Raw genomic sequence first — 56809 nt, forward strand, 5'->3', positions numbered from 1 at the left:
CAACATCAATTAGTGACAATATTTCCCAATCAGGATTGCCGATAATTGATTTGATTTCTCTTATTTTATCGCGATTTTTTGAGGCGATGATTAATTTCACAGATATTTAATTCCATTTTTTTCTTGGCTGATTATTTTTATCAGTTCTTTTAAGGCCGATGCTTTTTCTTTGGAAATAACTAAAAGGGCATCGTTCGTTTGAACGATAATTAGGTTTTTAATTCCCATAGTAGCAACTAAGTTTTTATCGCTTACGATAATTGAGTTTTCGGTATCTTTATAATAAACTTTTCCTAAGATAACATTATTCGCATTATCTTTTACAAAATGCCTTTCTAATGCCAACCAACTACCAACATCATCCCAAACAAAGTTTGCTTTAACGACAATAATATTATCCGATTTTTCTAAGACTGCGTAGTCAATCGAAGTAGCCGGTGCATTTTGGTATAATTTCTTAAGGACCTTCCATTCTTGCGCGGTTCCAATATATTTCTGAAAGCGAATTAAGTCATCATAAAATTCGGGTAGATATTCTTTTATACCATTAAGAATAGCGGAAATTCGCCAAACGAACATTCCGCTATTCCAAAGATAGGTTTTTGCTTGCAGGTATTTTTTCGCCAACGCCAAATCAGGTTTTTCCACAAACTTTAAACCGATATAACTAATTTGTCCATTTTGCCTTCTAAATTCATCTCCAATATGAATATAACCATAACCAGTTTCCGGGGATGTCGCCGGAATACCAAAAGTCACAAGATAGTCCTGTTGTGCGATTTCATAAGCAAATTTGACATCTTGATAAAAACTTTGTTCGTCCTTAATTAAATGGTCTGAAGGCAAAACAATCATTGTTCCCTCAGGGTCGATCTTATCTAAATAGATTGCGGCTAAGGCAATGGCTGGTGCAGTGTTTTTGCCAATAGGTTCATAGATGATATTTTGTTTGGGAATCGTTATCTGTTTTGCTAATATTTTCGCTAGTTCTTGAGAAATCACAAAGAATTGATTTTTAGTGGGAATAATTTTCTTTATTCGTTTATGAGTCTTTTGGATTAATGAATCCTTGCCGAAAAGAGCAATAAATTGCTTGGGAAAATTACTTCGGCTTTTGGGCCAGAAACGTTCGCCTTTACCACCGGCAAGTATTACGGCATATAGTTTCATAATAGTGTTACTCCTTGTCGCAGGTCTTTGACCGACCTTCGTTATTAGATTTGCTTTTTACTTCTAAAGCCTGACCCGATGTTACCCTTTTTAATGTTGCGATTAGTTCACCCAAAAATAATTTGTTTTTAATTATTACCGGATATCGGCTTTTATCTAAAGAAAGATAAATGCTACCAAGATTAGATTTGGGGATGGTTTGTGGCTCAATTATTGCACAATGATATTTTTTATTACTGAGATTTATGGTCTTAACTTCAACTACCGGTAACTTCAATTGATAATTCTTTTTATCAATATGAACCGGAATTGAAAAATCATTACCGAACTTCAAATCGATGGTTCGACAATAATACCAGGTCGTAAGTAAATCTCTTGCATGGGGTTGTAAGACAAAAGTACTACTATCTGAATAAATAATTTTTTGTTGCCGGTAATCAAAGATTGCCCATAAAGTTGCTTGATAATTCTTTTCTCTAATAAATTTTTCTGATTTTAGGGTTGCAAAATCGGAAATTCGCACATAAGAATTAAGTTCGTCATCAATTGAAAATATCTTATTCAATTTGGGATTAGATTTAAGTTTGGCTTGAAAATGATAGCAACTTTCACCATTCCAAAATATATTCGGTTGAACTTGTAGTTCTAATGAACCGACTAAAATCGGACCATAACGAATATCATAGAAAAGTCTTTCTCCAGGACTAAAGGCTGTCACTAATATTAAAAGCGAAAAAAACATATCTTAATTGTATGCATTATAAATTTATTGTCAATGAACACTTATCAAATCTTCTGAGAGTATCTCACAAAGACACCTAACTCGCAAAGACAAACTAAAAATTCTCTATATCTTTATAGGTCGGAAAATTTTTTATAGACTGAACTATAGAAACAAACCAGATAATCTTGTCTAACACTTCTTTTTCATATAGGTTTATGAGTCAGTAAATTTTTAATACGTTTAAGGCATCTCTTTTCTGATATAAGTTTATACGTCAATAAATATTTAATCGCTTAAGACAATTCATAGTTTAGTTTTATAAGTCAATAAATTTTTAATCGTTTAAAACACTTCCTTTCTGGCATAGGTTTAGTTTATAAGCCAGTAAATTTTTAACTGCTAAGAAACTTCTTTTTCTGATGTAGGTTTAGGTTTACAAGTCAGTAAATTTTTTAATCGTTTAAGACACTTCTTTCCTAACATAGGTTTAGTTTTATAAGTCAGTAAATTTTTAAATGTTAAGAGACTTCTTTTCTGATATAGATTTAGGTTTACAAGTCAGTAAATTTTTTAATCGTTTAAGACACTTCTTTCATGATATTATAAATTCAGGAGATTTTAAATAAATTGCGCTACAAAAAAAGATAGAATGATTGTATAAAACTATACTTTTCCAATGTAGGCTCATAGACCAGTAAATTTTTAATAGATTGCACTACAGTAATAAACAGGACACTTGTAAAACAACCATCCTCCTTTTCCAAAAACGCAAAAAAACTAATATATATAAACAAATTTTGGAGAAAATTTTAATTTATTATTTTTAAAGATTAGCAACAATTCTAATTATCAAGAAACAACCCCAAAAAGCAAAAATTCGATTTTTCTTAAACTTTTACCCATTAAGTTCACACTTCTCTGTTAATCCAAAATTTATACATATAGTATACAAAAAAATTAACCGAGATTTTCATCTAACGCATTGTAATCCAAGCAATAAAAGAAAATACGCCGAAATTGATGGTATGACTCCCTCCACGGAGTAGGAAGATAAGAAAGTTGTGGTTATCTTTGTCAGGAAATCGGGTTTTTGGGGTGTTAAGAACTTCGCCGATTAGCGCACACAAGAAAATATCAGTTAAAGCGTCTTGTAGTAAATTTAATAATTATACTCCCTGAAGACATTTCGGTTTACTGCACAGGACATTTCTTAGGAAGTATAAGCGGTTGTTATTTATGATTTCAGGCTCTCCATTTGAAAGGTTTTTTTATTCGATCGTTTCAATGGTTATTTCTTGATTAGTATGAATGTTAATTGAGCCTGCAATTCTTATGGCTTCTTGAACGATTATTTTGGGCTCAAGATTGGTATGTTTAGTTAACGCTCTTGCTACTGCTAAGGCAATTGGTCCGCCTGAACCGATTGCGACAATTCCATCGTCGGGTTCAATAACATCGCCTGACCCAGAAACAATATAACTATTCTGGGGGCTCAAAATTGCCAATAAGGCTTCGAGTCGTCGCAGCACTTTATCTTGTCGCCAGTCTTTAGCTAATTCTACTACTGCACGCGGAAGGTTACCGTGATATTCCTCAAGTTTATTTTCAAACCGTTCAAACAAGGTAAATGCATCAGCAGCTGAACCAGCAAATCCGACCAAAATTTTATTATTATAAACCTTTCGTATCTTCTTGGCAGTTTCCTTGACAATGGTATCACCAAAAGTGACCTGACCATCGCTTGCCATCGCACATTTGCCATCTTTTTTAAGTCCGATGATAGTAGTTGAGATAAATTTAGCCATATACACCTCCGGGGATAGGATTTAAGATACCAAAATTGAAATCTTAAACCGTTTAAGTGTAATCGGTGATTTCTCCAAGGTTCGGTTATGTAAATTATATTGGAAAAATATTTTGAATTTATCTTTTATTAACATTTATACTCCTGCTTGTCTAAGTTCTTCATCTGACAGGCCATAATAATGACCGATTTCGTGCATTACAACTTTTCGCACTAATTCTTTAATCTCTTCTTCAGTTTTGGCAATATTTTCAATCGGCTTTTGATAAATTATTATTCTATCAGGTAAAGTATTACCATACCAGAAACCCCGTTTCCGATAGGGGACGCCATGATATAGACCTAAAATGTCCAATTTTCCTTTTTTCATCTTATTTTGAACCTCTAAAGACGGAACATCTTCAATAATAATGCTAACATTTTCTAATTTCTTTTTGAAAAATTCGGGCAACTCATGTAAGGCTTGAATAACAAACTCTTCAAACTGTTCTCTTTGCATATTAGTAATAATCTACTTAAAAATCATTGAGTAATATTTTATTCTGGCCTAACAAATTAATTAAATAATTTCCCCTTCATTTTTTAAATAATTATGATGTTTTTTCTCAACTGGGCACTGGAGTCAATTAATATCTCGCTAATTTTTCTGTGTATTTAGTAGTATTATTTTCAAAGTTCTTTATTAATTTTATTGTGAAATCACTAAAAAGTAAATACCTTTTGGTAAATTATCTAAAGATATTTCCGAGTCCAAACCACTATTAGAAATTTGTCGTATTATTGACTTCAGTAATCTACCTTGAATATCATACAATCTAATAACTGTTGATTCTGAAATCGCATTATCCGCCCTAATTTTCATTTTTCTATTTGAGAAATAGATGACTTTACTAACAATCTGTTTTTTGTGTCTGACATTTTGTTTTATACTTTGTTTTATATTTTGTTCTATCTGCTGATTTTCATTTCCAATTATCAAATTTTGTCTTTTGCCTATATTCTGAGGAATGTATGCCCAGAATTCCCGTGTTCGATTACCTTTCAGTATAAATAACCGATTATTAGCAAAAATAAGACTCGCGCCATTTTTCGGAAAACTTCTTTTATTTAATTTGGGTATTGTATCTTGAAACTGCCAATGCCCGGAAAGTGTATTGTAAGCCCAAACTTCTTGGCATTTATTGCCTTTTATCGCATAAAGCATATTTTGACCATCATAAGTTATTGCCCCGCCGGCTCTGACTTTATATCTTTTACCATAAGGTAAGTATGGTAAACTTTCTTTTTCAGTCCAACTGTTTTCATTAATATCATAACAGTAAAACTCATTATATTTTGCCCCACCTTTAAGAGCATAGATTTTATTATTTCCACCATAAACAATACAACTGCCAGATTTAAAAATTCGGTTGTGAATTCCTTTTGGTGGTGAATCAAGTTGTTCCCAACTGTTTTGAGAAATGTCATATTTAAGAAACTCGCAGTCACGACTACTGCCAACTAAACAATAGATATTTCCATTATAATAGGTCAAACTTGAGCCATCCTTGAAAGGTTTTATTGAAGGTGCTAATTGACAAAAAGACCAAGTATCGTTTCCGGGTTCGTATTTCCAAAATTCTTTGGTATTATTTCCTTTTATAGCAAAAATAATCCCATCAGCATAGACCAGTGATGCTCCAGCTTTTACTTTGCGTTTTATTACAATTGAATCTCTAATAAAAAATGGAACGGGTGATTTAATCTGCCATTTGTTAGTGGTAATATCATAAGCATAAAAATCTTGAGTGTTGTTTCCTTTCAGCGCATAAATTTTGTTTCCGTCGCTTGTAAGACAACCACCGTCTTTTACTGGTTTAAGACTATTACTATCAGGAATATCGCTTTTTCTTTGCCAGATCGGATAATTAACATAAAAGCGCCAGAACATCGCATAATCCGACCAATTATTTGCTCGGTCTCGACATCTGACTGACCAAAGATATTCACCAATTGGTAAAGGACGACTGGGTGAATAAATAGAATCTGAAGTTAGTATATTTAGCAAGGTATCTTCTGCCTTAATAACTAAAAGATTATACTCCGATGCGGTTAAACTTGTTCGCCAGACAAAATTCGGACATTCAAGAGAGAGTGTGCAATTGGGAGATGGATTTAATAATATTGGAATTGGCGGCGGTGTGGTATCAATTGTAAACTTAAAAGTATCACTCCAATTACTCCAATAATTTTCCGTTCCAGCCCGGACCCGCCAAAAATATGTTCCTTCTGAAAAACTAATCGGACCACATTCAGAAACAGATATGATTGTATCAAATATATGTTTACTTTTGGCAAGATCGCTTATATTCCATATTATAGTTCCGTTTTCTGCATATTGCTTTTCGTTTTTCGCCTCATACACTTTCAAATTGTATTGAGTGGCATTATTAACATCAGTCCAATCGAATGTTAAATTTGTATTATTAGTAGATAGATTATTAGATGGAAACAATAAAGTAGGAGATGGAAGTATCACTTCAATATTTTTACGACAAGAATCGTTGCTTCTAATATAGTCAGAATCTAATTTAGCCCAGGCAGTAGCAGTAAATAGACCAAACTGATTACCAATCCAACTCTGAAAATTTACTGTGCAGGCAGTTGCCGGCAACATATTAGTAATTTCAACAGAATCCAAATAAACTAAATCTTTATTATCCTCAATTTTTAGGTATGTACAAAAAGTCTCAGTGTTTGTACCTAAGTTTTTAATAAGAACTCCGGGTAAAATAGTGTCACCATAACCAATCCGAGTCGGAATAAGTACCGAATCTGCTGAAACATCATGACTATACCGAGAAAAACGAATTGCCCTGCCGGCACTTAATAAATTTCCTTCTGGCGCACCATTATAAAGATATTGCAAGCCAATTAAACCAGTGTTATTTTCAATACCAATTGTTGCTGATTGACCAAGTCCTAATTTGTAGAGATTTTCACAACGCTTATATTGAAAAATAATCTCGCCATTTTCATATAGAATTATTTGGAATTCGACTGTATCGCGATTAACTCCGCTACTCATCACCAATCCTCTCCATTGGATTATTTTGTAACGGACCGGCGGTAAATCAAATGTTTTGTGCCGAGCATTTAAGATATTCAAATCATCCCAAAAAGGTGCGATAATATTATTAGGCGCATCAGAAAACGGAATTGGCGAATTCGTATTGTATGAAAGAGAAAGTTCATTAAAACTTATAAAACCATTGGTCGAATAATAGAAGTAGGTCATTGGTTCACCGTAGAAATTAAAAGTAAAGCCGATAGGAATTGGACCGCTGACATTAACATCACCTGTTGGTAATGGTGAACCAGTTGTTGAAATATCTATCCAATTATAAATTGGACCGCCGGTCGTATCAGAATCAATCCAATATGCATAGCCCGCATCAGGACCACCAGTATAATTAGGCTTAATTATTTGAGTCTGCCGTATCTTTTGATTATTCAATGAGTTCGTATCATCAGTTAAGAAAGTTCTAATTTTAATCGTGCATAATTCAGCAATTATCGGCACAAATGTATCAAAGGTAATTGTCTTTGAACTATCAATTAATAAACTATCAAGATATTTTATATTTTCATAGCGTAAAACCGAATTCTGTCCAAGAATTGAGCAAATAACAGGAATATTTCTTTGAATTGCATTACTATAATTCTTTATTCGTGCCTTTGGTTGAAAACCACGGCCCAAAGGTCTCATCACAAAGGAACTGCTGGGATATATAATAGAATCAACAGCAACATCCCTAATCTCTTTAATCTCAGGTCCAGTAATGTCATCAAGATTAATCCGACTTCCATATAGACCTTTATTCACAAAGGCAATATACATTTCTTGGCCATCAAAAGTATCAAGCGCAATAGTTTTTAAGATATAATTAGTATTTGTGAATTTTTTTGCCCAGAGTAAAATTGTAAAGTCATTAATATTACTACCTGTAGTCGACAGTCTAATTTCAAGACTTTCTGGATTTCCGCCACCTGATTTGCGATACCAAAACTTAAGCGTATCAAAAGTCACCTCACTACATTTTAACCTTGGTGTTATCAGCCAATCATCATTGCGTAGGCTGATACCTTCATATCTTGAAGAAACACACGCCGGTGAAGTATAAAAATTAGTCGTATATCTCTCCCAGGTTTGTGTACCGCCATCATTATTTATCACTCTCCAGCCTAAAGGAGGAAAAATTGTGCCCGTAAAACTTTCATTTAGCGGAACTGAAATTAAGATTATTGGCAACAATAAAAAAAATAATATTTGAGTTATTTTAAATTTTTGCATAAATCTACTTTAGTGCCTTTTAATGATTTGTCAAGAATAAAGATTTTTGAGATATGAAAAATCACGAAAAAATGCGAAAGTCACGAAAATTTGTATTAAAAACGAAACAGGAAGAAACAGTTTGAGTTTATTTTGTGTTATTCGTTGTTAAAATATAAATGACTTTTGCAAGACACTCTATCTAAGAGTTCTAAAAAAGTCTCATTTTGTCAACTAAACTTGATTCAAGGTCTCACAATGTATGATTTTATCCGATGTTGAAACAAGTTTTGCTGTCGCCGCACTTTGCATAACAGCATGACATTATGTGATTTTGTAAACTTTTTTAGCGTTCGCCAATCTTTACTCTTGACAACTCTTATCTCGGTATTATTATAGATTGGTGATTAACCTTATTATTAATCGATTGAAAAAAACATTAAACGGGGATTTTTATTGGAAAAATTCATATTTGATTATTAGTGGAATATTGCTCAGTTTATCTTTGGTCTTGTTCCCAAGATTACCAAATAAAATTTTCTATTAATGTATTTTATGGAGGCGCTATGCAATGTGTTATTGAAAAAGAGTTATTCTTAGAAGGTTTAAGCGGTGTTGTGCAAATTCTTTTGACAAAAACCACATATCCGGTTTTACAAAATGTCTTTTTAGAAAGCACTGGCGACAATTTAATTGTTAAAGCAACAGACCTTGACTCTTACGTGGAAAAACGATTGCCTTTAACGGAAAAGGGTAAATCCGGCAAGGTCATTGTCTCCGGAAAAAAGTTATTGGAAGCAGTAAGAGAGTTATCTGCTGATAAATTATCTCTAACCCTTAAGGATAGCAGAGTCTATTTGGAGGCCGACGGTAGCACATCAATCTTTTCTGGCTTGGACCCAACTGAATTTCCTGAAGTTCCCAGTTTGCCCCAAGATAATGAAATTGAGTTTCCATTAGCAACATTAGAAGAAATTTTTAAGGCAACGAGTTTTGCTACGAGTAAAGATGAAAGTCGACCGGCAATATGTGGAGTATATTGGAAAGTGTCACCAACTGAAACCCGAATGGTTGCAACTGATACTTATCGTTTGGCTTTTGCTAAAAAGAAAGGTAAATTTGGTGGTAAACTGGAAGTGATTATTGCACCTAAAATCTTTGCACTCTTTCCTAAAGGTGTTGATAAAATTAAAGTATGTGTCGACCCAGCAAAAATCGGGTTAGTCTTTCCTAATACTACTATTATCAGCCGGTTGATTGAAGGTCCTTATCCTGATTATGAGCGGATTATGCCAAAGCAATATCCGTTTCGTATGCAAACTAATGTTGTCAACTTCTCATCTGCATTACGCCGGGCAGCAGTCTTTGCCCACCCTGCTGGACGCCTTGTTATCTTAAATTTGTCGGTTAAAGAATCTTCGATTTTTGCTGAAACCCAAGACCTTGGTCAGACTACCCAGATGTTTGATGCCGATTATGAAGGTGATGATTTAAAGATTGGATTTAATGTCGACTTTCTTTTAGAAGTTTTGAAACATATTGATAGCGATGAGGTAATAATGGAATTCTTAAATCCCCTTGCCGCTGGAGTCGTAAAACCTGCATCGTCTGAATCAGAAATTGAAAAGATTTATCTCTTAATGCCGATTCGACTTGAATAATTTAACATAGATATCCTTAAGGTATAACATCTCTATCTTTAGCCTTTATAATTAACATCCTTTCGTTTTATTATATATTTTACAACCCAAATTGCATTTATATAAATTATTATTATAATATAAATAAATGATGAAACATCTCGGTGGTACAATTCTTTTCTGGCTTTTGTTTATATCCAATCTGTTTAGTTCTGGAGCAAATTATCTCATCATCGCCCACGATAACTTTTATGATGCGGTAAAACCTTTAGCCATATGGAAACAGAAAAGAGGGTTGATTACCAAAACTGTTAAATTGTCAGAAATTGGTTACGATACAGCAAGTATTAAATCTTATATTCGTAATGCTTATAGTAACTGGAATCCGCGACCACAATATGTCCTTTTAGTTGGCGACCGCAACTTTATTCCTTTAGGTATGTATTTTCCTAATTGGATTCTTTATTACCCTTGGCGAGGCACTTGGACCGACCAGTATTATGTAAACCTTACTGAACAAACTGATTATCGGGATGATATGTATTTAGGCAGATTACCCTGTTCAACACCCACAGAATGTTCAATAATGGTAAATAAGATTATCTATTATGAACAAGGAAGAGGACTTAGTAAAGGCAATTGGTTTATAAAGGCAACCGGCATTGCTCGAGACCGAAGAGAAAATAATCAATGTTTCGATAGTTGTTATCTTACTGCAATACGAGAGATTCGAAAGAATTTATCAGATTATGGTTTTATTCATATTGACACCCTCTTTACTTCTAACAATGCAGATTATAATGTGGTTGAAGAATCAATAACTCAAGGAAGAAATTTTGTTGTCTATCGAGGTAGCACCCTTTCATCAACTGACAACTGGAATAATCCTTTTGGCGTCAGACCAGAACGCATTCGAAATGATTCAATGCCTGCAATAGTAATCTCTCCTACATGCCGGACGATGTTTTTCCCGGAAAATTTACCTTCTTATCCTGAACCTCAAACTTCGGCAGGCAATAAATGGATAAAACAAGGAACAGTTAGTGTACCTCGAGGCGCTGTCGCATTTTTCGGCACGACCACTCATTATCATGCTGGATTTGATACCTTTCAAACTTATTGGCGAAATGCTGCTGCAATAAAATTTTTTGAAACGATAACAAAAGAATCAGTATTTGTCTTAGGCGAAGTTATTAGAAAAGTCAAAGATAGTGTTTTGGCATGTTGCTCACTTCTAACTATCGACCGTCTAAATCATCCAATTGCTTGTTCAGTTGCTTATATGGAATGGAACTTATTGGGTGACCCTTCATTAAATCTCTGGAGATCACCACCCCAATTAATGTCTGTGGTTCACGAAACAATTATTGATGTTTCACCACAAACATTTACTGTCTCGGTTCGTGATTCTTTTAATTACTTACCAATCTCAAATGCTTTAGTTACGCTCTTAAAAGATTCTGTGATATATCAATATCAATATACTAATGATTTTGGTGTTGCCGAGTTTTCAATTCATCCGCAAACCTATGGCATAATGTCGGTTACCATTACCAAAAGAGGTTATCAGGTTTATGAAAAGAATGTTCTTACTTGTTTTGAAAATGATGTCGGCGTAATTGATATTATTCAGCCCAGAGGAATCATTGACTCAATGATTAATGTAGTTGTTCCTAAAGCCAAAATAAAAAACTTCGGATTATATCCTGCGACTTTCAATATTCAATTCAAAATTAATAATTGGGTGAGTAGTCGTTTAATTGAGAGCTTACCTTCTCAAGAAGAAATCTTTGTCACTTTTGACCCCTGGATTATTGGACCTCGAGGAAATTATGTTGGTAAATGTATCTGCCAACTAACAGATGATTTGGTTCCCCAAAATGATACCTTGGAAACGCATTTTACTGTTGTGCCTCATATTGTTGGTTGGATACAGAAAGAGGTTTTACCGACTCAGGTTCCTAATCAATATGTCAGATATGGCGGTGCTTTAGTTGGAACTGACAATTATATATTTGCTTTTCGCGGCAACAAATCTAATGAGTTCTATAAATATTCTATAGAAGAAGATAAATGGTCTTTAGCCGAATCGATTCCGTTTGGCCGGAAACCTAATGACCCGTTACAAATTAATCGGAAACAAGTCGGTAATGGAGCAGCACTTTGTTTTGATGGTATTAATACAATCTATGCAACTAAAGGCGCTGGAACTCGAGAATTGTGGGCATATAATATCACAAATAATTCTTGGACACAAAAAGCATTTGTTCCGTCCATAATCAAACGGGGTTTAAGGGGTGGTACATCAATAGTATTTGAAAATAATAAACTTTATCTTTTAGCCGGAGAACAAAATAGAAGAGTATCGACAAATTTTTTATGTTATTTTCCTTCTGCTGATACCTTAAATGGTGAACCTTGGCAGTTGTTAAATCCCGCGCCACTGGAACCTGATTATCGAACTTATCGAAATGGCAGTTGTCTTGTTGCCTTAGGTGATGAAATTTATGCTCTAAAAGGTTGGGGTAAACATAATTATTTCTATGCTTACGATACCAAAACTGGAACTTGGACTGTAAAAGAAACTATACCTCAATCTCATCCGCAACTCCTTCAGAAAAATAAAGTAAAAAATGGCGCCTCAATGACAACAGATGGTCAAGTTATTTACGCAATTAAAGGATTGGGCAAAAATGAATTTTGGCAATATCAGCCCAGCCTAATAAAGTCAAAAACTGATCTGGGAGATAACCAAGGCATATGGCTACCATTAGATACTATTCCCAGGTTACACAAAAAATCAGTTCCCAAATACGGTGCATCCTTAACTTATGCCCAAGGAAAAATTTATCTCTTAAAAGGAAACAACACACCTGAATTTTGGCAGTACACCCCGATAACAGAAATATCTAATATTAATTGCCAACAAAATCTACTTCTGCCTCATCAGGAAACAATCTCTCACAATAATTCTTTACCAGTTATTAATCCAATTCTATTCATAAAGAATTCCACAATTTTCTTTAATGTCCTACGCGCAAGCAAAGTTGTAATAAAACTCTACAACTCTTGTGGAAGATGTATTGAAGTCATAAATAATGATTTTCTTGAAGTTGGAACTTATCAGTACCGCCTTGACTTTTCTTTACTTCCTAAAGGTATCTATTTCTTAAAGTATGAAGATATAACCAGCAAAGGGACATTAAAAATATTCAAAGGATAAGCCAATTAATCAATCAACAATATCACATTTAACTCTATTGCAATATTACGAGATTAAGATTCATTAGATACTTCTCACCTTTTTAATTTCCTTCTTGACGATTAGATTTTTTTGATTATATTCTATCTGTCAGGTACAATGCAACTATACTATGAAACTATTCGATTAATTTTGTTTCTGAATAAATATAAAATTAAGCCTCGGTGTTTAATAAATAATTAACAAAAAAGATGAAAAAAAATCATCCTAAGCCAGTTGTAACCAAAAGTAAGTCTGGTATTGAAATTGAAGTTATTAAAGAATTTTGTAAAGGTTGTGGTATTTGTGTTGAGTTCTGCCCTAAAGATGTTTTAACTATTGGCTCTGACTTAAAGGTTAATGTCAGTAATATCGAGGCTTGTAATGGCGATATGCTCTGTGAATTACGTTGTCCTGATTTCGCAATCTTTGTCACTAAACCCAAAAAGAGCAAATGATTATCCTAGAAAGTACAAATAATTCAGAACCTATAAATAAATATGCAATTATTATCTGGTAATGAGGCATGCGCTATAGGTGCAATTAGAGCCGGCGTACGGTTTTTCGCTGGTTATCCGATTACACCTTCAACAGAAATTGCGGAAATAATGTCTGAAGAACTTCCTAAAATCGGCGGTATTTTTATTCAGATGGAAGATGAAATTGCCAGTATCTGTGCAATGATTGGTGCTTCGGCTGCGGGTATGAAATCAATGACCGCAACTTCTGGTCCGGGGTTTTCTTTAATGCAAGAAGGTATTGGTTATGCGGTAATGACTGAAGTTCCTTGTGTAATTATTAATGTCCAGCGTGGTGGACCAGCTACTGGCCTACCAACCAAAGTCGCTCAAGGTGATATTATGTCCGCACGATGGGGCACTCATGGTGACCATCCAGCAGTTGCTTTAACTCCTTGGAGTGTCGCCGAATCTTACTCATTAACGATTAAAGCAGTTGAAATTGCTGAACGCTTGAGATTGCCTGTAATCGTTTTAAGTGATGAAATCGTTGGTCATATGAGAGAAGTCGTCTCCTTGCCTAAATCAGTTGCAATTGATACACCCAAGAAACTAATTAAATCTGCTAACGACTATTTGCATTATGATGATGATACCAATTATGATGCACAAATTGCTCATTTTGGTGATGGTTATCGAATTCATATCTCAGGATTGACACATCGTAAAGATGGCTTCCCAACTAATGACCCTAAAACTATTGCTTGGAAGATGATGCGATTAAAAAATAAAATTGACCAGAATAAACATTGGCTTTATAGTTTTGAACATTTAGATGTTGATAGTGACACTGTCATCATATCCTATGGCAGTTCTGCCCGCACCTCTTTAGAAGCAAAACAAGAATATGAATCAGCCCATAGCAAAAAAATTGGCTTTTTACGGTTAATAATGATTTGGCCATTTCCTTACCAACAATTATCTGAGATCTTAAAAAACGCTAAACGAGTAGTTGTGGTGGAAATGAATCAGGGACAGATAATAAAAGAAATTGCCAGCACCGTTGGTCGAAATGTCGAGGTTGTCGGCGTCAACCGGGTTGATGGAGAATTGATAACTCCTGAAGAAATTTTAGCAGTATTATGAAACAAATATTTGACTATTTACAATCTATTGGCTACGATGAAACCAGAAATCCTTGATTATTTACGATTAGATGACCGATTTCCGCACATTTTGTGTCCGGGTTGTGGAATTGGTTCAGCAATGAACTCATTAGTTCGTGCAATTAATGAATCGGGCTTGAATAAAAATGAGGTTTGTGTTGTCTCAGGTATTGGTTGTTCTTCGCGTGTTCCTGGTTACCTCGATTGTGACACCTTCCATACTTTGCACGGCCGGGCAATTCCCTCAGCAACTGGTGTAAAACTTGCCCGTCCCAATATGGAAGTAATCGTTATTGCCGGAGACGGTGATTTACTGGCAATTGGTGGTAATCATTTTATTCATGCGGCGAGAAGAAATCTTGATATGACAGTAATTGTAATTAATAATTTCAATTATGGTATGACTGGCGGACAATTTTCACCCACAACGCCTCAAGGTAAACGAGCCGCAACCGCTCCTTATGGTTGTGTCGAAAGAGCATTTGATATTTGTGAAATGGCTAAAGCCGCAGGTGCGGTCTTTGTTGCCCGAAGTACAACTTATCATACACCTCACCTTAAAGGATTAATCAAACAAGCCATTAAGAAAAAAGGATTTGCCGTGGTTGAAGTTGTTTCTCAATGTCCGACACTTTATGGTCGATTAAACCGAATGGGCGATGCAGTAAAAATGCTTGAATATTTTAGAGACAACTCAATCACTGCATCTTCAATTCAAGAACCCAAAGATGCGGAAGGGAAATTTGTTATCGGTGTTTTGCACGACACTGAAGCACCAGAATTTTACGAAGTGTATAAGAAAGTTGTTGAGACCGCACAAAAGAAAAAATAATATAATGTTATCTGATTGGAAATTTAACAAAAAGAAATAATGATTATATGCGAAAAGAAATTCGTTTAGCAGGCACAGGCGGTCAGGGATTAATCTTAGCTGGTGTCATTATTGCCGAAGCCGCAGGTGTTTACGAAGGCAAAAAAGTAATCCAAACCCAAAGTTATGGTCCAGAAGCGCGCGGTGGTGCTTCGAAATCTGATGTTATCATTTCTACTGAAGAAATTTTATACCCGAAACCACGCAAAATAGATATCCTCGCTTGCCTTTCTCAAAAAGCCTGTGACGCTTACTTGAAAGATTTAAAAGATAATGGCATTGTAATTTTTGATAGTTTTTATGTTAAGCGATGTCTCGCACAAGTTTGTTTTGGCCTGCCTTTATCCCAAACGACTCGTCAAAGATTCGGTCGGGAAATATTTACCAATATAGTCTTATTGGGTGCCATCTCAGAAATTACGAAGATAGTTAGTATTGATTCGCTCAAAAAAGCATTACAACATCGTGTGCCACCAGCAACCATTGAATCAAATCTCCAAGCCTTAGAACTTGGCGTTGAAATTGCTAAAAGCCAAGCTCAGACTATTTGATAATCTTATTCTAATCTTATGGTTCAATTACCATTTAACTACTAATAATTAAAAATGGCTTCAATTTGATTTAATAAAATTATTAGATGCAAGTTCTTGCTTTTATTTTGGCTGGGGGGCAAGGCGAAAGACTTTATCCTTTAACCAAGGATCGGGCTAAACCGGCGGTTCCCTTTGGTGGTATTTATCGCATTATCGATTTTACACTTTCTAACTGTCTTAATTCTCGGTTAAAACGAATCTTTGTGCTTACTCAGTATAAATCATTTGCCTTAGAAAAGCATATTTATGCGGGCTGGGATGTGTTTGTACCTGAATTAGGCGAATTTATCCATTGTTTACCTCCACAGAAACGAATTGAAAGTGACTGGTATCTTGGCACTGCAGATGCAGTTTATCAGAATCTCTATTCTTTAAAAAATGCTCCCGCGGATTATGTTTTTATTCTATCTGGTGACCACATTTATAAGATGGACTATCGCAAGATGTTGCGGTATCATCGCCGGCATAATGCGGATATGACTATTGCGCTTTATGAGGTTCCAATTCAGGAAGCCCATCGTTTTGGTGTCTTAGAAATCGATAAAAATTATCGGATTATTGGCTTTCAAGAAAAACCCAAAGACCCAAAACCAATGCCGGATAAACCAGATAAGGCATTGATTTCAATGGGAGTTTATCTTTTCAATACACCAGCATTAGTTTCAACACTAATGGTCGATGCTGAAGATGCTAAATCGACTCATGATTTCGGACGCGATATAATTCCGAAAATGATTAAAGGTTATAAAGTATTCGGTTATCCATTTGTTGACGAGAACCGAAGTTGGATAAAATATTGGCGGGATGTTGGAACGATTGATGATTATTATTCCGCCCATATGGATTTAGTTTCAGTTGAACCAATCTTTAATCTTTATGACAAACGTTGGCCGATTAGAACTGCACAATACACCTATCCACCAGCAAAGACTGTTTTTGATGATACCAAATCTGGCCGCGTTGGTCTTGCAATAAACAGTTTAGTCTCAAACGGCGCAATTATTAGTGGCGGTCGAGTGGAGCGCTCCGTAATCTCGCCTTTAGTCAAGGTAAACTCTTTTGCCGAGGTCACAGAATCAATTTTAATGGAAGGTGTTCAAGTTGGCAGATACGCCAAAATTCGGCGAGCGATTATTGACAAACGCGTAAAAATACCTGAACGCATGACCATTGGCTATAATCTTGAGGAAGACCGAAAAAGATTTTTCGTTACTGAATCAGGTATCGTCGTAATTCCTAAAGAAAAGCAAATATAATAATGATTATTGACATAATCTTAGAGATAACCGGAAAAGATTTTTTGTCACTGAATCAAGAATAGTAATAATACCTAATATGATAAGTGCCTAATTATAAATGCTAATGACTAATGGCTAACACAGTTCAACCTTACATTTCCCAACTTCTTAACCCACAATTTTGGGGAAGTGATGTTAAAGAAGTCCGATTGATTCAAACCCATACCTCATGGGTGTTTCTCACCGGTAAATACGCCTACAAAATAAAAAAACCGGTCTTTTTTGGCTTCTTAGATTATACCAGCATATCCGCACGTGAATATTTCTGCAATGAAGAATTCCGCATCAATCAAAAATTATCGCCCGAGATTTATTATGGCATAATTCCAATTTATCGAAAAGGCAATCTAATCACAATAACTTCAGATAACGACCCTTCTTATGAAATTATTGATTATGCTATTAAAATGGCCGAATTGCCTCAAGAAGCGATTATGACTTATCGTTTGCAAAACAATCAAGTCACCTATTCAACCATTGCTAAAATTGCCGAAACAATTGCTCGATTTCACAACGAAACAGAAACCCAAGAATCGATTCGTAAATTTGGTAGTTTAGAAATTATCAAGTATAATTGGGATGAGAATTTTGCTCAGACTGAAGAATTTCGAAACATCACAATTAGTAAAAAGATATTCTCAAGAATTCAGCAATCTGTAGAGAAGTTTATGACGGAAAATCAGAAGTTATTCAACCGACGGCTCGAAGATAATAAAATCAAACAATGTCATGGTGATTTACATTCTCGAAATATCTTTGTCACCAATAAGGTTTATATTTTTGATTGTTTGGAATTCAACCCTCGTTTTGCCTGTTCGGATGTTGCTTCCGAAGTAGCATTTTTTGTTATGGACTTAGAATTCTATAACCATAAGGAATTAGCCGACTTCTTTATCGCTCGATACTTACATTATACGAAAGATTGGGAAATGCTGAAACTTTTAGATTTTTATAAATGTTATCGGGCTTATGTGCGTGGCAAAGTAACAAGTTTTAATCTCAAGGATCCGGGTATTTCTAATCAAGATAAAAAACAAGCCCAGACAACTGCTCAATCTTATTTTGAATTAGCCTTCACATATGCTCAAAATCTTTTTACCAAACCAAAATTAATTATGATAATGGGACTTCCTGGTGTCGGTAAAACCTATTTAGCACAACATCTATCTAAGGAGATTCAAGCCTATCACTTATGCACGGATATAATTCGCAAAGAAATAACTAACACGCCCATTGAAGTGCATCGTTTTGAAGGTTATGGCAAAGGAATTTATACCTTTGAAGTTTCTAAACAGACTTATGAAGAAATGTATCACCGCACGGTTAATTACCTTAAGCAAAACAGAACTTGTATTGTCGATGCGACCTTCTCTTTGCAAAAATCAAGAGATGAAGTAAAAGCAATTGCGAAAAAGACAAAAGTCCCTTTAATTACAATTAATGCAGTATGTCCGGAACCAATAGTAATGGCACGAATGAAGAAACGGGAAAATGAATTTTCTTTATCTGATGCTACCCCAGAAATCTACTACAAAATCAAAGAAAATTTTAATAAGATAAAATCTCGGAAAAATTATTTAGAAATTGATACATCAAAATCACTAACCCGAAATATTCAAAAAATAAAAAAACTACTTAAAAAACTCAGTAGTTAACGAATCGCCATTAACAGAGAACGGTTAGTCCAAATATGTATCCCAACCAATACTATTTTATAAGCGATGTTCATTTAGGTATACCCAATCGAATACATAAAAATAAACTGTTAAATTTTTTCAAACGGCTTAAAGCCCAAACAACAGACCAACAATCCAAAATTCATCTGTTTATTTTAGGCGACTTGTTTGAATTTTGGGCAGTCTTGGCTTTAACTACACATAAAAAAATAATCGAAAACAACATCATCCTAAAAGAACTTCGGCAACTAAAAGCAGTCGGTATAAAAATATATTTTTTGCCTGGAAACCATGATTACCACTTAAAAGAGACTTTTCAGCAAAAGTTTGAATTTACGGTTCTTGATAAGTTCAATCCAATATCACTCAATAACAAACAGGTCTATCTCGGGCATGGCGAAGAAATTAACTCGTCCGGTTTTTCTTCTATGACCTTAAAAATTTATCGTTCTCAAATACCTCTATTATTATTCTCTTTAATCGGTCTGGAATTAGCCTTTATTTTTAGTAAAATTCTTTCTAATTTTAGCAGCCGGTTAAGATTTCAGACGGGTTTAGATAATAAGTTTCTAAAATTTGCTCAAAAGAAAATATCCCAAGAGAATTATGATATCGTAATTTTGTCGCACACGCATAAGCCCAGATTAGAAAAAATAGGTCAAGGATATTATCTAAACACCGGTGATTGGATTAATAATTTCAGTTATGGCATCTTAAATCAAAACAAACTATCCCTGGAGAGATTTAGTTAGCGCAAACACAACTTGCATTGGGTTACGAAAAGTAAAAATCTCATGGAAAATTCTGCATCCAACAGAAATTCTATTCTGAATCTATTCAATGTCATTATGAAAGTACGAATTGTTTAAATTTATCAAATAATCTTCACTCAAATGATTTTACTCATTAACACAATTTTTCCCAGATGTCATTCTAAATTTAATTCAGCATCTCTGAAGTGATTTCAGGGTAAATCCTTGATTTCGTATGTCTATTTTAAATACGAAGCAGAGGCGAAATAGAGCGAAGTCAATTTATTTCACAAATCTTTAAATATTTGCTGAGATTAATAAGGATTACAAAAGAGAACCGTTCCGTTTATCCGATTATATGCCTTATTTAATGTTTGCCAAAATCTTATCAACTTTCTCTCTCCATGGCCGCCAGTCACCTGCGTAAATCTTTTCAAAATGTAATACATATTCTTTTATATTTTCTTCTTGATTTTTTAATAATTTTTTTAGAAGTTTTTCAGTCCCCGCTATCTGACTCCCCAAATACCACGCTCCTTGATTAAACTTTAAGGGATTTATTTTGTTATCAACACATATTTTGCAAATGTCATAAATGAACTTGACATCATCATCGACATCTTGCTTTCTATGTTTAGGAAACCCTAATTTTTTATAAAACCCTTGTGGAGGATTTTCTTCGCTTAATTCTAATATTTTTGCGAAGGCTCGAACCTACATATCAATTGGTTGTAGAAAACATAATTGTTCTAAATTCCATTCCGATATATCAATATTACTGAAGTCCACAATGTCTCGTAAGAAAAATGCCGCTATTTTAGAACTAACACCGGTAATACCCATTAACATATTATATTCTTCAGAAACACGTCCTGCCAATAGTGATTGATAAATTGCCTTGAAATTAAAAACTTCATCTGCGGATTTTCTATATTTGTTTTTTTGAGTATCGCGGATTTAATTTTTTATTTGATTGCAGGCGAATTTTTTGGGGTGGAAGGCATAAGTGATTCGAATCTATTTTAGATTTCTTCTTTGTACTCGTTTAATTCAGGTGAAAATTCTTATATACAGTGTGCGGCCAAAACAAAAAAAACGACTTGGACACATTAGCCCTCCCACCATATGCATATTTAAAAAACAATTTCAATGCTTCTTTTTCAACCTCAATTATATTAGATAGGCTTATTTTCGGTGTAAAACAAAATTGGAACATTTTCTAATAGTTTCATTTTATTAATAATTTCGTCGGTCATAATTTCTCCTTTTTTCCTTGAGTACTTATATTTGCTATTATCTTTTTCTATTTTTTCGATTCCACTATCATCTGCTCAATCAATCTAATCTGTAGTTTTATACAATAAATTTATGGTGCGGCGCCAAGACCTGTTTCACATATCCATTATAATTAAATCTCATAAACTGTATAGTATCTCTTGGACACATTGCATTATCCATTTTTATCAAAAGTCAATATTTGATAAAAATCGCTTTTTATCCTTAATCGAATTCAGAACTTAAAGGATTTTCCATATAAAGTTTCTGATGTTCTAATTAAATTTCCAACAGATTTTCTGGCTGGTTTTTTTATACATAATCTATCCAAGTTTTTCCAATGATAATTGATATAAAATGTAAAAGGGTTTTTAATAGTGGTCAATACAGTTCTAAAGGTTATCTATTTAATATAGATGCTTGAAGAAATTCAATGAAACGAACTCGGCTAACTGATATGCGACCCTTATATCCGCATATAAGATAATACACCGCAAAACCAGTGCCTAATTGTAGTTAGAATAAACCAGGCAAAGACCTAAGAGGGGGTTAGCCCCGGGCTAGCCCCTATTTACTTCAACTTCTTAACAAATTTTGTATTAATACTATGAGATTTATAAGGTTAGACTAATTATGTCTATTCGGTAGTAAAGTACTTGTCTAAAAATACTTCTCGGATTCTTTTCAGTTCTGACCGAGGAAAAACTCTTAGTAGTTTCCAACCTAAATCCAAGGTTTGTTCAATGGTTCGGTCTTCGTATTCTCCTTGAGAAACATATTCTTTTTCAAAGGTTTGGGCAAATTCTAAATAGATTTTATCCATTTCTGATAATGCGGCTTCACCTAAGATTACTTTGAGTTCTTCGGCTTCTTTACCTCGAGCATAAGCGGCAAATAGTTGATTGAACAAATCAGGATGGTCTTCGCGTGTTTTTCCTTTACCAATGCCACGGTCTTTAAGTCGAGATAATGAAGGCAGAACATCAATTGGTGGCGAAATTCCTTTTTTGTGTAAAGAACGCGAAAGAATAATCTGGCCTTCGGTAATATAACCAGTTAAGTCAGGTATGGGATGGGTCTTATCATCTTCAGGCATTGTTAAAACCGGCATCATTGTAATTGAGCCGGGTTTGCCTTTTATTCTTCCGCAGCGCTCATAGATTGTGGCTAAATCAGTATAAAGATAACCGGGATAACCTCTTCGACCTGGAACTTCTTTTCGAGCAGTTGAAATTTCCCGTAGTGCTTCGCAATAATTAGTTAAATCAGAAAGAATCACTAAGACATGCATATTACACTTGAATGCCAAATATTCTGCAGCGGTAAGCGCACATCGGGGAGTAGCAATGCGCTCAATTGCTGGTTCATTTGCTAAATTTAAGAAAAAGACCGTTCGGGCTAATGCGCCGGAATTACTCAAATCCTCAATAAAATATTGGGCTTCTTCGAAAGTAATTCCCATTGCTCCAAAAACAATCGCAAAATCACTGTTTTCTTTAGTCGTATCTGAAGTCAAAACTTTTGCTTGTCGGATAATTTGGGCGACTAATCGGTTGTGAGGTAATCCTGACCCAGAGAAAATTGGTAGTTTCTGACCCCGTACCAAGGTGTTCAATCCATCGATTGCGGAAATGCCAGTTTGAATAAATTCATTCGGATATTCTCGGGCATAAGGATTAATCGGCGAACCAGTAATATCCTGCCAATGCTCAGGAATAATTTCAGGACCGCCATCGCGAGGTTTACCTAATCCAGAAAATATCCGTCCTAAGATATTGAGGCTGAGTCCTAAACTAATACCTTTGCCCAAAAATCTAATTTTCGTCTTTTCAACATCAACTCCCGTAGTTCCTTCAAAAACTTGAATCAGGGCTTTATCTTCAAAAACTTCTAATACCTGACCATTACGAACTGTGTTATCTTCTAAAACAATCTCCACTAATTCCAAATATTTTACATTAGCCGTATTTTCTACTAAAACCAAAGGACCGGAAATCTGTTTAATTGTTCGATACTCTAACATAATTCAGTCTCTGCTGTTTATTTTAACTCTTCATCAATATCTTGTTTTAGTTCTAATATTTTCTGAAGTTCGGTCTCTGGCGTAAATTTCATTCGAGCAATCTTTTCTCGAATTGGTAATTTCTCAATCTCATTAATTTTCTCTAATTGTTTTTCTTGAGGCGTCTTATCTAAAATATTACGGGCTTTTTCATAAAAATAGAGAATAATTTTCAGCATGGCTGATTGTTTTTCAATTGATGTATAGGTATCAATATCTAAAAAAGCATTCTGGTGCAAGAAGTCTTCCCGAATTGAGCGGGCAATTTCCAGAATTAATCGGTCTTGAGGTGTTAAAGTGTCTTTGCCGACCAATCGGACAATCTCTTCTAATTCGGCTTCTCTTTCTAACAAGTAAAGTGCGTGTTCCACCTCTTTAGGAAAAACTGCACTCAAATTTTCTTCAAAATATTTTCGCAGACTCTCTGAATATAGTGAATAAGATGTTAACCAAGAGATCGCTGGAAAATGCCGCTTAAAGGCTAATTTATCTTCAAGGCTCCAAAAGACTTTAACCACTCTTAAGGTTGCTTGAACCACTGGGTCAGACAAATCACCGCCTGGTGGTGAAACGGAACCGATTACAGACAATGCACCGTATCGACAATCTTGACCTAAGGTTTCGACTTTGCCGGCGCGTTCGTAGAATTCAGCAATTCTTGCTGGCAGATATGCTGGATAACCTTCTTCTCCAGGCATCTCTTCTAACCGTCCGGAAATTTCACGTAGCGCTTCTGCCCAGCGTGAAGTCGAATCCGCTTGTAAGGCGACGGAATATCCCATATCACGAAAATATTCGCCAATGGTAATTCCGGTATAGATTGATGCTTCTCGGGCAGCAACTGGCATATTTGAGGTATTAGCAATTAAAACAGTTCGTTTCATCAACGGTTCCCCGGATTTGGGGTCTTTGAGTTCAGGAAATTCTAAAAGCACACTTGCCATTTCATTTCCTCGTTCTCCACAACCAATGAAAATAATGATTTGTGCATCAGCCCATTTAGCAAATTGATGCTGAATCACAGTTTTACCTGAGCCAAATGGTCCAGGGACACAGGCCGTGCCGCCTTTTCCAATCGGAAAGAATGCATCAATGATTCTTTGGCCAGTTAAAAGTGGTTCATCTGGCGGAAGTTTTCGTTTATAAGGTCTTGGCCGACGCACCGGCCATTTTTGTAACATTGTTATTGGTTTAATACCATCTCTGGTCTTCACTTCAGCAACTGTTTCCTTAATGGTAAAATCTCCTTGTCTAATTGAAACTAATTCACCTTGAATGCCATATGGAATCATTATCTTATGTTTCACTAAGACAGTCTCTTCAACTTCACCAATTATGTCTCCAGCAACTACTTTCTCGCCAATTTTTTTAGTTGGAATAAAGTGCCATTTTTTATTAGTGTCCAGGGATGGCACTTCAATTCCCCGTGGCACAAAATCACCGTGTTCTTGATAAATAATATCCAATGGCCTTTGAATTCCATCATAAATTGAACCGATTAGGCCGGGCCCAAGTTCAACCATTAAAGGGGTAAAGAGCGGTTCCACTGGTTCACCTGGTCCAATACCATCGGTCTCTTCGTAAACTTGGATTGATGCTAAATCACCTTTCAATTCAATAATTTCGCCGATCAATCGTTTATCCGAAACCCGGCAAATATCATACATTTTGCTTTGACTCATTCCTTTGGCCACGACTAAAGGACCAGCAACTTTAATTATTGTGCCCATAAATTAGAGTGATATAATACAGAGACGCAAAGACACAAAAAAGAGAGAGCGGTACGGAGTTTCTCTTGCAATCTCGTGTCTCATTAGCAGAAAACTTCTGTTTCATTTTTTTAACAAGTCAGTTCCTGTGGCTTTTTTGACAATTTCCCTAATGCGTTCTTCAGATACTTTTTCTTCAAGTGAAGGCAAAGCAACAAAACAAGGCAGAGGACTTTTACTAAATTGACTTATCAAATCTTTTAGCACTGGAAATATTTCTGGCGTAAAAAATATTACTTTATTTTCAATTAAAGCCTTTTCGACTGAGGCTCGGGCTGATTGTAAATCACAAGGATAAATCTTAAAACCTAATGCCCGATACGGTAGAATTGTATCTTTATCTCCTATAATTGCTATCATTTTCTTAATAATAGACTAAAGTAACCAGAGAAATATCTTAAAATACCATTGCTGATATAGCAGAATTATATCTCTATGATATAGCAGAATTATATCTCTATCACCTAAAATTGCAATCATTTCTCTATAAGTATATCACATTGACGAACCATAGAGCGCACAGAGAAAAAGAAAATCTAAATTTATTTCTCTGATGTCTTGGTATCTTCGTCGTAAAATTAAATATAACCAACTGCGAAATTTTCATAATATCCAAGCGACACTTTCTCGCATCAATTCTTTTGGGGTATTAGATAAAATTCCATAAAATATTTGCTTTAAGTTTTTCAGTTCCGTATCCCGAACCAGATAATAACCGACCAAAGGCTCATAGCCGAAAGTTGCAAAACGAGATAGATATAAAACCTTTTGCTTTTTTTCTTCGATTCGACGTTCAAGTCTGCGAAATGAATTTTTGTTCAATAGATAATTAACACCATCTTCAATTGCATCTTGATATTTAATACTATTAATCCAGCGTAAGATTCCATCCCAATTTTCATCAAATAGGCCTAAAAACACCTGTAATGGAATACCGCCGCCCCTAAGATAAATGTTAGTATATGTTATACTTTGATTTTTAGTATCTTGTTTTTCTTTTTCTGCAAAATATTTTATTCGCACGAAATTTCTAATATTTTCTAAATCAAAAGTGGTAATAAAATACTGATTAAGAAACTCATTGTCAAGAGCGTATAAGATAGCGATAATGCGCTGTGTCTGTTTTATTGGCGTCTTTAAGAAAAGTTCTTTGACCAATGGCTCATGACAATATTGGGCAAAGAATTTATGATTTTCCTCTAAGTTTTGCTTAAGAAGATACTCAATCATTTTTGTTTTTGACGGAAATTCTTTTTCTGACACATCGGCTTGGTCACGCTCTTTGACTAATGAAAGCAATCCATCTTCACTATCAGCATCAATAATTTTCTCGAAATCACTACGCTTGAGCAGTTTACTTTCTCGAGCCCGGACTCGACCAATGGCAAATCCATAATCACTAATATTTGAGAATCTAATCATTTATTAAGTAATCCCATAAATTCATCTTTTTCTAATAAGATTTTAGTCTGTACAATTTCATATTAATAATAAGACAATTTTTATAAATGAATGGTGTCATCCAGTAGTTTTCGAAATCCGTCTTTTAGTAATAAGTCTTTAACTTGTTCAATATCATCTTGATATAAACGGTCCTTGGTAATAAATGGCACTTTATCGGAAAATATCTTATAAAATTTATCTAACTTTGAAGGCACTTTATATTTTGCCAGTTCAATAGCTTGCCGGGCACAGATTATTTCAATAGCCAAAATCGTAAGAACATTCTCTAAAATTTTTTGAACTTTATTGCACGCGGTCATTCCCATACTAACAAAATCTTCTTGGGATGCTGAAGTTGAAACTGACTGAATTGAAGCCGGATGACTTAAGACCTTATTTTCGGCACAAAGTGCGCCCGCTAAAACTTGTAACATCATCAACCCTGAGTTCACTCCGGCGTCCTTGACTAAAAATGGTGGTAACCCAGAAAGTTTATCATCCAAAAGCCGGAAAATTCTCCGTTCTGAAATAAGCCCTAAAGTCGTTAATCCCACTGCCAAACAATCCATTGCTAAAGATAATGCCTGTCCATGAAAATTACCTCCGGAAATAATTGTGTTATCAACAATGATTGGATTATCTGTAACTGAGTTTAGTTCAGTAGTGACAATCTGCTTTGCAAAATTTATCGCCATCTTTACGGCGCCACTCACCTGAGGGATACATCGTAAAGAATACGCGTCCTGAACTTGTTTTTTGTTAGGAGTGTATCCGGATAATAATTTCAAGAGAGTTTTGGCAGTAATAGTTTGTTCTGGATGGGGTTTAAGATTCATTATTCTCAAATCAAAAGGTTCGATTTTCCCTTGTAATGCGACTATGCTCATTGCCGAGGCAATATCGTTAATTTTCGTCAAATACCTTGCTTCGGATACAACCCAAACACCGGATGCACTCATTACCTCAGTACCATTGATTAATGCGAGTCCTTCTTTTGGCTCTAAATTTAATGGATTTATTCCGGCTCGCTTAAAAACCGATTTTGTTGGCATCATTTTATTTTGATACCACACCTTACCATAACCCAAAAGTGTCAGCGCAATAAAGGCTAAAGGAGCTAAATCACCAGAAGCACCCACTGAACCGGTCTCAGGAACCAAAGGTACAATATCTTTATTTAACATCGTCAACAGAAGATTAATCAATTGCGGTCTAACGCCGGAATACCCTTTGGCCAACATATTGGCTCTTAAAAACATTGCGGTTCGAACAATCTCTTTTTTTATAAAAGAGCCGGCACCAACCGCATGGGATAAAATTAAGTTTTTTTGCAGGTCTTTGATGTTATCTTCTTCCAATAAGATATTAGCCAACGCACCAAAACCCGTATTTACTCCATAAACCGGCGTTTTCCCTTTTGCTACTTGATTAACCAGAGAATGAGATTTTATAATCTGGGCAATACTCTTCTTGTTCAAACCAACATTTGTTCTATTTTGAGCAACTGCTTTAATTGTTTCAAAATCTAATTGTGGCTGTGGAATCAGTACCATTTTAATTGCCTTACTTTATTCGGTTAAACTTCATATTTATTTTCAACAACGAAACATCATTGTTATACCTTTTTTATAAATATTCTTCACTATTAATCTATGTAGCATAACAACATTTATTTAACTGTCAAGTAAAAAATGGGACTTTGAAAAATCGCCAAGATGGAAGAGAAACGGAAACTTCTTAATGCCAGAGTTTAATCCTGTGAAAATCCTTTTGCTTTGGGCAATTGTTTATTTACGGTGACCTTTGTTTTTTTATGCTAAGGCTTACATTGGTATCGTTGTGCTTTTTGCATTTAATGATTAAAAGAAATTTTTCTGAAGCTCGCTATACTTTGTCTGCGTACAATTTGTCAAACGTAAAAATTATAAAAATAGTGTGCGACCGCAGGTTTTAATTTATCTACCTTCAATTTTTTTTCGACCAATAATAATCTTAAAAACTTCAAACCAAAGAATACTTACTACCGCCGCAATAACTGATGCAAACAGAAGAAGTGGAGAGGGTGGTGCGAATCGAAATATCTTGTTGAGTCCTGGAATATAGAGTGTTAAGCCCAAAGAGAGAATTGTGATACCAAATATCCAACGCAGTGCATAGTTTTTTGTCGTAAAGAGTTTATTCCAAAATGGTCTAGTCCAAGACCGGTTAGCAAGAATTAAACCCAGATTAGTCACCACAATTGTAGTAAAACCCAAAGCCCTTGCTTCCGCATCACCATGTCCCTGATAGTATATATAGAGATATACACCAATGACTGCTAACATTGCGATAAAACCCTGAAGAAAACTTATCAAAATATTTTTTTTGCTGAATAATGGTTCTTTAATACTAACCGGTGGCCGATTCATAATATCTTCCTCACCTGGCTCTGCTTCAAATACAATTGAACATACTGGGTCAATAATCAATTCCAAAAATGCAATATGAATTGGCAAAAGCACCAATGGCCAATGAAATAAAACTGGTAAAAACGATAATCCGGCAATTGGCACATGGACGGCTAAAATATAAGACATTGCTTTTTTCAAATTATCTAAAATTCGTCGTCCCATTTTAATTGCTTTGACAATTGATGAAAAATCATCATCTAATATAACGAGTGCCGAAGCTTCGCGAGCCACATCAGTGCCACGACCGCCCATAGCAATACCAATATGAGCTGACTTTAGTGCAATCGCATCATTAACACCATCTCCAGTCATTACAGTGATTTCGCCATTTTCTTTTAACGCCTGAACAATACGCAATTTTTGTTCGGGTAGAATGCGGGCAAAGACATTAGTTGTTTTTATTCTCTCCCTTAATTCGCTATCCGTCATTTGTTCTAATTCTGAGCCGGTAATAACTTGATCCGGAGCGCAAATACCAATTTGACGAGCAATATGTTGTGCAGTCTGGGGATAATCTCCGGTTATCATAATTACCCGAATTTTAGCATGATAACATTCTTTTACTGATTCGCTGACATTTGGCCGCACTGGGTCTTTTAAACCAATTAAACCTAAAAACTCAAACTTAAAATCATGTTGTCCATCTGGAAGTTCATTTTTAGTATCCGATACCATAGATTGGGGAAGTGTCTTATGGAATTTAGCGCGTGCGACACCTATCACCCGAAGTCCATCATTTGCCATCAGATTAATGGTTTGGTTTAGTTTATCAATTTCATCGCAATTCAAGTGACATAAATCAAATATGGCTTCTGGCGCCCCCTTGGCTGCAATCAAATAATCTTCTTTGTCTGGCGATTGCCAAACATTGGAAAGAGCCATCAAGTCTTTAGATAAAGGATATTCACGAATATGTAACCAGTTGTCGTGAAAATGTTCTGTATTCGATAAAGTGTAAACACCAAGACTTCTTATGGCTTTTTCCATTGGGTCAAAGGGGTCTTTTTGGCTGGCAAGAATTGCATATTCAATCAATTCGTGAAAAGTTTCCGGTAGATAAGTATTTTGTTTATTCTCGATATTATAAAAGCAACCCGCAGCAAAAATTCGTTGGACCTTCATCTGATTAAGTGTTAAAGTGCCAGTTTTATCCACACACAAGACAGTCGCAGAACCTAAAGTTTGAATTGCTTTGATTCGACGAGTAAGAATACCATATTTTGACATTCGCCAAGCCCCTAAGGCTAAAAATATTGTTAACACCACTAAAAACTCCTCTGGCAATATTGCCATGGCTAAAGTAATACCAGCGAGAAATGCATGCAACCAATCTTTCCGACTCAATCCATAAACGATAACTACAGCAATAGACAAGATAACTCCCAGAAGCAGAAAATCATGGACTAATCGACGAGTCTGCTTTTGTATGGGTGTTTCTTCAGGTTCTAAGGTCTTTAGGGTTTTACCAATTTTACCAATTTCACTCCTAATACCTGTGGCGACAACATAGCCGATACCAGTTCCTTGCACGACTAAGGTTCCGGAATAAACAAAAGGTAGATTATCCCCTCCGGGAGGTTTCAATGGAATATTAATTTCGCCAGCAATTTTTCTTACCGGCACTGATTCGCCAGTTAAAATCGATTCATCAACTACAAGATTTGTTTCCGAAATTACTACAGCATCTGCCGGCACCCGGTCGCCTTCTTTCAACACGATAATATCACCTCGAACAACTTCACGGCCAGCAATTCTTTTCTGTTTTCCTTCCCGAATTACTAATGCCCGAGGACTCGTTAAGTCTCGCAAGGCGGAAAGTGTCCGTTCAGTTTTTCTTTCCTGATAAAATGTAATGCCCAAAACCACAAAAACAAAACCTAAAAGCATCAATGCATCCATCGTATTACCAAAGATGAGATAAACGAGTCCACTTGCAATTAATAATAACATCATAGGTTCTTTAATAATATCCAAGGCAATTTTTAATACATTACGGTCTTGAGATGTCGGAAGCGAATTAAAGCCCTCTATTCTGAGCCGATTTAATGCTTCGGTCTCGGATAATCCTCGGATATTATTAAGGTTTAAATTAGACATAAAATACCAAATTATTGTGTCTAAAATTAAAATAAATAAGAAAAGCCCACAAAAATTGACAAAATGTAATTGGACATCATTGAAAAATGTAACATACGGCACGCATCTGTATCAGCAAAACATAGTAAAACTTAAAGTAAAAAATACAAAAACCAAAATGACATATCAAAATACAAATAACATCCTTTTTGCATTTTACACGTTCATCTTGATATTTGATATTTAGTAGGCTTCTGTCTTGTTTAACCATTAAATTTATGTTAACTATTGCATACTTACCGAGTATTAACATAAGTTTGAATAACAAATGATTAACGGTAGATTTTACTAATGGTCGCAAGCCATTGTTTTTTATGCTGATGATTCGCAACTAAAAACAAAGCGCCATAATCAGCAATATATTCTCCCAAAGGTGTAATTTCAACAACCAGTTGTTTGGAGAAAACACCTTCACAAAATTTAGATGATATTACTTTCTTTTTAATTAACTCTAAATAGCCGGGATTATTGAAAATAACTCTTCCTCCCAGACCGAATCTTTCGATATCGTGAATGTGGGAGATACTAACTAATACTTTTGCCAAGCGGTCTGCTGCAGTTTCAATGAGATAATAGGCGAATTGGTCAGTTTTCCGCTTCTTTTTATCAAGATTAGCCAATTTGAAAATCCTTTCCGATGTCAATTCCTGCTTATTATAAAGACTGATAAGTCGAGATTTTTTTACGATTTGAGACAGGTCATATTTATTTTGCGTTCGAATTTTTTCAAAGACACTTAATTCATTAAATGTATTAGGTTCATTAAAATAAATATCTAAAATTCTCACCGCCTGTTTTCTAACACCTTCCCCGGAGGCAAATGTCTCCAGACAGCCATAAGCACCGCATCCGCAAGCTAATTTTAACCCCGGGAAATAACCATCAATAAGAATGTGGCCAATTTCATCTAAATCTCGTTTTGGACCACCACCACCAATTCCTGTGCTAATCGTAACATAAAAAGTCTTATTAGGGTCAAGACCTTTTTGATGATAATAACTGGCTTGGGCAATCCCAGCGGCGGTTGCATCATTTTCAATGACGATTTTAATTCGATTCGAAAATATTTTTTTTAATCTTGATACCAGATCAATCTTACAATACTTATCCTTATCAGAATCAGATTTTAATCGGATGTTGGCACCAATAAAAGTATTATCGCACTCTATTTTACCAGCAACCGATATTCCGATACCAGCTACTTGTGTTTTTTTTATACTCATCTCTTGAAGATAATCTGCTAATTTACTAATGATATATTCAGTGATTTTCTCCACATTACAAAGTTGCTTATTTGAAGTAGGTATTAACTCTTTATTGTTTTGACAAAATGGACTTAGGTAGATTCTTTTAGAACATTTACCCCCAAATAGGTTGATATTCCCGGTTTCGGGTTCGGCTAAAACAAATCTGAGATAACTGCCGCCTAAGTCAACACCTAATAAATATTTTTTCATTCAGGTGAATTTTTATATAATTCATTTTTCTTGTTATACTTATAATCTTTCTTATTACTGTTGAACATTACATTATTATTATTTAATTCAATGTCTTTCTTTATTGCGATTAAACATTATTTTGAATCTATTGTGAAAAAACGAATATTAAAACATATTGGTATTTATTATAAATAACTAAATAACGCTATATTGGTAAGGTTAATATTGCACTTGATATTTTGTACCTTAAATTACGAACCAAGATAATTGGTTTCATTTTTATATTTAGTTAAAAACATTGCAATAAAATTGTTAGATAATCTTAATTAATTATTCGTATTGACTAATTGTCTTTATAACCTCCTCGGCTGATTTTGCTTCTAAGAGATTTTTTCGGGCTTCGTCTTTTCTCAATAATCGGGAAAGTCGGGCTAAAGTCATAATGTATTCGGTTTTTTTATCTTCAGGCGCTGCTATAAGAAAAATCAAATACGAAGGTTGACCGTCCAGGCTGGAAAAATCTACTCCAGAGAGAGACCTTCCAAAAACTAATGCAATATTTTTGACCGCTTTGGTTCGAGCATGGGGAATTGCAACTCCCTGTCCAATACCAGTACTTTCTAAATTTTCGCGTTTTAAGATTGCCGCAAAAAACTCTTCAGTATCTGTTATGATATTTTTATCTATAAGCACCTGAGATAATTCCTTTATTACTTCAATTTTTTCATTACTTTTGACATCTAAGATTATTGTATCCGGACTTAAAAACTCGGATATTTTTTGCATTCCGCCCCCTACATTTTAATAAATAATTTTTTCATATCGCAATCATAAAATACTATCTAATTAGTTGGGCTTAACAACGCCCTGATTCTTATTATCTGTTTTTATTTTTTACAAACGACATTATTGCATTGATATTTTCTTGCTCTATTTTTGACAAAGTATATTATGGTTTTGAGGAACAAAGACCGTTGGGATAGTAGTGTTAGTAATAAATTTACTTATATTCAATTGTACTTGGTTAGATAAAACAAGCAAATCCGGTTGAAAAGTTTGAGTTAAATTGGCGAGTTTTTTAGTTATGTTGTTTCGTGAAAGTGCATCTACTTCTTCTAAAAGTAGAGAGATTTTAACTTCATTTTCAAAGGCGTCCTCTTCGAATTCATAAAGTTTTTGCCAAGCGTAATCTTCGGTTCTACTTCTAACTGTCGCAGAATGATGTTTAATAATTGACACCGCAATGATTTGTGCTGAATAATGACGAGCAAGGGTAATCGCGAACATTGCTACTGACCGAAAGTCGTTTTTCGGTTCAATATAGACTAATATTTTCTCTATTTTCATTTTTATATAGTTATTATCTTAATAATAAACGCATATTTCAATATATATTTTCTCTGTTTTCGTTTTTATATAGTTTTATTTTAATAATAATCTCATATTTCAAATTTATTCTCTCTATTTTTATATAATTATTACCTTAATAACAAACATATATTTCAAATATTTTCTCTGTTTTCATTTTTATATAGTTTTATCTTAATAATAAACACATATTAATGCAATATCTAAAAGTTTATTTCATTTTACCTTCAAAAACACCACATGTTCTGCACACCAAACCCTATCGTAACCAAGATTCTTCGCTATATTTCTTAAGAAGTACCGGGTCATATAGATATTTTATCGGAACAATTGAAAATTTTCACAAGGTGCAAAAGACAACCAAAAGTCATATCCCGAAATGTCACTCTAATAAAGTTAGCCACATAATTCTAAGCGTATATTGTTTATTATTTACTAGAACAGAATCACAACAAAAATTAAAATCCACAGTATACACTACCTATTATTTACCAATACAAAACTGTTTAAAGATTGCGTCTAAGATTTCCTCATTATTTACCGGATTCGTAATTGTGCCCACAAGGTCCAACGATTTTCTTAAATCCAAAAGCGTAGCATCTAAATAACCCGCATTTTCTGCATTTTTTATCAAAACTACGCTTTGACTGAGGACATTTATATGTCGGTGATTTAACAAGAGAATATCGTCCATAACCTTATGTCTGATATTTTTTAGATACCATCGAGCAATGGTCTTTTTGAGATTCTCGATACCTACATTAAATTTTGCAGAAACCAGACAGATTTGGTCGCCATTAAATATATTACGATTAAAACGCGGTTTAAGATCAATTTTATTAAGAACCCAAATATGAGGTTTGGTTTTAACCGCATTAAAAACCATTTCGTCTTGGTCTTGAATCCTCGATGAATTGTCAAATACACCCAAGACTAAATCGGCATTTTCAAGCCAATCTTTGGTTTTTTCAATGCCGATAGCCTCAATCTTTCGAAAACCTTTCGCATTTTTAATCGTTTTCAAACCAGCAGTATCAATGAAATGAAAAGCGATACCTTGAATAAAAACTGACGCTTCTAAACTATCACGCGTAGTCCCTGGTATTTCTGTAACAATTGCTCGTTCCGCCTCACATAACCGATTAAACAACGAAGACTTTCCTACATTCGGTCGACCAATAATCGGACAAATTACACCCGACCGCAAAAATTTTAGTTCTTTATTTTTCGCTAACAAATCTTCAATTTCAAGACGTAGTTTCTTTATTTTTGATAAGAGCCTTTGGTATTCTGATTTTACAGCCTTGCCATCTTCTTCAAATTCTAATAAATGCTCTAAATGCGAAATCAAGGTTACAAGTGTAGTCTGGATATTTGCAATATATGAGGATAAACTGCCCTGTAATTGCCGTATTGCTAACTGGTGTTGATAAGCATTATGCGCTTGGACCAAATCTAATACCGCTTCGGCTTGAGTGATATCCATCTTTCCAGCAAGCACTCTTCTTTTAGTAAATTCGCCGGGTTCGGCAAGCCTCGCACCATTACTTATAACAATATCAAGAATTAAAGATGAGACATAATCACCGCCATGGCAAAAAATTTCGACCATATCTTCTCCTGTATAACTATTTGGCGATTTATACACAGCAAGCAACACTTCATCAATTAATTGTTTTGTTTTAGGGTTATATATTGAGCCATAATGAATCGTATGACTTTTGACATCTGAAGGTTTAATTTTACCAACGAATATCTTATTCGCGATCCAAAATGATTGTTCGCCGGAAATACGAACAACCGCAATCCCCGCGGGGCCAGGTGCAGTAGCAATGGCGGCAATCGTATCGGACATTGACTAACAGTTAACCAATCGTTATCAGAAACTAACAACTAAACATTTGGTGCGATAACAACAGTCCTTTTGCTACCGCTGCCGATACTATAAACTTTAACTGTTCCTAACGGTGCAAGTTCTTTCTCGACTATGCGTAATTCCCGTTCGGTTAAAATATCGAGCGCCATTTCCCGTTTCGTGTCTGAGACAATTTTAGCCACGGCCAATGCTTTTTTCTTTAAGAAATTCTCCCGTCGCATTCGATAACCTGCAACATCAACAAAAATATCGAGTACTTCAGGAAATCGGTGTTTCATTATCTGATTGGTTATTGCTTGAATTGATTGAATAGTTGTTCCGCGTTTTCCAATCAATAGACCGTCCGACGAGCGACTTCGCACATTAACATAATAGCGGTCCTCCATTAAACTTACTTTAACTTGCACTCTGATGCCCATTAACTCAATAATAGTTTTGACAACTGTTTCAATCTCTTTATCTAAATCGATTCCCGATGTCTGTTTTACCATCGAAGTTTCGGCATTGCTGACTGTATTAGCAACACTTTGTTCGTAAACATCTTTATTGGTTTCTTCAGGTTTTTTATCTTGATTTGCATTTACTGCGTTTACACTGATAATTTCTTCCATTTTACTCCTCCTCGGCTAATCAAACTCTCCACAATTGAGAGTAAATTAAAAAATAGCCAATATAACTGTAATCCTGATGGAAAATTAAGAAAGATTACAGTAAGAAAAATAGGCATAAATATTAAAAGCACCATATTCCTTTTATCGGTGCTCGTCAAAAAGTTCTGAATTAAAAATGAGACGCCCATTAAAATCGGTAAAATATAATATGGGTCTTTGACTGATAGGTCTTTAATCCAGAAAGCAAATTGAGCCTGTCGCAACTCAATTGTCTTTTGTAACACTGAATAGAGCGCCCAGAAAATTGGAAGTTGAACAATTAGCGGTAAACATCCGGAAAAAGGATTTATTTTATAAAGGCGATACAATTGCATAGTTTCTCGATTCAGAGTTTGGGGATCATCTTTATATTTTCTTTTCAGTTCTTCTAACTTAGGTTGTAACAGCTGCATCTGGCGCATCTGTTTCATTGACATCCGACTTAGCGGAAAGAAGATAAGTTTCATTAGAATTGAGAAAAAAATGATGGCTATTCCATAATTCTTAAAAATGTTATAAAGAAATTTAAATATTCTCAGAATAATTAGACTAATTGCTTTTGTCCAGCCCCAATCAACTATCGTTTCCCATCCCAAATGAAATTTCTTCAAAATGTCATATTCCAAAGGACCAAAATAAATTATGTATTCCGCAAGATGATTACGGCTTGGTTGGTAAGTATAACCAATTCGGCCATCTCTTAAAGGATATATACTAACCATACCCAAAGAATCCTTGCTGGCAAAGATACTAGTAAAATATTTTGACTTCAGACCAACCCATAAAACATTGTTTAATTGGGTTAACTTTAATTTTGCGGCGGAAAGTTTTTTTATTTTATCATTCGATTGATAAAACATCATAAAATGTTTCAATTCATCTTTGATATTCGACTCCGTCAAAGCCAATCCCGGTGAATAAACAATCTGATAGGAAACTCGATTATAATTAGTATCTGCAATCTTTAGGGAAATCACATAATCTTTGTGTAACTTATAACTCTTAGTCATAAAATTTTGGAAAACGACTGTTGAATCATCTTTATATCGTATGGACCAATTGTTGTTAACTTCATTTTGATTAATTGATATTGGAGTTTCTAAAATTAAAGTTTGGTTCGGCACGAGTTCAACTGAATATTTCTTTAAAAATACAGATTTGATACTTGCACCATAACTGGAAAATACTAATCGCATCTCATTGGTCTCTAACATTACAGTAGTTTCCGCAATAACTGCTGAAGAAGTTTTCCGTGGCGCAGTTTCTATTATATTATCATCCACCTTGATAGCCGGGTGGGTGGTTTCGGCTATCTTCGGAGAAAAAGGAGAACTTGTTGGTTGTACGGGTCTCGGTTTAGATATAAATATCTGCCAAACAAAAAGCACCAGCATTATTAATATAAATCCAATTAACATTCTGGTAGTATCACTCATTCGTCTACACCTTATTGTAATAGTTGTTAGGATTGTCTTTCATATATTTTTTATGGTATTGGGTCATATCCGCCCGCATCAAAGGGATGGCATCGCAAAACTCTTTTGAAACCTAAAAGTAAACCTTTCAATAATCCGTATTTTTCTAATGATAACTTAGTATATTCTGAACAGGAAGGATAGAACCGACAGACTTTAGGTAATAAAGGACTAATAAGCGTTTGATATAAATTAATTAGCATAATCATTAGAGATGTCAAAAATCGACCCTTCATACTATCTTTATTCAGTTCTTTCTGAATATTTCTTGTCGACATCCAGTTCTGTTCCGCATACAACTGTATTTTTATCGTTCTTATTATCAATTTTTGTTAATAACTCAAGCATCTCTGACTCTAATTCTTTTAAAAGCTTCTCTATCGCTAAAGTTCGCGCTTGCACAATATACCAATAATTATGAGCAAAATATTCTTTATTATTACGATAAATCTCACGCAGATAACGCTTAACACGATTACGCATTACCGCCTTGGGAGCAACATTTTTGGGCACTAAAAATGCAATTTTTCGATTCGGTCCTTTTGTATAATAAACTGAGAAAGATCGACTGCTTACAACCTTACCATTTTTAAGAACTGCATTAAATTCTTTTAGGGTTGACAAAATTTCTCTTTTCGGTAACTTCTTATTATTATCTGCTTGAGCCATTTTATACTCATCATCAAAGCAATTTTGTTATCAGAGATTGAAACCTATATCTGATTTGATAATAACGGATATAGGTTCTCAAACCCATCTTAAACAGTCAATCTTTTGCGACCTTTTTTCCGGCGCCGTTGTAGAACTTTTCGTCCCCAGTGTGAAGACATTCGGGCACGAAAGCCGTGTGTTCGTTTTCTTTTTATATTAGAAGGCTGATATGTTCTTTTTGGCATATGGTGGTATTATATGACATTTAACATAAAAGTCAAGTCTTTTCCAAATACTTACCACGAACTACAGCAAATAGCATTGAAAACGATTTTGAAATAAAAATAAAAAAAAGTGAAACAAAACAATTCAATATGAATTCTTGAAATTATTATGAAATTTTGTCAAGAAGCGATAACAATTACTGATTTCTGCTAATAATACGGTTCTAAAACAAAGATATTTTCAAGATTTGTAAAAATTTTTCCAAAGACAAATATCACTTTTCTTCTAATAATAGTGTCCGACCTGACTGGTTTAATGACACACAATTAATAAATAACAACTTAATAAAAAAGTATAAACGTCATTTTAACAAAAACATAGAACTGAGTTTTATTTAACTCATTGATTTGCTGTGTATTATTTTAAAACTTCTTATATAAGGGGAATAGAGGTTTCCGCTGTCTATGCTGCTTAATAGCAAGGTATGAATCATAAAGAAAAAGACTGTAATTGAGTCGTTTAATTTATTTATATTTTTGTCTGTAATTAGTCTGTTTTGGACTAAGTGACATAAGCAGTTTTGTTGTCGGGGATTAAAAGAACTTCATCCCTATCATCTGAGGTATATTATACCTAACCAGTGACAAATATGAAAGACTGGTATATTAAAAATAACATAAAGTTTATGAGGTGTAAACTGGCTACCATAAGGCCTTCTTTAATGCTTGTTATATTTGTTGAAAACTGTACATCTGTCATATCCGCTTCCGTGTTGTCCGAAAGATTTGCTAGATTATATTGGTTGTCTATAATTTCTTCCATAATCTTTCATCTTATATAAAAAAACTTAATAACTTCTTATTATTATTTCCTTCTATATTTTTGTATACTCTGATACCTATATTTCTACTTATTTACCCATTTTTTAAATCGAGCATATGCCTTTTTATAATTTGTCGCCGACTAAATCCGAAGAGACTTTCCTGTTTTCTACAGCGCTTTCACCACAAACCTATTGACATCTTATTATTTCTCATTGACTGTTAAGTTTAATTCTATCCGCAACCAGTATCGTTTTATGCTAGTTAGTGACTCTCTAATCTTAATCTATATGTCATCTAAAAATAGAAAAAACAATCTCGGTTACTGCCCTCTTCGTTGATATTTTTGATTTCATTATCAAAAATCCTACTAATATCTGAGATGCCTATTAACATACGGTTTGTGGGCTCTGATCGTTCTTCTTAGACAGATCCAATTTCTCCGGTACTGATATTAGCAACGAAGACATTACGGATGAATTGGTTTATTTCTTTCCATTGGCTGAGGTATTTCTTAAAAACTTTAGTTGGAAGTCCACCTTAACGAAGATAAAGTACTTTAGATTCCGTAAAAATCCGATGAAAGTCACAAAGTTACGATTACTGATGCGAGCAAGGATTCTTTGATAATGCTCAGGTTTGATTGTCCCATTAAATTCTATTTGACTTATGCTTTGTAATAATTGTCTCATGGTTTCTATCATTGCTTTACATACTCTTCGGCGTCTCGGTTTTTGTTGAAATAATTTTTTATTATTACCCAGATGGTATTACGCTCTCTTGCCGATAAATTATATTATAAATGTGTCCTCCTTTTCTTATTATTTTATTTAAATTTTTTTTATCAAATGGTATTCAATATTTTTAACATATCAATCCTAAATTTACACAAAATATTATATACTACCTATCGTAAGCATAAGTTGACAAGTTTTGATTTGCAAATTATGATTGAATATATGGCAAATAAAATGAAAATTCTGGTCACTGGCGCAAAAGGAATGCTGGGCACAGATTTTTGTGAATATCTCAAAAAATATAATTTGGTACCATTTGAATGGGACCTGCCAGATAATGATATAACCGATGTTAATCGCACGATAATAACTATAGAACAATTAAAACCGCAAGTTGTTGTTCATTTTGCGGCCTATACTGATGTCGATGGATGTGAATTAAATAAATCTAAAGCTTATGCAGTAAATACTCAAGGCACTTGGGCAATGGTTTTAGCAACAAAACAAGTTAACGCCAAGTTTATCTACATTAGCACTGATTATGTATTTGACGGCAAAAAAGAGTCTTACCAAGAAACCGATATACCCAATCCAATTAATTACTATGGATTAACTAAGTTCTTTGGTGAAAAATTAGTTTTACAGCATCTGAAAAAATATTTCATTGTCCGGACGTCTTGGTTATTTGGTAAAAACGGCAAAAATTTTGTCTCAACGATACTGAAATTAGCTCAAGAAAGAAAACTATTAGAAGTAGTTAATGACCAAATTGGTTCGCCAACTTATACTAAAGATTTATGCGAACCTCTCTATCAATTAGTGAACTGCGAGCATTACGGAATATTCCATCTTACAAATTCAGGTATATGTTCTTGGTACGATTTTGCTTGTGAAATTATAAAGCAAATGGGATTAACTATACCAATTATTCCGATCACTTCGGATAAATTGTTACGACCAGCAAAACGACCGAATTACTCCGTTTTAGAAAATTATAATTACAAAAAGATATTTAATAAATCTTTACGAAATTGGCAAGAAGCATTAAAGGATTTTCTTAAAGAAATTGTTTGTTGAGAAAACGATATCATAAACTATAGCTATTATTGAGTGTTAGCAAAGTAATTGTTTCAGTTAGTTGCCAAGGGTTGCTATCGATTGTGTATATTATTAATTAGATAATTTAGATAATAATGAAACAACCTCGCTTGACTGTTGATATTATCATTGAATATCAAGGTAAAATTGTGTTAATAAAAAGGAACAATCCGCCTTGGGGTTGGGCATTACCCGGCGGTTTTGTTGAATATGGTGAGACTGTCGAATCCGCAGCAGTTCGAGAGAGTAAAGAAGAAACCGGTTTAGATTTGTTAGAATTGAATCAATTTCACACTTATTCTGACCCAACCCGTGACCCACGGGGACACACAGTTTCAGTTGTTTTTACTGCTAAAGGGGCTGGAGTATTAAAAGCGGGCGATGATGCTAAAGATATTGGTTTATTCTCATTAGAAGATCTACCGCCATTGGCGTTTGACCATCAAAAGATTTTACAAGATTATGCTGAGACCAAATTTAAAAAATCTGATAAATGTTAAAAAACATTTTAAAGCAATACTTACTTTAAGAATTTTCAATGTATTATGCTTATCTGTAATTTATTACTAAATGTCTTTTTCGTATTTTCATCAAGCACATATTCTAATGATAGAATTATCTTTTGTGCGAAAATTTTTAGATTTATTCACAAACAATAGTACATGCTGATAATACTATGTTGGGCGCTGTTAACCGTCGAGATTAATAAAGATTCTCTTTTTAGCCGGGCAGGCGAAAATTTACCTGAAATCAAAAAATTTATTTCCTCAGCCGAACACAAAGGGTATTGGCATTGGGCAGAGTTCTTACTTTCAGCAATGCCGGATGTTGATTTAGTAAATCTCAAAGCAGACGATTTTATTAAATATTTCGATGCCTTGAAAAAGAATTATAATCGCGTACCCTGGCGAAACAGAATAAATGATAATCTATTCTATTATTATATCCTTCCTCATCGAGTAAGCCAAGAACCATTAGAGAATTTTACAGTAATTTATGCAGATACATTGTATGAACTGATAAAGAAAACAAAAAGTATACGCGAAGCAGTGCTTCGAATTAATGAATGGGTGTTTACTAAGATGAAATATGAACCGACTGAACGCTGGGACCAGAATGCTCTAACCACCATCAAACGTGGTATTGGAAGATGCGAAGAGATGTCAATTCTATTCATTAAAGCACTTAGGACAGTTTGCATTCCGGCTCGTCATACCTATACGCCTTGGTGGCCATTCACAAATTCCAATCACGCCTGGGTTGAAGTCTGGATTGACGACAAATGGTATTTTCTGGGTGGCGGTGAACTTACAGATCTTAACCAAACCTGGTTTGCTATACCTTCAAACAGGACTGCGATCATTAAAAGCGTTGTTTATGGTAAAACCCCTGAAGAATTACTCAAAACCCACAAGTCCAATATCAAAAAAGTATCTAGTGGTTTTGGTACTGAAATAATTGATAAGCAAGGGAATGATTATTTAGTCATCAATTCAACTTCTAATTATACAGATGTCATTGAACTAACGATTAAAATTACAAAGGATAATTTGCCTGAAGAAAGTGTCTCCGTTTCAATCTCAGTATATAATTATTCTTCATTAGCACCGGTTGGTCTGAAAAAGACCAATAAAAATGGATATGTTCAGTGGTATGTAGGAAAGACAGATTTATTCATTTATGCTTATAAAGATACCAGAATCGGTTATTATATTTGGCGGCCATCAAATGAAGATTATGATACTATTCAGATTGATATTTCAAAAACTGAATTTCCTGATACATCGTTTTGGTTATATACTCGTAAAGTAACACGAAATTTTCCAAAGTCAAGATATAAACCCAATACTAAATTACTTAAGAAATTACAGGAAGAACATTTTACTAAAATCAATTCTCTTGATAGTTTAACAGTTACACAATTAGACTCTCAATCACTCAAGATATTTAATGACGCCAAAGGTAATAAACAATCTTTAATCAATTTTTATTTTAAGTTACCTGAAACGAAGAAAACGATTTTCCAGAAGTATTTTCAGCATCTGGGGCAAAAAGATCTGGTTGGTTTTGATACCAGTGGACTATATCCAGAACTTTTATCTTTAGAGAAGTCATTAAGTTGGGCAAATAAAAGCATTCCAGATACGATTATTAGAACATATCTTGTCGCACCACGAATTTTATATGAACGATTAGGAAGTTGGCGCAGTGAACTACAAGAACATTTTATGAATCTAAGAAAAGCAACATTAAAAGATAAACCAAGAGTTAACCGTGTTGTTAATAATTTATTTGATTGGGTAAAACAGAACCTTAAGAAAAAAGAAGAAGGAGATTATTTTGGTCCAATGATGAACCCGTTAGATGTTTATAGAGCAAAAAGAGCGACTGACCTTGAACAATATATTTTTATTGTCGGAGTATTAAGAAGTATTGGCATTCCTGCAAGGATAAAATGGAGTTATGATGCAGTTGAATATTGGGATAATGGTTGGAAAGAACAAAGTTTCGAGCCAAAAGACCAGAAAGAGAAGAGGTGGATTGGTTTAAAATTTGAGGCAAATAAGACAGATATTACTGAGCAAGTTGAATATTTCGAAGACTTTAGTATTATAAGATTTAAAGATACGCCAATACGACTTGAACCAGAAATTGATAATTTTAACAAACGCATAATCATTACACTTAACGCAGAGCCATCATATCTCATTACCGGCTGGCGAAATGGTTTTGGCGATGTATATGTGCGCATTAAGAAAATTTTACCTTCAAAAGATACCAGTTTTTATAATATAAATATGGATATACCTGAAAATATAAATCCTGGCGATTTGATGGTTCGAGAATATAAAGGACTAAGAGATTTAACCAAAATCGGCATTAACGGAAAGACACTAAATAAAGGAGATGTGTTAGTAATTATCTTTGATATAGAATCAGAAGCATCTAAATCAACACTTAAAAATGCTTGGCAAGACATAAACTTATTCAAAGGTAAGGTCTATTTATTAGCAGTTGCTTATGATAAAGAACAAGTTCAAGTTTTTTTGAAAGAAAGGGATATATATAAGGAGAATTTTTATCTTATCAAAGAAGATATTTATAATAAATGGGGCATCAAAGAACTACCTTCTTTCTTATATTTAAGGGATGGTAGATGTATGTTTTGGGTTGAAGGTCTAAACTTATACATACCTAAGTTGATACAAACTTTTCAAAAATAGTTTTGAAAAAAATTGCCTTTTTCAACAAATTTACCATAGTAGGGTAAATACAAAAGAGAGAAAGTTTTTATAGAGTAAATCTCCAAAATAATAGTGTTTAATATTTTAATACATTTAAGTTTTATATGTTAAAGATACCGACTATTTATTCTTCTGTCTTGACTTTTTAATATTTTTACATATAATATATACAGTCATTAAACCAATGATGGAAACAAATAATTGCGGAATTAGGGAAAGTGTCTTCAGACACCCACCCAAAGCATCTTAACCTCCTTCGCCTTTATCCTTACCCCGGATAAAGGTGTACATAACCTCCTTTCAAAAAAATGTCTGAAGGCAGCCCCATCTTTCCCTAATTCCATTTTTATGTAATCAAATTCTTGTAATTAAATAGTCCAAATAAATTTATCCAGTAGATTAATTTAAGATTTTAATTAGTTCTTGAGCGGTATTATAAGCACCATTAATTGGTAATTTACCCCATCCTCGTACCGCCATCTGAGCTAAAATTCCTGACTTATGTAATTCTTTGATAACCTTGGCTAAGTTTCGGGCTTCGGCTATGGTTGATATTGGATAAACAACGCCTTGCTCTTTAGCAAACTGATAATTTTCTATTGCATAGCTACCAATCATCGGAAACAATACAAACATTGGAATACCTAATCCGACAGCCCAATTAGTATGCTCATGACTTGCTGAGACAAAAATGTCAAGTAATGGTAAAAGACGAGTCACTCTTTTTTGATAATCGACACGATGCTTACTTTGGATAAAAACAATTGAGCTTTTAGGTCTAAAAATAAGATTTTGTTTTTGATTAAGTTGAGCAATAAAATTTCGCGTTTTTTTCTGATTAATACCAGTAAAGACAATAGTCCTAAAGTTATCTTTAGTTACCGAAATAATTCCTTCAATAATTTTCTGAATATGAGGTTTAGGATATGCTCCAGAAATAAAAAAACCGACCGTTAATGGTTTGTCTGAGTTTAACCGCAATAGCCGGGTCTTAAAATTTTCTTCCGCAGAGATGACTAAGTCCGGGCAGATAACCAATCCGCTAACAAAAACAGTGTCAGATTTTACGCCATAATTAATAAGTTTTTGTTTGGTTGCTTCGGTCGGAACAACGATTTTTTTAACATTACAAGCACATTCGGGAGGCGCAGCAATTTCTCCATGAATATACCAAATATCTCCGTTTAGATTATGGGCTAAAATTGGATGTGAAACTAAAACGACTTGGTGTTTATCGGCAATTTCTTTTTTGATATTCATTAGACAAAATCGAGCTAATTTATGTCCTTTTCCAGATGCTCGAAATTTATTGTAAAATTTCGTGCTAAGTCCGCCTTGTGCCCCAAAGCAATATAATTTTTCTGAAAATCGCCAGAAATATTGAGCAAGACCTTTTTCTCTACTCAGGACCTCAAGGTATTTTATAGGTATTCTAGGATTTTGAATTTTTATCGCTTGTAATACATAATCTAAATAATAAGGATGGCCTAACCCAATTTCTAAATTAATTGCTAATAGCGATGGCATATTTTGAGACTAATAAATAAAGATATGATTGTCAAGTAAAAGAACCTTCAAAAATTCTTACAAAACTACTGACCTCTGAAGGCAAACTAAAAATTTTTTTATATTTTCTGTGAGTTTATGCCATAAATCTTATTGGTCAGAATACATATTAAAAGGGGACATGTGAGTATATAGTGCTTATTATTATGAGATTAACTTGACTTTTCACTCTTCTATTATAAAATATAAAATATGGGAAAAATTAAATCAGATATTGGTAAATTTTCCATCAGTCTAAGTGGCATTGACCCTGTAGCTTTACTCGGATTAGCCGATGAAAATCTTAAACTTATTAATCAATACTTTCAATCGCAAATCTCGGTACGTGCTGACCGCATTCGGGTGACCGGTCCTAAATACGAATTAAGTAAAATTCGGGAATTATTCTTAAATTTAATTAACGCCTTAGAACATAGCGAAAGCATTACTTTAGAACGAGTCGCTCAAGAAATAAAAAATGTTGTCCCTGGACAAAAACTGGTTGTAGAACAGAAAGATAAATCTTTTGAGATAATAACAACGGAGAATGAAATTCGAACACCCAAAAAAGTAATCATTGCTAAAAGCTCTAATCAAGAACTATATTTACAGGCAATCGATAATTTTGATATTGTAATTGCAATTGGTCCAGCCGGAACTGGTAAAACTTATTTGGCAGTAGCAAAAGCAGTACAAGCATTAATATCAGGGAGAATTAGTCGAATTATTTTGACCCGTCCAGCAGTTGAAGCTGGTGAACAACTAGGGTTTTTACCTGGCAATTTGAAAGAAAAAGTCGACCCATATTTAAGACCATTGTATGATGCTTTATACGATATGCTCCCTTTAGAAAGAATGAAACGATTAATTGACGAACAAATAATTGAAGTTGCACCGTTAGCGTATATGCGTGGAAGAACTCTTTCGGATGCGTATGCGATTTTAGATGAAGCTCAAAACACGACTTCAATTCAAATGAAGATGTTTCTTACCCGTTTGGGATGGAATTCGAAAGCAATTGTTACGGGCGATGTCACTCAGATAGATTTAGAAAAGAGATATACTTCCGGATTAATAGAAGTTCAGACCAAATTAAAAAATATTGAAGGTATCAAATTTGTCTATTTTAATGAATACGATGTCGTCCGACCGCCACTGGTTTCCAAAATCATCAAGGCCTACGAGACAGATAAATCCCAATAAATTAAATGTCAACAAATAATAATATCGAAGATGGCTACTTAAAAATTATCGACCAATATGATAATCGAACTAAAAGCAAAAACTAAATTAATAGTCCAGATAGTCCAGAAGGATTATTCGGACTTGTCAATTTTACTTAGGTGGGATAATGAAAATTGAATGCTTAGGAAATGTATCCAAAACTGAAATTAGAACTTATAAGAAATTTGCTCAAACTGTTTTAAAAAGATTTTATAATCGATTATCACCCAATGCAAAATTCCTTAATATAATATTTGTCAATGACCAATATATCAAAGAGTTAAATAAAAAATATTTAGGTCGCAATCGAACAACAGATGTTTTAGCATTTCCCATTAATGAAGAAATATGGGCCGAAATATATATTTCTAAAGACCGCGCCCGAATACAAGCCCAAAAACTGAATCTCAGTCCGAAGCAGGAAGTCTGTAATTTGATAAGACATGGTATCCTTCATCTTTTAGGCTTCTCACATCAAGAAATGGAAAAACAAGATTTGAATAATTTAATTATTTAAACTCTTTGTTTCAAAAAGTTAATATCCAAAGTGTCAATTTGGGCAATTAAATTTGAAGTCCCGTTGTAATTTTTATCGTTGAGTAAACAAAGTAAATGTTTATCTATTTGATAATTGTAATTATTCTTTTAGTGTTTTCTTTTATTTTTTCCGGCTCGGAAACAGCTTTTTTTAGTTTTAATGAAACTTTACGGGCTTCAATGCGAGAAAAAGCTCGATATTCAGTTACAGGCCGCAATTATTTAAAATATCTCACAATAATAGAAAATTTGGTAAATAATCCTTCAACATTATTAGCCACTATCCTTTTGGGTAATCTCTTTGTCAATACTTCGGCATCTTCAGTTTTTACTCTGTTTGTCATCACTTTGGCAAAAAAATACGACTTAGCGGTTGATATATTCATTACTATCGGAGCAATCTTTATGACGGTTTTACTGCTAATTTTTGGTGAAATTACACCCAAAGTTATTGCTGTCCGCAATCCCAGCACATTTGCATTGAAAACTACGAATTTAATCTATTGCCTTTCCAAACTATTTAGATGTGTAACTACTCCTTTACAACAATTGGGTGACTGGCTATTAACTCGAATTAATCGTTATATAACAAAGACACCTTTTCCGTCAGAAGATGATTTAAAGACAATCATTGATTTAAGTAAAGAACAAGGTTTAATTCTTGTTGAGGAAAAAGATTTTCTTTACAATTTAGTTGATTTATCCCATCGTCGAGTGTCCGAAGTGATGACTCCTCGCATTCAAATGGTTTGCCTTAATAAAGATTTAACCATTACTGAAGTTATGAAAATAATCACCTCGAATGACTTTCCCTTATATTCGAGAATTCCAGTCTATAAAGAGACTGTTGATAATATAGTGGGCATCCTTTACTTAAAAGATTTAACCACAAAGATTAAAACTAAAAAATTTTTGCAGCGTCCGATTGAAGAAATTGTGCGCCGACCTTACTTTGTACCCGAAAACAAATCTTTGCCAGTTCTTTTAGAAGAGTTGCGGAAAAAAGATTCCCATATCGCAATTGTTATTGATGAGTATGGACAAACTGCCGGTCTAGTAACATTAGAAGATATCTTAGAAACACTATTAGGTGAGATTCAAGATGAATTTGACACTACTGAAGAAATGCCTTATAAATCTGTTGATTCCCGATCTTATCTTGTTTCTGGTGATATTGATTTAAAAACTTTAGACCGTTTATTTGGTGATTTTAGCCAGGATATTTCTCCATCAATTGGTGACCGTTTAAGTGGTTTTATCTTACATAACTGGGGCCGGATTCCTCAAAAAGGTGAAATTTTAATTTATAAAAATTATCGACTGGAGATAAAATCCATAAGTCGAAAACGAATTCTTAAAGTATTAATTACAAAAGTAGGCAATGAATGAAATAATCTTGGGTCTAATCACTGTAATCGGACAAGGAGTTTTTGCTGGTAGTGAAACGGCTTTTGCTAAAGCCAACTGGATTCGTTTGATGACTTGGGCAAAAAGAAGCAATCTTGCCTCAGTTTTCAAAGTCCGTGTCAATACCGCAATTGGCGTTTTAGAAAAAAAAGAACAGGTTTTAATTATCACTTTAATTTTGACTAATCTCTTTGTGGTAATGACATCAGTAATTTTTTCCCGCTTCTTTATTATCTATTTTGGTCCAGCATATACAATCGTCTCAGTAATACTTGTAGTGATTTTATCATTAGTATTTGGTGATTTTTTACCTAAAGTTATTGCGCAGGCATTTGCCGAATATTGGGTAATAATTATCAGTCCTTTAATCCGATTATTGTTAATTGTCTTTTCGCCAATTTTGCCTAAAGTACGAAATAATAGTTATTATAAACTCTCAAGGCAGGATTTTCTTTCTTTGCTCAAAGAGAAAAAAACAAAAGATTCGCCAACTCTCAATCAAATGGCAAAAGCCCTTTTTGAATTTTCCCAAATGACAGTCGGAGAGATTATGATTCCTAAAGAACGGATTGTTGGATTACCGGAAGATGTGACTTATCGACAAGCAAAAAAAATCATTGAAAAATATCGTTTCTCACGGTATCCTATTTATCAAAAAAATCTTAATAAGATAATTGCTATAATTCATATTAAAGATATTATTTGGGCAATTAAAAGCAAAACCTGGAAATTAAAAGAGTTTTATCGAAAGCCTTATTTAGTGTCTGCAAAGGATAAAGCGATAATGGTTTTGAAAACAATGAGCCGCCAGGGTGAACATTTAGCAATTGTCCAAAATGAACAGGCCGAGACTGTAGGAATTATAACTTTAGAAGATTTACTTGAAGAAGTAGTAGGAGAGATTAGAAGTGAAACTTAAATTAAATGGGAAATTTAAAACTACAAATCAAAAACATCATTTAACGATTGAGCAATTGCTTAGGTCAAATCAAATCGAAAACCTGAAAGAACTTTTACCTAAAATTCATCACTCAGAAATCGGTATTGCAATTAAACGTCTAGAACCGTCATTAAAAATAAAACTTTTCCAACTTTTAGATGTTGACCAAGCTGCCGATGTACTGTTAGACATTGACCGCTATTCGCTAGGAATAATACTGGGCGAATTAAGTAAACCAGAGCTATCTCAAATAGTTAAAGAAATGGAAGCGGACGAAGCAACAGATATTGTGGGAACGATGCCAATTCAAGAGCGGACTTCAGTTCTCCAAACATTACCCGAAGAAGCCTCTCGCGAATTAGCCGAATTACTTAAATACCCCGAAAATACTGCTGGCGGTAGAATGACGATTGATTTTCTACCGCTATTGGAAAACGAAACAATTGGTAGTGCTTTAAGAAAAGTTCGGGCAAATCGAACTAAAGTCCAGCCAACTAATCTTTTCTTTGTCACAGACGATTTATCAAAATTACAAGGATATGTCTATCTTACGGATCTGGTATTTACCTCACCTCGGATGTTAGTAAAAAGAATTACCAAACCCTGCCCATTTTTTGCACATGTCTTAGATGACCAGGAGCAAACTATCCAAGCCGCGAGAAAATATGAAATGACCACTGTTCCTGTGGTTGATGATGCCGGAGTGTTAAAAGGTATTATAACTTCAGAAGACATCATCAAAGTCATTGAAGAAGAGGCGAGTGAAGATATTGCTAAATTAGGACACGCCTATGAATTGGAATCAGCATTTTCGCCCATCACCAAAAGTGTAAGGAGACGTTTACCTTGGCTTTATATTGACCTTTTGGGCGCGTTTGTTGCAGCATTAGTAATCGGTTCATTTGAACAGACCTTAAAAACGATGATTACGGTTGCGGCATTTATGCCAGTAATTTCGGAAATGGGAGGTGCTACCGGTAGTCAGGTTATTGCAATCATTGTCCGGTCTCTGGCATTAGGAGAAATCACTTTTAATGATGCAAAGCGATTGTTACTAAAAGAATTAAAAGTTGGTTTATGCACGGGCGGAGCATGCGGAATTGTTACCGCTTTTGTCGCAATTATTTTTCGGGGTTCTCCACTTTTAGGATTAATTGTATTTGGTGCGCTTGTAATTAATATGATTGTTGGTGCCATAACTGGTCTTATGTTACCGTTAATTTTATCAAAATTAAAAAGAGATCCGGCATTAGCATCAGGGCTTTTACTTACAGCAGTTACTGATGCTATTGGATTATTTGCTCTTTTAGGTTTAACTGCACTTGCTATAAAAATCTTTGGTCTTCACTAAGTAAGTACACCAATGAAAAGGCGCTGAGATTGTGGACAACATAACATCAACCGCAGTCTCATTATAATTCCATTGATAAGGGCGTTATCAATTGTGTTAAACTGAGAAATGTAATCTTAATGCTAAAAATATCTCATAATTAATAATAATGCCAAGAATTATTAGGACGAAAGGAATTTGTCTTGTATCACGTAATTTTCGAGAAACATCTAAAAGTGTAATTTTTTATACTGAGGCATACGGCAAGATAGCGCTAATTGCTAAAGGTGCCAGAAAATCGCTGAGTAAATTTGGTTCAAGTTTAGAGCCTTTTGTTTGTTCAGAATTAATCTTCTATAAAACTGAGCCTAAATCCATTTACATTCTATCTGATGCTTCGCTCATCGATGGTTTGCTAAATTTAAAATGCACCAACAAATATTTCTATGCTAACCAAATTGTCGAGTTAATCCTACGGACAGTAAATTTCGAAGACCCTAACCCAAATTTATTTAGACTATTATATTCTGCCTTAAAAACTCTTAACTCGGCTAATTCCAGCAATAATTTTTCTTCATTAGTTACGGCTTATTTTTTGAAAACAATTAGTATTTTAGGTTATCAGCCAGAACTTAGATGGTGTATAGTTTGCAAAAACTCAAAAACAAATGGTTTTAGTATAAAAAAAGGCGGCGTCTTATGTGCTAACCATATATTTTTAGATGATGAGATTTATGGTAAAGAACACATCAAGCCATTAAGATATTTATTAACTGCCCCACTGGAGAAAACCTTAAAAACATCTATCCCGCAATCAACTGCCAAATTAGTTGAGAATTACATAAACTATCATTTAGACAAAGTTCAACTTCACTCCTTGCGATTTTCATAGTTAGATGTATTGATGGTTTTGGGACAAAAATAAAAGCAGGCCGCAACTTTAAATGTAAGATGCGACCTGCTAAAAAAATAATTATTATTTAATTAACCTTAATAATCTTTAGCACTGGCGTCCGGCTGTTTTGAAGTTTAACAAAATAAACCCCGGGTATAACTTTCCGGCCGCTTCGGTCAGTTCCATCCCAAGTTATCGAGTTCTCGGTAGTGAAAATTTTATTAACTTTTTCTCCTAAGATATTATAGATATCAACAACTTTATAAGGCGTATATACTTCATTGAGTTGAATAGTAATAAGATGATGGAATGGATTAGGGTCGGCAGTAAGATGAGGTCTGGGATTTATTGATGTCGGTCCCAGTTCTTCGATTCCAGTGCCCAAATTTACTAATGCCCGCATCATTACATCATTATCTGCAGCGTCGCGGTCGGGTGCCCAGGCACCGGTATATTCCCAACCCTGATAAGAGCGTGGCTGAGAGGTATCCATACTAAAGACCGGTTCTTGATTAGTTGTGCCGATAACACCAACAAAGAATGCTCCAGAATTAATCGTCTGGTCAAGATTTAACTGATACCAGGTTGCTGATGTTGAGTTAACAGTAATAGCGCCACGAGCTAAAACTGTACCAGGAGTTCCGCCTGGACCATCGTCTTTATAAACAAAGACTGAGCAAATTGAAGGAGTTGCTAAATAATAAAGATTTACTCTAGCAGCAGTAATCCGACAGGGATAACGGGGAGGGATGAATTTATTGCCAAAACCACCGTTAGGTCCGTTCCAATATCGGCCGCCATCATTAGTGCCATCGTCATACATTAATTCGGCTGGATAAGTAACTACTCTGGTTTCGACAATAATTGAATCATTGGCTGGATAGACATCACCTGTCATTGCAGTTCTCACTACGGTTCGATAAATACCAGTAGCTGATGGTGTCCAGTTAGGTGTAAACACAACAGAATCAATTTGTCCTGGTGTCATTGACGGAATCGTAACTGTGCTATTATAGACAATTGTGCCTGCAGCATTCCGAATTCGACAGTGAACTGGGATATTACTGGCTGGTTGGTTACCGGTATTTTTAATTCTTGCCCAGATAGTGCGTGGTTCTTGATTGTAGAAAAAAACACCACCGGAATTATCATTCAAAACATTCCAGACACCAACATCATTTACTGCATAGGATGAAGAAACCGGAGGGTAGAATTTTACGGCTAAACCATCATGCGGTGTATTGATTGAGGGAACAGCACCGTATAAATAAGAGAGTCCGACAGTTCCTGTAATGTTTTCAATTCCAATTGTATTGTTACCTGCTGACCAACCACCATTATATGGAACACCTTGAATCTTTTTATATTGAAAAGTTATGGAACTATCAGGTCGAGAAAGAATTATCTGTAACGAACAACATGAGGTCGGAACATTCCACCATCGGACATTTAAGAAAGATATGATACAGGTATCATGTGCCGGATTTGTCCAATAGTAACAAGCCGGGCTACCAACCGAAAAATCTAAATCTGACATTAGCGCTGCAATAATATTGTTAGGACGTGCGGGGCTTGGTAAATTTTGGAAAGGATGGGCTGAGAGATAATTATCACCAAAAGCAATATAACCATTGGAACCAATGTAGAAATTATTTACGGTATACCAATAATAAGGGAAACTAAAACCGATAGGAAATGGACCTACAACATTATCATCAGCAAGACCCGACACCAAAGTTCCGACAGAACTAATATCTTTCCAAGCAAAAGTAGGTATATTGGGAGCAGTCGTATCATTATCAATCCAGCGATAACCATAAGCGTCTGGGCCACCTGCACCAAGCGTTGCATATTGTGGCGGTGTTACGGGATTACTTAGGGCGGTTACTAAAAGTAACACAATCTGTATCATTATGCCTCCTTGGGAGCAATATGCTCCTCGTTTATTTTAATCTTACCCATTCGGGCAATTTTTATTATATTAACAAAAAACCCAATGATGTCAAGAATCAGATGCAATATAATTTAAAAATCATCAGGATAAAAAATTCTTACATATCAGAAAAAAAACACTATTCGATTTCAATCCCCAATCTGTCTCCAATTTTTAGTTTGTGTTTTCGTAAATAAATTTAATTTGTCAATGTCAAGCAATTAACTTGTTGACTATATTTTTTAATACTGGCTACTTGACGACGAATTCTTTTTATTCTATGATAAGAACAATTATTATAAATATTGCTTTGTTTGATATGACATTTAGAAATTTCTTTTAATACGAATAAGTTGAATTTTTTAGTTAAAAATAAAATTAGACGCACTATCTTCTCTAAATGAGTAAATTATTTTCTGTAATCTTATATTTAATCTTTATTAGTATACTGGACGCACAGTATTTGGAGACAACGATTCCTGTGGGATTATATCCCAAAGCATTGGTATATAATCCAGTTAATAATAAATTGTATTGTGCTAATTGGGGAAGCCATAACATAACCGTGATTGATGGCGAAAACAATCAGATAAGCACGACTATCGATGTTGATAGTAATCCAATCGCCTTAGCATATAATCTTATTAATAATAAAATCTACTGTGCCAATGAAAAAAGCAATAGTATTAGTGTTATTGATTGCAATAATAATCAATTGATAACGACAATTGCGGTCGGTATGAAACCAGTCGCATTGTTCTTTAATCCCACAAATAATTGCCTGTATTGTGCAAATGCTAAAACAAATAATATATCAGTTGTTGACGGAAATAAAGATATTGTGGTAATGACAATTGGCGCAGGCTGTTTTCCTAATGATTTCACTTATAATTCGACAAATAATAAAATCTACTGTGCAAATTTAGACAGTGAGAATATTACGGTAATTGATGCCGTTACGCATCAGATTCCAACGACTATTCCGGTAAGAATTGCGCCATGCGATTTAATCTATAACCACCGAAATAATAAAATTTATTGTGCCAATTGGGGAAATAGTAGTATCTCAATAATTGATGGGACAACTGATTTAGTAATTACTACGATTTATCCCGGATGGTGCCCTTGGGCTTTAGCATACGATTCCATAAATGATAGAATTTATTCCGCAAATTTCTTATCTAATAATCTGGCAGTAATTGATGGTATAAGTAACCAGATTCTTTCAACGATTCCTGTAGGAGCAAGACCGAAAAACTTATTTTTTGATGAAGTTAATGGTCTACTCTATTGTGCTAACTACGGTTCTGGTGATGTCACTGTCATTAATAGCGTAAACAATCAGATTATTACAACTATTAGTGTTGATAGTCAGCCCATAAATTTGGCATTCAATCGGCAATACAATCGTGTTTATGTAGCAAATTTTACAAGTGGAACGGTTTCTGTGATTAAGGGGAATATTGGTTTGAATGAAACCAACCGAGGAATGCAAAAAGTAAAAGATTTTGAAATCTATCCCAATCCGGCTACTACTTATTTTATGATTTGTCCACAATCTATTACTAACGAGATAAAATTATATGATGTAACTGGTAAATTAGTAAAAAAAGAAAAGATGCAAAATTACTATAGTCATACTTTAGAACATAAAGCAGAAAAAGCGATAAAGTTTTCACTATCTGGTATTAAAAGTGGTATTTATTTTGTTCAAATTGGAGAAGAAAGTGTCCAGAAAAAGATTGTAGTAAAAAAATAATCAGGATGTCACTCAGTATGTTACTATTTCTGAATTCATTATTCTTAACTGATTATAATATTTAGTTTGAGACCAATTAAATTTTGCGGAAGGATTGAAAATATGGGATTTTATAAGCATAATAAATTTTATAAGCATAATAAATTTTATAAGTATAATAAATTTTATAAGTATAATAATTACGCTCGCACCAACAAACGATCCATTTTAATGAAATAATTTTAGAGCGGTATACTCGCCTCTATCGGTAACCAAATAGACTGTCCAATTAACCACCCTCTCGGCAAGCCGACCAGTAGCCTACCGGTAAGCCCCCTGGCTTACCTTCCTATTTACCTCCCAGACAATCTAATCATTGGTTTCCAAATAATTAACCTGATTATCAGGCAGATTACCAAATAGATCGTCAATTAAATTACATACTGGACAACCTAATCCTTCAGTTTCTCCGTCTGGTTGCAGAAATCAATAACCAATTCTACAAATTTTTATCAATTTCCATCGAATTTCTACCAGTTTCTATAAATTTCTATCCGTGTCTATGTTTGTATCTCTGTGTGTCTCTGTGGTAAAACTCCTTATCTTATCATCAGCATTTTTCTTTGGATTGTATTGCCATCAGCATGCAGAACATAGAAATAGACACCTTGACCGACTTTTCTACCGTTCTCATCAGTTCCATTCCAAATTATGCTATAAATTCCCGGTGCTTTATGTTCATTGACTAATGTCTTAATCAATCTTCCTGAAACATCATAAATCACAAGCGATACCTTTAAATTATTTCCTCGCCCTTGATGGGAGAGGTTAGGTG

Annotated in this window: 43 protein-coding genes; 19 read left to right on the forward strand and 24 right to left on the reverse strand. The window is 34.4% G+C overall.

Annotated elements, in window-relative coordinates:
* Positions 1 to 96 precede the first annotated feature (96 nt).
* The 5 genes from N2201_01760 to N2201_01780 form a co-directional block, all read right to left on the reverse strand.
* Positions 97 to 1170 carry a sugar phosphate nucleotidyltransferase gene (locus tag N2201_01760; protein MCX7784945.1) on the reverse strand — a complete coding sequence of 358 codons (1074 nt, stop codon included), beginning with the start codon at positions 1168 to 1170 and terminating at the stop codon, positions 97 to 99.
* A gap of 7 nt (positions 1171 to 1177) precedes the next feature.
* Positions 1178 to 1912 carry a DUF3108 domain-containing protein gene (locus tag N2201_01765; protein MCX7784946.1) on the reverse strand — a complete coding sequence of 245 codons (735 nt, stop codon included), beginning with the start codon at positions 1910 to 1912 and terminating at the stop codon, positions 1178 to 1180.
* Between the two features lie 1250 nt (positions 1913 to 3162).
* A complete protein-coding gene (hslV, locus tag N2201_01770; protein ID MCX7784947.1) occupies positions 3163 to 3699 on the reverse strand; it encodes an ATP-dependent protease subunit HslV in 537 nt (178 codons plus the stop codon).
* A gap of 135 nt (positions 3700 to 3834) precedes the next feature.
* A complete protein-coding gene (locus N2201_01775; protein MCX7784948.1) occupies positions 3835 to 4197 on the reverse strand; it encodes a metallopeptidase family protein in 363 nt (120 codons plus the stop codon).
* A 189-nt stretch (positions 4198 to 4386) separates the two neighbouring features.
* Complete coding sequence (locus tag N2201_01780; GenBank protein ID MCX7784949.1) at positions 4387 to 8031, reverse strand: choice-of-anchor J domain-containing protein; 3645 nt, start codon at positions 8029 to 8031, stop codon at positions 4387 to 4389.
* A 545-nt stretch (positions 8032 to 8576) separates the two neighbouring features.
* Here N2201_01780 and dnaN point away from each other — a divergent pair.
* The 9 genes from dnaN to N2201_01825 all read left to right on the forward strand — a co-directional run bounded on the left by dnaN (position 8577) and on the right by N2201_01825 (position 19705).
* Positions 8577 to 9671 carry a DNA polymerase III subunit beta gene (dnaN, locus tag N2201_01785; protein ID MCX7784950.1) on the forward strand — a complete coding sequence of 365 codons (1095 nt, stop codon included), beginning with the start codon at positions 8577 to 8579 and terminating at the stop codon, positions 9669 to 9671.
* Between the two features lie 127 nt (positions 9672 to 9798).
* Complete coding sequence (locus tag N2201_01790; GenBank protein ID MCX7784951.1) at positions 9799 to 12873, forward strand: C25 family cysteine peptidase; 3075 nt, start codon at positions 9799 to 9801, stop codon at positions 12871 to 12873.
* A gap of 230 nt (positions 12874 to 13103) precedes the next feature.
* On the forward strand, positions 13104 to 13349 hold the full coding sequence (locus N2201_01795; GenBank protein MCX7784952.1) for a 4Fe-4S binding protein: 246 nt from the start codon (positions 13104 to 13106) through the stop codon (positions 13347 to 13349).
* 42 nt (positions 13350 to 13391) lie between these two features.
* Positions 13392 to 14495, forward strand: a complete 1104-nt coding sequence (locus N2201_01800; GenBank protein MCX7784953.1) for a 2-oxoacid:acceptor oxidoreductase subunit alpha — start codon at positions 13392 to 13394, stop codon at positions 14493 to 14495.
* A 36-nt stretch (positions 14496 to 14531) separates the two neighbouring features.
* Positions 14532 to 15347 (forward strand): 2-oxoacid:ferredoxin oxidoreductase subunit beta, encoded by an 816-nt coding sequence (locus tag N2201_01805; protein MCX7784954.1) that lies wholly within the window; start codon positions 14532 to 14534, stop codon positions 15345 to 15347.
* 47 nt (positions 15348 to 15394) lie between these two features.
* Positions 15395 to 15937 (forward strand): 2-oxoacid:acceptor oxidoreductase family protein, encoded by a 543-nt coding sequence (locus N2201_01810; GenBank protein ID MCX7784955.1) that lies wholly within the window; start codon positions 15395 to 15397, stop codon positions 15935 to 15937.
* An 86-nt stretch (positions 15938 to 16023) separates the two neighbouring features.
* Positions 16024 to 17235, forward strand: coding sequence for a glucose-1-phosphate adenylyltransferase (glgC, locus tag N2201_01815; protein MCX7784956.1), 1212 nt, complete (start codon positions 16024 to 16026; stop codon positions 17233 to 17235).
* Between the two features lie 113 nt (positions 17236 to 17348).
* Positions 17349 to 18932 carry an AAA family ATPase gene (locus N2201_01820; GenBank protein ID MCX7784957.1) on the forward strand — a complete coding sequence of 528 codons (1584 nt, stop codon included), beginning with the start codon at positions 17349 to 17351 and terminating at the stop codon, positions 18930 to 18932.
* Between the two features lie 35 nt (positions 18933 to 18967).
* A complete protein-coding gene (locus tag N2201_01825; GenBank protein MCX7784958.1) occupies positions 18968 to 19705 on the forward strand; it encodes a UDP-2,3-diacylglucosamine diphosphatase in 738 nt (245 codons plus the stop codon).
* Positions 19706 to 20419: 714 nt separating this feature from the next.
* On the opposite strand, the gene N2201_01830 is transcribed toward N2201_01825, so the two are convergent.
* The 16 genes from N2201_01830 to rpmH form a co-directional block, all read right to left on the reverse strand.
* Positions 20420 to 20584: a hypothetical protein gene (locus tag N2201_01830; GenBank protein ID MCX7784959.1), complete on the reverse strand. Its 165-nt coding sequence runs from the start codon at positions 20582 to 20584 to the stop codon at positions 20420 to 20422.
* Between the two features lie 1033 nt (positions 20585 to 21617).
* Positions 21618 to 23006 carry a V-type ATP synthase subunit B gene (locus N2201_01835; protein MCX7784960.1) on the reverse strand — a complete coding sequence of 463 codons (1389 nt, stop codon included), beginning with the start codon at positions 23004 to 23006 and terminating at the stop codon, positions 21618 to 21620.
* 14 nt (positions 23007 to 23020) lie between these two features.
* The gene (locus N2201_01840) at positions 23021 to 24772 is read right to left on the reverse strand and encodes a V-type ATP synthase subunit A (protein ID MCX7784961.1); all 1752 of its coding nucleotides are present in this window, start codon (positions 24770 to 24772) and stop codon (positions 23021 to 23023) included.
* Positions 24773 to 24874: 102 nt separating this feature from the next.
* Positions 24875 to 25171, reverse strand: a complete 297-nt coding sequence (locus tag N2201_01845; GenBank protein ID MCX7784962.1) for a hypothetical protein — start codon at positions 25169 to 25171, stop codon at positions 24875 to 24877.
* 243 nt (positions 25172 to 25414) lie between these two features.
* A complete protein-coding gene (locus N2201_01850) occupies positions 25415 to 26233 on the reverse strand; it encodes a V-type ATPase subunit (GenBank protein MCX7784963.1) in 819 nt (272 codons plus the stop codon).
* Between the two features lie 80 nt (positions 26234 to 26313).
* Positions 26314 to 27807, reverse strand: coding sequence for a histidine ammonia-lyase (gene hutH / locus N2201_01855; GenBank protein ID MCX7784964.1), 1494 nt, complete (start codon positions 27805 to 27807; stop codon positions 26314 to 26316).
* Positions 27808 to 28209: 402 nt separating this feature from the next.
* Positions 28210 to 30801: a cation-translocating P-type ATPase gene (locus tag N2201_01860; GenBank protein MCX7784965.1), complete on the reverse strand. Its 2592-nt coding sequence runs from the start codon at positions 30799 to 30801 to the stop codon at positions 28210 to 28212.
* A 311-nt stretch (positions 30802 to 31112) separates the two neighbouring features.
* Positions 31113 to 32297, reverse strand: a complete 1185-nt coding sequence (locus N2201_01865) for an ROK family protein (GenBank protein MCX7784966.1) — start codon at positions 32295 to 32297, stop codon at positions 31113 to 31115.
* A 312-nt stretch (positions 32298 to 32609) separates the two neighbouring features.
* Complete coding sequence (locus N2201_01870) at positions 32610 to 33065, reverse strand: PTS sugar transporter subunit IIA (GenBank protein ID MCX7784967.1); 456 nt, start codon at positions 33063 to 33065, stop codon at positions 32610 to 32612.
* Between the two features lie 144 nt (positions 33066 to 33209).
* On the reverse strand, positions 33210 to 33626 hold the full coding sequence (locus tag N2201_01875; protein MCX7784968.1) for a hypothetical protein: 417 nt from the start codon (positions 33624 to 33626) through the stop codon (positions 33210 to 33212).
* Positions 33627 to 34131: 505 nt separating this feature from the next.
* Positions 34132 to 35502, reverse strand: coding sequence for a tRNA uridine-5-carboxymethylaminomethyl(34) synthesis GTPase MnmE (mnmE, locus tag N2201_01880; GenBank protein ID MCX7784969.1), 1371 nt, complete (start codon positions 35500 to 35502; stop codon positions 34132 to 34134).
* 38 nt (positions 35503 to 35540) lie between these two features.
* Positions 35541 to 36134: a KH domain-containing protein gene (locus N2201_01885; GenBank protein ID MCX7784970.1), complete on the reverse strand. Its 594-nt coding sequence runs from the start codon at positions 36132 to 36134 to the stop codon at positions 35541 to 35543.
* A complete protein-coding gene (yidC, locus tag N2201_01890; protein ID MCX7784971.1) occupies positions 36113 to 37609 on the reverse strand; it encodes a membrane protein insertase YidC in 1497 nt (498 codons plus the stop codon). Before yidC ends, N2201_01885 begins: the two co-directional genes overlap by 22 nt.
* Before the next feature lie 50 nt (positions 37610 to 37659).
* Positions 37660 to 37869, reverse strand: coding sequence for a membrane protein insertion efficiency factor YidD (gene yidD, locus N2201_01895; protein ID MCX7784972.1), 210 nt, complete (start codon positions 37867 to 37869; stop codon positions 37660 to 37662).
* A gap of 22 nt (positions 37870 to 37891) precedes the next feature.
* A complete protein-coding gene (rnpA, locus tag N2201_01900) occupies positions 37892 to 38317 on the reverse strand; it encodes a ribonuclease P protein component (GenBank protein ID MCX7784973.1) in 426 nt (141 codons plus the stop codon).
* An 89-nt stretch (positions 38318 to 38406) separates the two neighbouring features.
* Positions 38407 to 38544 (reverse strand): 50S ribosomal protein L34, encoded by a 138-nt coding sequence (gene rpmH, locus N2201_01905; protein MCX7784974.1) that lies wholly within the window; start codon positions 38542 to 38544, stop codon positions 38407 to 38409.
* 1760 nt (positions 38545 to 40304) lie between these two features.
* Here rpmH and rfbD point away from each other — a divergent pair.
* The 3 genes from rfbD to N2201_01920 all read left to right on the forward strand — a co-directional run bounded on the left by rfbD (position 40305) and on the right by N2201_01920 (position 44404).
* The gene (rfbD, locus tag N2201_01910) at positions 40305 to 41159 is read left to right on the forward strand and encodes a dTDP-4-dehydrorhamnose reductase (GenBank protein MCX7784975.1); all 855 of its coding nucleotides are present in this window, start codon (positions 40305 to 40307) and stop codon (positions 41157 to 41159) included.
* Between the two features lie 116 nt (positions 41160 to 41275).
* On the forward strand, positions 41276 to 41680 hold the full coding sequence (locus N2201_01915) for an NUDIX hydrolase (protein ID MCX7784976.1): 405 nt from the start codon (positions 41276 to 41278) through the stop codon (positions 41678 to 41680).
* Positions 41681 to 41842: 162 nt separating this feature from the next.
* On the forward strand, positions 41843 to 44404 hold the full coding sequence (locus N2201_01920) for a hypothetical protein (protein MCX7784977.1): 2562 nt from the start codon (positions 41843 to 41845) through the stop codon (positions 44402 to 44404).
* Positions 44405 to 44824: 420 nt separating this feature from the next.
* Here the strand turns inward: N2201_01920 and N2201_01925 are convergent, their stop codons facing one another.
* On the reverse strand, positions 44825 to 45952 hold the full coding sequence (locus N2201_01925) for a hypothetical protein (protein MCX7784978.1): 1128 nt from the start codon (positions 45950 to 45952) through the stop codon (positions 44825 to 44827).
* Between the two features lie 231 nt (positions 45953 to 46183).
* Here N2201_01925 and N2201_01930 point away from each other — a divergent pair, with 231 nt between their 5' ends.
* The 6 genes from N2201_01930 to recO all read left to right on the forward strand — a co-directional run bounded on the left by N2201_01930 (position 46184) and on the right by recO (position 52300).
* Complete coding sequence (locus tag N2201_01930) at positions 46184 to 47173, forward strand: PhoH family protein (GenBank protein MCX7784979.1); 990 nt, start codon at positions 46184 to 46186, stop codon at positions 47171 to 47173.
* A gap of 148 nt (positions 47174 to 47321) precedes the next feature.
* Complete coding sequence (gene ybeY / locus N2201_01935; protein ID MCX7784980.1) at positions 47322 to 47711, forward strand: rRNA maturation RNase YbeY; 390 nt, start codon at positions 47322 to 47324, stop codon at positions 47709 to 47711.
* A 95-nt stretch (positions 47712 to 47806) separates the two neighbouring features.
* The gene (locus tag N2201_01940; GenBank protein ID MCX7784981.1) at positions 47807 to 49120 is read left to right on the forward strand and encodes a hemolysin family protein; all 1314 of its coding nucleotides are present in this window, start codon (positions 47807 to 47809) and stop codon (positions 49118 to 49120) included.
* Complete coding sequence (locus tag N2201_01945; protein ID MCX7784982.1) at positions 49113 to 50057, forward strand: CNNM domain-containing protein; 945 nt, start codon at positions 49113 to 49115, stop codon at positions 50055 to 50057. Before N2201_01940 ends, N2201_01945 begins: the two co-directional genes overlap by 8 nt.
* Positions 50047 to 51429 carry a magnesium transporter gene (mgtE, locus tag N2201_01950; GenBank protein ID MCX7784983.1) on the forward strand — a complete coding sequence of 461 codons (1383 nt, stop codon included), beginning with the start codon at positions 50047 to 50049 and terminating at the stop codon, positions 51427 to 51429. Before N2201_01945 ends, mgtE begins: the two co-directional genes overlap by 11 nt.
* 148 nt (positions 51430 to 51577) lie before the next feature.
* Positions 51578 to 52300: a DNA repair protein RecO gene (gene recO / locus N2201_01955; protein MCX7784984.1), complete on the forward strand. Its 723-nt coding sequence runs from the start codon at positions 51578 to 51580 to the stop codon at positions 52298 to 52300.
* Positions 52301 to 52388: 88 nt separating this feature from the next.
* Here the strand turns inward: recO and N2201_01960 are convergent, their stop codons facing one another.
* Positions 52389 to 54215, reverse strand: a complete 1827-nt coding sequence (locus tag N2201_01960) for a T9SS type A sorting domain-containing protein (GenBank protein ID MCX7784985.1) — start codon at positions 54213 to 54215, stop codon at positions 52389 to 52391.
* Positions 54216 to 54636: 421 nt separating this feature from the next.
* On the opposite strand from N2201_01960, the gene N2201_01965 reads away from it, so the two are divergent.
* Positions 54637 to 55995 carry a T9SS type A sorting domain-containing protein gene (locus N2201_01965; GenBank protein MCX7784986.1) on the forward strand — a complete coding sequence of 453 codons (1359 nt, stop codon included), beginning with the start codon at positions 54637 to 54639 and terminating at the stop codon, positions 55993 to 55995.
* Positions 55996 to 56573: 578 nt separating this feature from the next.
* Here N2201_01965 and N2201_01970 read toward each other — a convergent pair.
* A partial coding sequence (locus tag N2201_01970; protein ID MCX7784987.1) for a T9SS type A sorting domain-containing protein occupies positions 56574 to 56809 on the reverse strand: 236 nt, incomplete at its 5' end.

Source organism: candidate division WOR-3 bacterium (assembly GCA_026418155.1).
Lineage (GTDB): Bacteria > Hydrothermota > Tepidihabitantia > Tepidihabitantales > CAIPLT01 > JAOABV01.

What these genes read in the sequence shown, in the direction of transcription:
- N2201_01820 (MCX7784957.1), top strand. Translation starts at nt 17,349, where the DNA reads ATGGCTAACACAGTTCAACCTTACATTTCCCAACTTCTTAACCCACAA.
- N2201_01825 (MCX7784958.1), top strand. Translation starts at nt 18,968, where the DNA reads ATGTATCCCAACCAATACTATTTTATAAGCGATGTTCATTTAGGTATA.
- N2201_01780 (MCX7784949.1), bottom strand. Translation starts at nt 8,031, where the DNA reads ATGCAAAAATTTAAAATAACTCAAATATTATTTTTTTTATTGTTGCCA.
- yidC (MCX7784971.1), bottom strand. Translation starts at nt 37,609, where the DNA reads ATGAGTGATACTACCAGAATGTTAATTGGATTTATATTAATAATGCTG.
- N2201_01800 (MCX7784953.1), top strand. Translation starts at nt 13,392, where the DNA reads ATGCAATTATTATCTGGTAATGAGGCATGCGCTATAGGTGCAATTAGA.
- N2201_01940 (MCX7784981.1), top strand. Translation starts at nt 47,807, where the DNA reads ATGTTTATCTATTTGATAATTGTAATTATTCTTTTAGTGTTTTCTTTT.
- N2201_01870 (MCX7784967.1), bottom strand. Translation starts at nt 33,065, where the DNA reads ATGCAAAAAATATCCGAGTTTTTAAGTCCGGATACAATAATCTTAGAT.
- N2201_01925 (MCX7784978.1), bottom strand. Translation starts at nt 45,952, where the DNA reads ATGCCATCGCTATTAGCAATTAATTTAGAAATTGGGTTAGGCCATCCT.
- N2201_01920 (MCX7784977.1), top strand. Translation starts at nt 41,843, where the DNA reads ATGCTGATAATACTATGTTGGGCGCTGTTAACCGTCGAGATTAATAAA.
- N2201_01860 (MCX7784965.1), bottom strand. Translation starts at nt 30,801, where the DNA reads ATGTCTAATTTAAACCTTAATAATATCCGAGGATTATCCGAGACCGAA.
- N2201_01885 (MCX7784970.1), bottom strand. Translation starts at nt 36,134, where the DNA reads ATGGAAGAAATTATCAGTGTAAACGCAGTAAATGCAAATCAAGATAAA.
- N2201_01960 (MCX7784985.1), bottom strand. Translation starts at nt 54,215, where the DNA reads ATGATACAGATTGTGTTACTTTTAGTAACCGCCCTAAGTAATCCCGTA.
- ybeY (MCX7784980.1), top strand. Translation starts at nt 47,322, where the DNA reads ATGAAAATTGAATGCTTAGGAAATGTATCCAAAACTGAAATTAGAACT.
- N2201_01810 (MCX7784955.1), top strand. Translation starts at nt 15,395, where the DNA reads ATGCGAAAAGAAATTCGTTTAGCAGGCACAGGCGGTCAGGGATTAATC.
- N2201_01775 (MCX7784948.1), bottom strand. Translation starts at nt 4,197, where the DNA reads ATGCAAAGAGAACAGTTTGAAGAGTTTGTTATTCAAGCCTTACATGAG.
- mnmE (MCX7784969.1), bottom strand. Translation starts at nt 35,502, where the DNA reads ATGTCCGATACGATTGCCGCCATTGCTACTGCACCTGGCCCCGCGGGG.
- N2201_01805 (MCX7784954.1), top strand. Translation starts at nt 14,532, where the DNA reads ATGAAACCAGAAATCCTTGATTATTTACGATTAGATGACCGATTTCCG.
- rfbD (MCX7784975.1), top strand. Translation starts at nt 40,305, where the DNA reads ATGGCAAATAAAATGAAAATTCTGGTCACTGGCGCAAAAGGAATGCTG.
- dnaN (MCX7784950.1), top strand. Translation starts at nt 8,577, where the DNA reads ATGCAATGTGTTATTGAAAAAGAGTTATTCTTAGAAGGTTTAAGCGGT.
- N2201_01760 (MCX7784945.1), bottom strand. Translation starts at nt 1,170, where the DNA reads ATGAAACTATATGCCGTAATACTTGCCGGTGGTAAAGGCGAACGTTTC.
- N2201_01845 (MCX7784962.1), bottom strand. Translation starts at nt 25,171, where the DNA reads ATGATAGCAATTATAGGAGATAAAGATACAATTCTACCGTATCGGGCA.
- glgC (MCX7784956.1), top strand. Translation starts at nt 16,024, where the DNA reads ATGCAAGTTCTTGCTTTTATTTTGGCTGGGGGGCAAGGCGAAAGACTT.
- N2201_01765 (MCX7784946.1), bottom strand. Translation starts at nt 1,912, where the DNA reads ATGTTTTTTTCGCTTTTAATATTAGTGACAGCCTTTAGTCCTGGAGAA.
- N2201_01850 (MCX7784963.1), bottom strand. Translation starts at nt 26,233, where the DNA reads ATGATTAGATTCTCAAATATTAGTGATTATGGATTTGCCATTGGTCGA.
- rpmH (MCX7784974.1), bottom strand. Translation starts at nt 38,544, where the DNA reads ATGCCAAAAAGAACATATCAGCCTTCTAATATAAAAAGAAAACGAACA.
- recO (MCX7784984.1), top strand. Translation starts at nt 51,578, where the DNA reads ATGCCAAGAATTATTAGGACGAAAGGAATTTGTCTTGTATCACGTAAT.
- N2201_01875 (MCX7784968.1), bottom strand. Translation starts at nt 33,626, where the DNA reads ATGAAAATAGAGAAAATATTAGTCTATATTGAACCGAAAAACGACTTT.
- N2201_01930 (MCX7784979.1), top strand. Translation starts at nt 46,184, where the DNA reads ATGGGAAAAATTAAATCAGATATTGGTAAATTTTCCATCAGTCTAAGT.
- N2201_01915 (MCX7784976.1), top strand. Translation starts at nt 41,276, where the DNA reads ATGAAACAACCTCGCTTGACTGTTGATATTATCATTGAATATCAAGGT.
- N2201_01840 (MCX7784961.1), bottom strand. Translation starts at nt 24,772, where the DNA reads ATGGGCACAATAATTAAAGTTGCTGGTCCTTTAGTCGTGGCCAAAGGA.
- hutH (MCX7784964.1), bottom strand. Translation starts at nt 27,807, where the DNA reads ATGGTACTGATTCCACAGCCACAATTAGATTTTGAAACAATTAAAGCA.
- N2201_01865 (MCX7784966.1), bottom strand. Translation starts at nt 32,297, where the DNA reads ATGAAAAAATATTTATTAGGTGTTGACTTAGGCGGCAGTTATCTCAGA.
- hslV (MCX7784947.1), bottom strand. Translation starts at nt 3,699, where the DNA reads ATGGCTAAATTTATCTCAACTACTATCATCGGACTTAAAAAAGATGGC.
- N2201_01965 (MCX7784986.1), top strand. Translation starts at nt 54,637, where the DNA reads ATGAGTAAATTATTTTCTGTAATCTTATATTTAATCTTTATTAGTATA.
- N2201_01790 (MCX7784951.1), top strand. Translation starts at nt 9,799, where the DNA reads ATGATGAAACATCTCGGTGGTACAATTCTTTTCTGGCTTTTGTTTATA.
- N2201_01945 (MCX7784982.1), top strand. Translation starts at nt 49,113, where the DNA reads ATGAATGAAATAATCTTGGGTCTAATCACTGTAATCGGACAAGGAGTT.
- rnpA (MCX7784973.1), bottom strand. Translation starts at nt 38,317, where the DNA reads ATGGCTCAAGCAGATAATAATAAGAAGTTACCGAAAAGAGAAATTTTG.
- N2201_01795 (MCX7784952.1), top strand. Translation starts at nt 13,104, where the DNA reads ATGAAAAAAAATCATCCTAAGCCAGTTGTAACCAAAAGTAAGTCTGGT.